Below are 53,586 nucleotides of genomic sequence, written 5' to 3'. Positions count from 1 at the left end.
TGGATGTGCAAGCGCGGTAACGCGCTGAGCTGACCAGTACTAATCGCTCGATCGGCTTGATCGCTCTCATGATCCGTGTCCGGATCAACCCAACCACAACACGATGAAGACGCGCGAACCAGCCACCCGGCTGCCACTCGCAAAAACATGCTTGCCGGACGACGTGCTTGGCCGGTCTGGTGGTCAGAGCGGGGTGATCAGAACCCGATCCCATCTCGAACTCGGCCGTTAACCGCCCCAGCGCCCATGGTACTGTGTCTCAAGACACGGGAGAGTCGGTCACCGCCAGACCTGCCAAGCACGTCATACATTCCCTCGTCACGATCCGGATCGCGCCTTGGCGCGGGGTGGAGCAGCCCGGTAGCTCGTCAGGCTCATAACCTGAAGGTCACAGGTTCAAATCCTGTCCCCGCAACCAAACCATACGAAAAACCCCGCTCGGCATCGCCGGCGGGGTTTTTCGTATGTTCAGGCAAGGGCGATGCGCACGCGGCGGTTCTGCTTGCCCTTCTTCTCGATCGCCGTGACCGTCGCGGAGCCGATCTCTCCCGTCCGCGCGACGTGGGTGCCGCCGCAGGGCTGGAGGTCGAGGCCGTCGATCGCCACCAGGCGCACGCACCCACTGCCCATCGGCGGCTTCACCGACATCGTCTTCACGAGCCCCGGATTGGCCAAGAGCTCCTCGTCGCTGATCCAGCGCGTGGACACGGCCGCGTCCCGCGCGATCATCTCGCGCAAGCGAGCCGTCACCTCCTCCTTGTCGAGCCCGGCATCCGGGATGTCGAAGTCGAGCCGGCCCTCGCCGTCGCCGATCGATCCGCCGGTCACCGGGTAGGGGAGGGCGACCGAGAGCAGGTGCAGGGCGGTGTGCACGCGCATGCGGGCGTGGCGCAGGGGCCAGTCGAGAACGAGACGGACCGCCTCTCCCGGCCGCGGCAGCGTCTCGGTCGTCGCCACCTTGTGCAGCACCGTGCTCTTGTCGGCGCCGTAGACGGTGTCGGCGACCGTGATCGCGCTGCCGTCCTCCCGCACCATCCGGCCGCGGTCGCCGGGCTGCCCGCCGCCCTGGGCGTAGAACACGGTCCGGTCGAGGACCACGCCGGTCTCGTCGGCGGCCAGGACGCGCGCGCCGGCCTCGCGCAGGAAGGCGTCGTCGCGAAACAGGAGAGTGGTGGACATCGGGCCTCGCGGGATCGGTGAGTCGTGCCAGCGAGAGTGGCCCGTCGCCGTGCCGCCGTCGAGGTCACCAGGAATTAACCACGTCGATTAGCGAAACCGTAGGGCTGCCCGTTCAATCTCCGGCAAGATTCGAGACGAAGCCCGCGATGATCGCCACTCCGACCTTCCCGGACCTCTCGGCCCTCGTGGTCGACGAGAGTCTCTACATCCGCCGCATCGTGCGCGACATGCTGATGCGCGTCGGCATCAAGCGTCTCCTGGAAGCGCCCGACGGCGCCGAGGCGCTCGGCGTGCTCGCCGAGAGCAAGCCCGACCTCGTCGTGCTCGACTGGGACCTGGCGATCCTCTCGGGCGAGGAGTTCATCCGTCTCGCGCGCACGCCCGCCACCTCGCCGGCGCCTACCGTGCCGATCATCCTGATGCTGGCCCAGCCGCGCCGCAACGTGGTCGATCGCGCGATCAACCTCGGCGTCAACGAGATCATCGCCAAGCCGTTCTCGCCCAAGACCCTGTGGTCGCGCCTCGACGAGGTGATCAACCGCCCGCGTCCGTTCTCTCAGGTGAAGAGCCTGCTGCGGCCCCAGCCGCGGCTGGCCGCCGCGGCCGCGGTCAAGGGCCTGTTGTAAGGGTGCCGCGATCAGGTTCTGACATCGGCGGACCATGGTCCGGATTTAATCCCGGAGTCTAAAGTCTTAGCGTCGGCCCCGCGATCACGCTTCCGCCAGGCTCGACTTTTGTCCAATATCCCGTCCGAACCGATTCAGGCCCGTCAGTGGCCGGACGGACAGGGAGTGAAGCATGCTCAAGCGCCTCGCCGCCGTCGCCGCCGCCCTGGCGGCCATCTCCGGCCCGGCCGCCGCCCAGGACGTCGTGCGCCTCGGCAACCTGAAATTCGCCCATTACGGCGCGATCTCCTACATGAAGGAGATCGCCGGAAAATATAACCTCAAGATCGACGAGAAGCAGTTCGCCAAGGGCGCCGACATCTATCCGGCGATGGCGGTCGACCAGATCGACATCGCGGCCTCGGGCGCCGACGGCGCGGTGGCGGCGCGCGGCAACGGCGTGAAGCTTCTGGTGGTGGCGGGCTTCGCCAATGGCGGCGTGCGCATCCTCGGCCGGCCCGATCTCGGCGCCAAGACGCTGGCCGACGTGAAGGGCAAGAAGGTCGCGGTGGTGCGCGGCGGCACCCAGGACCTGATGCTGCTCGCCGAGCTCGAGAAGAACGGCATCACCTGGTCCGAACGGCCGGGCAAGGACGTGCAGCTCGTCTACTTCAACAACTACGCCGACCTGAACCAGGCGCTGGCGCAAAAGTACGTCGACGTGATCTGCCAGAGCGAGCCGCAATCGACGCAAGCGATCTCGAACGGCTGGGGCTACGAGATCGTCAAGCCCTACGACACCCCGGTCGGCGTGCCCTACCGCCCGCTCGTCATGACCGAGAAGATGTACACCGAGAAGCCCGAGATCGCCGCTCGGGTTCTCAAGCTGTTCGTCGAGGCGACCAAGACCTTCATCGAGAAGCCGGACCTCGCCGAGAAGTACGTCCGCGAAACGGTGTTCAAGGGCCAGCTCAGCAGCAAGGATTTTCGCGATTCGATGGAGAACGCGGATTATACCTACGACATGCCGGCCGGCCACATGCAGGTCACGGCCGACCTGATGCACAAGTACGGGCTCGGCAAGATGGTCAACCCGCCGAAGGGCGACGCGGAATGGGTCAAGCTCGACCTGCTGGAGAAGGCGAAGGCCGAGCTCGGCGCCAAGAGCGACCCCAAGACCCCGTCGAAGACCAACTGAGCCGGTCCGGAGACCTTTCGTGACCCGCCTCTCCGCGTTCCGCGGCGCCCTGCTGCCGGTCGGGCTCCTGATCCTGTGGGAGGCCGCCAGCCGCGCCGGCCTCTTCTCCGCCGTAGTGCTGCCGCCGCCGAGCGCGGTGGCCTCGCGCTGGATCGCCAGCCTCGTGCCGGCCCTGCCCTACGACCCGGCGACCCAGAGCTACACCGCCTGGCTCTTCTCCGGCGAGCTGCCGCACGATGCGGTGGCGAGCCTGGGCCGCGTCCTCGCGGGCTTTGCCATCGGCGTCGGCCTCGCGCTGCCGGTCGGGCTCTTGATGGGCACGAGCGACCGGCTCTACGGCCTCGTCAATCCGCTCCTGCAGATCCTGCGACCGATCCCGCCGATCGCCTACATCCCGCTCGCCATCGTGTGGTTCGGGCTTGGCAACCCGCCGGCCCTGTTCCTGATCGCGCTCGGCACCTTCTTCCCGGTCCTCGTCAACACGGTGGCGGGCGTGCGGCAGGTCGATTCGATCTACATCCGGGCGGCGCGCAACCTAGGGGCGAATTCCTGGACGATGTTCCGCCGGGTGATCCTGCCGGCGGCGAGCCCGTTCGTGCTCGCCGGCATGCGCATCGGCATCGGCACCGCCTTCATCGTGGTGATCGTCGCCGAGATGATCGCGGTCTCGGACGGGCTCGGCTACCGGATCCTGGAGGCGCGCGAGTACATGTGGTCGGACAAGATCATCGGCGGCATGCTGACGATCGGCATCCTCGGCCTCGTCATCGACGGCGCGATGTCGCGCCTCAACGACCACCTGCTGCGCTGGCATCGCGGCCTGGAGCGCTGACCATGACCGCGCAAGCAAAGACTGCGACGGCCCCGCTCCGCCGCCCCGAGCCCGCCGCCCGCCCCGGCCCGAGCGCCGCCGAGATCGCGATCGAGAACGCCTCGAAGGTGTTCGGCACCGGCGAGGGCGCCGTGGTGGCGCTCGACGGCGTCTCCGCGGCGATCCCGGGCGGGCAGTTCGTCTGCCTGCTCGGGCCGTCCGGCTGCGGCAAGTCCACCCTTCTCAACGCCATCGCGGGGTTCTCGCCCCTCACCGGCGGGTCGATCCGGATGAACGGCCGCCCGGTCGTCGATCCGGGCCCCGAGCGGGGCATGGTCTTCCAGGAATACGCCCTCTTCCCTTGGATGACCGTCGAGCAGAACATCCGCTTCGGCCTCGACATCAAGGGCGTCGCCCGGTCCGAGGCCGATGCGGTGGTTGCCCGCATCGCCCAGAAGCTCGGCCTGTCGGACTTCCTCGGGCGGTTTCCCAAGGACCTGTCGGGCGGCATGCGCCAGCGTGTCGCCATCGCCCGCATCCTGGCTCTCGACCCGCCGGTGATGCTGATGGACGAGCCGTTCGGCGCCCTCGACGCCCTGACCCGGCGCACGCTCCAGGACGAGCTGCTGCGGATCTGGGCCGAGTACCGCAAGACCATCGTGTTCGTGACCCACTCGATCGAGGAGGCGATCTACCTCGCCGACCGCATCGTCGTGCTCACCTACCGCCCGGGCCGGATGAAGCGCGACCTGATCGTGCCGCTCGCCCGCCCGCGCGATACCGCCTCGGCCGAGTTCAATGCGCTGAAGCGCGAGCTCGCCGGGCTGGTGATGGAGGAGCAGCAGCGCTTCACACAGGCCGAACTCACCGGGTCGGCGGTCGATTGACCGACGAATCCCGGTCGCCGATCGACGGCTGTGCTTGGTTGGGGCCGCGTCGTCCCGGTGCATCGGCGCGCGGCGCGGCACGATCGCGGCTTTGCGTTCGGCCCGGAGCCACGTAAGCTTCCCTCATGTGATGGGCTTAATCCGTCCCGCCAGGGTCGGACGTGAAGGATATCGGCATCGCCGATGAGGGATGAGACCGCCGTCTCCGTGCCGGCGCGCGCCGCGGAGTATGCCGAGACAGCGCGCGCGACCGCGCCTCCGCCGGATCCGGCGGGGGTCGACCCCCCACGTCGCCCGGATCGGCGCGCCTATGCGGCGCTCGATCTCGGCACCAACAACTGCCGGCTCTTGATCGCCGAGCCGGCGCCCTACGGGTTTCGGGTGATCGACGCGTTCTCGCGCATCGTGCGCCTCGGCGAGGGCCTGGGGACCACCGACCGGCTCAGCGACGACGCCGTCGAGCGCACGGTCGACGCGCTCGCGGTCTGCCTCGGCAAGATGCGCAGCCGCGGGGTGGTGCGGTCGAAGTCGATCGCCACCGAGGCCTGCCGGCTCGCCGTCAACGGCGCGGCCTTCGTCGACCGGGTCCACCGCGAGGTCGGGCTCGACCTCGAGGTGGTGGACCGGCGCACGGAAGCCTATCTCGCGGTCACCGGCTGCGCGGCGCTCGCCGACCGGCACGCCGAATCGGTGGTGATCTTCGATATCGGCGGCGGCTCGACCGAGATCATCTGGCTCGACGGCTCGGCCGCGCTCGCCCGCAGCGCCGACCCGACCCTGCGCATCCGCGCCTGGGATTCGCTGCCCGTCGGCGTCGTCACCCTGGCCGAGCGCTACGGCGGGGCCGACGTGACCCGCCCGGTCTTCGAGGGCATGGTCGAGGAGGTCGCCGACCGCCTGACCAAGTTCGCGCTGATCGCCGGCGCGGCGGCGCATGCGCCGAACTTCCACCTGCTCGGCACCTCCGGCACGGTGACGACGCTCGCCGCCACCCACCTGCGCCTACCCCGCTACGACCGGCGCCGGATCGACGGTCTGTGGATGCGCGACCGCGAGGTCACCGACGCCATCGACGGCCTGCTCTCGACCCGCCTGTCGGACCGGGCGCAGAACCCCTGCATCGGCCGCGACCGGGCGGACCTGGTGCTGGCCGGCTGCGCCATCCTGGAGGCGATCCGCCGGGCCTTCCCGTCCGAGCGCCTGCGCATCGCCGATCGCGGCCTGCGCGAGGGCCTCTTGATGAACATGATGCGCGAGGACGGGGTCTGGCGTCGGGGAGGGCGGCCGAGCTGACGGCCGGGTTCGGGGCTTTCGCGAGGCGGGCCCGCACGGATGTCGTCGGCGGGCTTGCGCCCGCGGGCCGCGGGCGTCATCTGCCGTGAAACGTTTTTCGGACATCGAAGGTCAAGGCATATGAGCGATCGTCGCGGCGGCGGCCTCCGGGGCGACCTGAAGCAGCGGGTCAAGACCGGGCGCGGGCGCACGGTCTCTTCCAAGATCTGGCTCGAGCGCCAGCTCAACGACCCCTACGTGGCCCGCGCCAAGCGCGAGGGCTACCGGTCGCGGGCGGCCTTCAAGCTCCTTGAGATCGACGAGCGCTTCCGGCTGCTCAAGCCCGGCCAGCGGGTGGTCGATCTCGGCGCCGCGCCCGGCGGCTGGTCGCAGGTGGCGGCCGCCAAGGTCGGCAGCCACCCGGGCGCGTCGGCCCCCCGGGGGCGGGTAGTCGGCATCGACCTCCTGGAGATCGAGCCGATGCCCGGCGTCGACTTCGTCACCCTCGACTTCCTCGATCCGACCGCGCCGGGGCTTCTCACCGAGATGCTGGGCGGGCCGGCCGACATCGTGATGTCCGACATGGCCGCCAACGCCACCGGGCACAAGAAGACCGACCACCTGCGGATCATGGGGCTCGCCGAGACGGCCCTGGCCTTCGCCCGCGAGGTCCTCGCGCCGGGCGGCCTCTACCTCGCCAAGGTGCTGCAGGGTGGTACCGAGGGCGGCCTGCTCACCGACCTGAAGCGCGACTTTTCGAACGTGCGCCATGTCAAGCCGGCGGCGAGCCGGGCCGATTCGAGCGAGCTCTACGTGCTGGCGACCGGCTATCGCGGCGCCGAGGCGACGGACGGGCCGTATCGCGAGACCGATGTCGGCGACGAGGAGGACGAGGCGGGCTGGCGGCCGTGACGCCGGCGGCGGCGATCGCTCGCGCCCGGGCGCTTCTGCTGGACGAGGGCTTTTTGGAGATCGGTCAGGGCATGCGGGGCGAGAGCTTCTATTTCGGCCTGCCCGGTGCCGAGGGGCAGTTGCGGGTGGCCAACCACGCTCGGACGCCGAAGCAGCGGCTGAAGCATCCGGAGGTGTTGGCGAGCCTCGTCCTCGCCGGGCCGTTGTCGGAGACGGCGTTGCGGGAGCGACTGGACGCGACCCTGCGGGATTTTCGGGCGCGGCGGGGGCGGCCGACGATGGCAATCACGCCACCCTGAACCTTATGAGGCGGATGCGTTCTTCCTCTCTCGTCGAAGGGGGGACGTACGGTTCCTCGTCGATCGTCCCAGCGGCGGGTCGGTTGGTGCCGCAGGCTCGCCCGCGATGACGAAACCGCCAGATCGTCCGCGCTCGCCGTCTTCGTCCTCGCCGCAGCCATGATCCTCGCCAAGCGCTTCGCACGGGCAGGATGAAGCGGGCCCTTGCGAGCGGCTGGTCACCGGACCGAGGTCATGCCATGTGTCGCCGGGTGACCGATCTTCCCCATTCCCTCCCGCCTGCGCCGCTTGCGAGCCTGGGTTGGCTCACCTTCTTCGAGGAGCAGCGTGAGCCGCACGAAGCCGATCTCGCTCCCGTGCGGATCGCCATGGTTCACCGCTCACGCCTGAGCGCCCTGTCGGAGGCGGGATCAGTCGAGCTGACGCTACCCGTTCATACGAATACCGGTGATTTCGCCGTGGGCGATTGGGTCCTGGTTGATCCCCGGACCCGGATGCTTCACCGACGCCTGACCCGCAGGACGGTCCTGGAGCGACGCGTCGAAGGCAGCCGAACCCTGCAGCCAGCCGCAGCCAACGTCGATACGCTGTTCATCGTCACCTCCTGCAACGCCGACTTCAATCAGGCCCGACTCGAGCGCTATCTGGCTCTCGCCAACCAGGGCGGCACGAATCCGGTGATACTGCTCACCAAGGCCGACATGGCGGCCGATGCTGACGTCTACCGCCGTCAGGCGGCCGAGTTGCAGCGCGGGCTCGACGTCGTGATCGTCAATCCCCGGCTTCCGGAGGCTGCCCGCACCTTGGCCTCGTGGTGCGGGGTGGGCCAGACCGTGGCGCTGGTCGGCTCTTCCGGTGTCGGCAAATCGACCCTGGTGAACACGCTCGCCGGCCCGGGACAAGCGCTTCCCCAGGAAACCGGAGGCATTCGCGAACACGACGCCAAGGGACGCCACACCACGACGGCGCGGTCTCTGCACGCCATCGCGGGGGGCGGCTGGGTGATCGACACACCGGGAATGCGAACGCTGCACGTCAGCGGCGCGACGGAAGGGATCGCAACGCTGTTTGCCGAGATCACCGAACTCGCACACTCGTGCCGGTTCCGCGACTGCACGCACGCGCACGAACCCGGCTGCGCCGTGCAGGCCGCCGTCGCCGACGGTACGGTCAACCCCGAGCGCCTGACCCGCTGGCGCAAGCTCCTCGATGAAAACCACGACAACACGCCAGCCTCCACGGGTCCGCGCGGCCGACGGAGTGCGGGCGGGTAGACATCTCTGCCCACCCCATGCGGTCGTTCTGCCTATCGGGCTCAGGGTGGCGGACAACATGGGTAAGCGGACGGGAAAGTCCGCCGACCACCAAGCGCATCGACCTTACGCCACAGAGGCTATGCGACTCATCCTGTCGGATCGACAGGGTGCGGGGATACGCGGTCTGAAGGGCTTTCCGTGAAAAGCCCCGCTCACCCCGCCCGCTTCGCCGCATCCGCCAGGAACTCCGCCACCGCCTCCACGAAGGGCTGCCCATAGGCATCCCGCTTGCGCTCGCCCACCCCGTGGACCGAGCGCAGGGCCCAGAGGTCGACGGGCTTGGCGCGCGCCATCTCGATCAGCGTGCGATCGGGAAAGATCATGTAGGCGGCGACGCCCTCCTGGCGGGCGAGCGTCGCGCGCAGGCCGCGCAGGTGCTGGAACAGCGCCTCGTCGGTTTCCGAGAGGCCGAGCGTGTCGTCGTCCTGGGTCGCGCGGCGGCGCTCCTTGGGGGCCTTCGGCTCGGGATCGGGGCGCAGCTGCACCGGCTCGCGGCCGAACAGGATCGCCTCGCCCTTGTCGGTGAGGGACAGGCCGCCATAGCCGTCGCCGTTCTCGGCCACCGCACCCGCGGCGAAGAGCTGGCGCAGGATCGCCCGCCAGGCCGCCACCGGCTTGTCGGAGCCGACCCCGAAGGTCTTGAGCTGGACGTGGCCGTTGCGGCGGATCTGCTCGCTCTCCTTGCCGTGGACGAGGTCGCAGATATAGGCGGCGCCGAAGCGCTGGCCGGTGCGCACCACCGCCGAGAGCACCTTCTGGGCCGCCACGGTGCCGTCGATGAGCGAGACGCCGCCGCGGCAGAGGTCGCAGCGCCCGCACCGCTCGCTCTGCTCGCCGAAATAGCCGAGGAGCGACTGGCGCCGGCAGGTCGCGCCCTCGCACAGGCCGATCATCGCCTCGAGCTTGCGGCGCTCGATCCGGCGGCGGTCGTCCGGCACCTCCTTCTCGTCGATCTGGCGGCGGCGGAGCGCCATGTCGTCGAGGCCGTAGAGGGTCAGCGTGTCGGCCGGCAGCCCGTCGCGGCCGGCCCGCCCGATCTCCTGGTAGTAGCTCTCGATGGTCGAGGGCATGTCGGCGTGGCAGACGTAGCGCACGTCCGGCTTGTTGATGCCCATGCCGAAGGCGATGGTCGCCACCACCACGACGCCGTCCTCCTGCAGGAAGGTGTCCTGGTTGCGCATCCGCACGCTCTGCTCCAGCCCGGCATGGTAGGCGAGCGCGTTGAAGCCGTCCTGCTGCAGGATCTCGGCGATCTGCTCGGTGCGTTTTCGCGAGGAGCAGTAGATGATGCCGCTCTCGGCCTTGCGCGGGCGCAGGAACCGCGAGAGCTGGCGCGTCGGGTGCTCCTTCGGCGCGAAGGTCAGGCGGATGTTCGGCCGGTCGAAGGAATGGACGAACAGCTCGGGCTTGCGCCCGCGGGGAAACAGCCGCTCGGAGATGTCGGCCCGGGTCGCGGCGTCCGCCGTCGCGGTCAGCGCCACGGTCTGCACGTCGCCGAGCGCCTCGCGAGCGCGCGCGAGGTCGCGGTATTCGGGCCGGAAGTCGTGGCCCCATTGCGAGACGCAGTGGGCCTCGTCGACGGCGAGCCGGCGCACGCCCGCGCCCTGCAACGCCTCGATCAGGCCGTCCATCAGGAGCCGCTCGGGCGAGACGAAGAGCAGGCGCAAGCTGCCCTGGCGGATGCCGCGCCAGGTCTCCCGGGCGCTCGATTCCGACACCGACGAGTTGAGGGTGCCGGCCTCGATGCCGAAGGCCTCCATCTGCTTCACCTGGTCGTGCATCAGCGCGATCAGGGGCGAGACGACGACGGTCAGCGATTGCTCCACCAGGGCGGGGAGCTGGTAGGTCATCGACTTGCCCGAGCCCGTCGGCATCACCGCGAAGACGTCGCGCCCGTCGAGCACGGCGCCGATCACCTCGGCCTGGCCGGGACGGAAATCCTCGTAGCCGAAGGTTTTGCGAAGGGCGGCGCGGGCCTCGTCGAGGCGGTTCGTCATGGGGTTCGATCGCTCTGCGCGGCCTTGCGACGGAGCGCGAGGCGTGTAGACATGCTGGCGACGGTGTCTACACAGGATCGCGTCCCATGTCGCTCAACATCCGCAGCCAGGAGGTGAATCAGCTGGCTGACAAATTGGCGACGATGGCCGGCGTGAGCAAGACGGAAGCCGTCCGCTTGGCGCTGACCGCCGAGATCGCCCGCCGCGAGGAATCCGTCCCGCTGGTCGAGCGCATCAAGCCGATCCAGGACTATATCGCGTCGTTCCGGCGCACCGGGCTGAAGGCGGACAAGGCCTTCTTCGACGACCTGAACGGCGAACCCTGATGTTCGTCGATGCCTCGGCGATCGTCGCGATCCTGCTCAAGGAAACCGGGGCGACGGATCTGACCAATCAGATCGATGATGCGCAGGATCCGGTCACGTCGACCCTTGCGGTCTTCGTAGCCGTCACGGCGATCAGCCGCGAGGCTGGCCTGTCCGTCGAGGATGCCGAACGGCAGGTGAGGGGATTCATGACGATCAGCCGCATCGGGCTCGTTGCCGTCGCGGAGGCCGAGGTCAACGGCGCCCTCTTGGCTTATGCCCGCTACGGCAAAGGGCGGGGCCATCCCGCGCGGCTCAATCTCGGCGACTGCTTCTCCTATGCCTGCGCGGCCGTCCGCGGCCTGCCGCTGCTGTTCGTCGGCAACGATTTCAGCCGCACGACGCTGCCGCCGACGCTCTGAGGCCGTTCAGGCGCGCACGCTCCCCTCCGCCACCTGCACCACGTCCGCCCGCCCGCCCAGCTCGCCGAACAGCACCGGATCGGCCCCGGTCATCCAGACCTGCCCCGGCAGGGCCTCCAGCGCGTCGAACAGGCCGGCGCGCCGCCGAGGATCGAGATGGGCGGCGACCTCGTCGAGGAGGACGAGGGGGCTGAGCCCGCTCATCCCGGTGACGAGGCGGGCATGCGCCAGCACCAGGCCGATCAGCAGCGCCTTCTGCTCGCCGGTCGAGGCGGTGGCGGCGGGCACGTCCTTGGGGCCGTGGCGGACCACGAGGTCGGAGGCCTGGGGGCCGGCGAGCGTCCGGCCGGCGGCGCGGTCGCGAAACCGGTTCTGTCGCAGGATCGCGCGGTAGCGGTCCTCGGCATCGACCGCCGGCCAGACCGCCACGAGGTCGTCGATGTCGCCTTCCAGCCGCACCCCGGCCCAGGGGAAGGGCGAGGCCTCGTCGCGGGTCGACAGGATCAGGCTGTCGAGGCGTTCCACGGTCTCGCGGCGGGCGAGCGCCACCGCGACGGCGAGTTCCGCCACCTCGCGCTCCACCGCGTCGAGCCAGGGTCCGTCGTCGGGCCGCTCCTCCAGCAGGCGGTTGCGCGAGCGCAAGGCCCGCTCCATCGCGTTGACCCGGGCGCCGTGGCCGGCATCGACGGCGAGCACCAGCCGGTCGAGGAAGCGGCGCCGGTCGCCGGCGGGGCCGCGGAACAGGGCGTCGAGGTCGGGGGTGAGCCAGACCACCCGCACCTGCTCGGCAAAGGCGGTAGGGGAGGGGGCGGTGGCCCCGTCGATGCGGCAGAGCCGGCCGCCGCGCTCGTCGCGGCCCCGCGGCGGCTCCCAGGCGGTGCCGATGCGGTGGTCGCCGTTCGGACCCTCGAGCGTCAGCGAGACCGCGAAGCCGCCCGCCCCGCCCTCGCGCGCCATCCCGGCGAAATCGGCCCGGCGCAGGCCCCGGCCGGGGGCGAAGAGCGACAGGGCCTCCAGGATGTTGGTCTTGCCGGCCCCGTTCTCCCCCACCAGCGCGACGAAGTGGCGTCCGACCGCGAGGTCGAGATCGGCGTGGTTGCGGAAGTCGCGGGCGATCAGTCGGGTGACGCGCAAGGGGTCTGGCTCGGTCATCCCCGGGCCATATCACAGGTCGTCGTCGAGGCCCGCCATGTCGCGTGCGCCGCAGATGATCCGATCGATCATCACGATCTCGGTCTAGACGCGATACAGGATCAGGTAGTTGCCTTCGACCAGCATACGCACGTCAAGACCGATCTCAGGAGCAGGTTTGCCGCGGAACGGATGGAACGCGAGGCTGAGGCAGCGCTCTTTGAGCGCGGCGACGAATCGTAGAGCCCGAACAGGGCTATCGGTCGCAATGTAGTCGCAGACATCCCTGAGGTTTTTGGCCGCTGGCGCGGAGATGACGACGCGCCTCACGCCTCGCTATCCGGGGTCCTGTAGCGTTCCTCCAACTCGGCGAACACGATCTCGGCCGGCTGATAGTTGCCGCCCTCCACGCCCTCTCGCCATGCCTGCCGGAGACGAGCGATCTGGGCCTCCCGGCTGCTCAGCAGACGCAGGGCCTCTTCCACGACCTCACTCTCCGAACCGTACCGGCCGGTTCCGACGAGGGCATCGAGAAGGGATGCTGAAGGGGAATCGAGGGAGACGGATTTCGACATGGCATGACTGTGCGCGCGACTCTCGCCGCGCGCAATCCCGCCCTCACACCCGCATCGGCATCAGCACGTAGAGCGCGGGCGCCCCCTCGCGGTCCTGGATCACCGTCGGCGAGCCCGGATCGGCGAGGCGGAACAGGGCAGTGTCGCCGTCGAGCTGGGCGGTGATGTCGAGGAGGTATCGGGCGTTGAAGCCGATATCGAGGGGGCCGGACTCGTAGTCGACGTCCAGCTCCTCGGTCGCCGAACCCGAATCCGGGTTGTTGACCGAGAGCGACAGGCGTCCGTCGGTCATGGCGAGCTTCACCGCGCGGCCGCGCTCGGACGAGATCGTCGAGACGCGGTCGACCGCCTTGGCGAACTGGTCGCGCTCGACCGTCAGGCGCTTGTCGTTGCCGGTCGGGATGACGCGGGCGTAATCCGGGAAGGTGCCGTCGATGAGCTTCGAGATCAGGGTGACGCCGGACGAGAAGCTGAACCGCACCTTGGCGGAGGAAATCTCGACGCCGACGGTCTCGCCGCCATCCTCGACGAGCTTCTGGATCTCGGCCACGGCCTTGCGCGGCACGATGATGCCCGGCATGCCGCCGCTGCCCTCCGGCGCCTCCATCTGGACGCGGGCGAGGCGGTGGCCGTCGGTGGCGACCGCCCGCAGCTTGAGCGAGCCCTCGGCGTCGATGGTGTGGAAGAAGATGCCGTTGAGGTAGTACCGCGTCTCCTCGGTGGAGATCGCGAACTGGGTCTTGTCGATCAGGCGCTTGAGGTCGGCGGCCGGCAGCTCGAAGCGGTGCGGCAACTCGCCGGCGGCGAGGTCGGGGAAATCGCCCTCCGGCAGGGCGCCGAGGGTGAAACGCGAGCGGCCCGAGCGGATCAGCATCTGGCCGGTCTCGCCGCTGGTCTCGAGCGAGACCTGGGCGCCGTCGGGCAGCTTCCGCACGATGTCGTAGATGACGTGGGCCGGCACCGTGATGGCGCCGCCGTCGACCACGTCGGCGGGGATCGTCTCGGTCACCTCGATGTCGAGGTCGGTGGCCTTCAGCTGGAGGCCGTCCGGCCCCGAGCGCAGCAGCACGTTCGACAGGATCGGGATCGTGTTGCGCCGCTCCACGACGCGGTGCACGTGGCCGAGCGACCGAAGAAGGGCCGCGCGCTCGACGGTGACTTTCATCAGGGTGATCCGTGTCTCGAACGACCGACCGTTCAAGGCCGGCAACCGCACTCGTTGCCCCGTGCACGCACGGGACGGGAACTTTGGCGAAGGCGCTCCCCGAAGGCAAGCCGGCGGGGGAGGCTCATCCACGAGCCTCCCCCGCGCGCGTCGCACAGGGTTATCGATTTGAGGACATCAGTCCTGGAGCATGCGCTTCAGGAGCTCGACCTCGTCGCAGAGCGCCGTGTCCTCGCCGATCGCCTTCTCGATCTTGCGCACGGCGTGGAGCACCGTGGTGTGGTCGCGACCGCCGAAGCGCCGGCCGATCTCCGGCAGGGAGCGCAGCGTCAGCACCTTCGAGAGGTACATGGCGATCTGGCGCGGCTTGACCACCGCGGCGGTGCGGCGCTCGGAGAGGATGTCGGAGCGCGAGACGTTGTAGCGGCTCGCCACCAGCTTCTGGATGTCCTCGATCTTGACCCGCTTCGGCTCGCGGTTCTTCACGAGGTCGCGGATCGCCGTCTCGGCGGTGTCGAGGGTGACGGGCGCCCCGGTCAGCGTCGCGTGGGCCAGGAGCCGGTTGACCGCGCCTTCGAGGTCGCGGCCGTTGGCGGTGATGGCCTTCGCCACGTATTCGGCGACCGCGGGACCCACCTCGAAGGCCGGGTGCGAGGCCCGCACCGCCTCGAGGCGCGATTGCAGGATCGAGGCGCGCAGGGCCTCGTCGAGGGTGCCGATCTCGACCACGAGGCCGCCGGCGAGGCGCGAGCGGACGCGCTCGTCGAGGGCTTCCAGCTCCGTCGGCGGCCGGTCGGCCGCCACCACGACCTGGCGCCCGGCATCGATGAGGGCGTTGAGGGTGTGGCCGAACTCGGCCTGGATCGAGCGGCCCTGGATGAACTGCACGTCGTCGAGGATCAGGACGTCGATCGCCCGCAGCTTCTCCTTGAAGGCCAGCGCACTCTGGGTCTTCAGCGCGTTGACGAAGCCGTACATGAAGCGGTCGGCGGTGAGGTAGATCACCCGCCGCCCGGCGTTCTTCACCGAGTGGCCGATGCCGTGCAGGAGGTGGGTTTTGCCCAAACCCACGCCGGCATGGAAGTAGAGCGGGTTGTAGAGCGCAGGGCCCCCGTCGTGGCGCGCGACCCGCTCGGCGGCGGCGTGCGCCAGCGCGTTCGAGCGGCCGACCACGAAGCTCTCGAAGGTCAGGCGCGCGTCGAGCGGCGCGCCGCCGAGATCCCCCTCCGGGGCGGCGCCGCGGGCCTGGCGCTCGGGCTCGGGCAGCTCGGCGGCCAAGCCGGCGGAGGCCGCCGGGCGCGGGGCCGGGGCGGGCTTGGCCGCGGCGGCGGCGCCCGGCCGGGCCGGGGCCATCGCGCCGCGCACCCCGACCTCCAGGCTCTCGATGCCGTCGGCCTCGCTGCGGAAGGTGGCGAGCACCCGGTCGATGTAGTGCGACTCGATCCAGCTCTTCAGGAACCGGGTCGGCACGGTGAGGCGGGCGACGCCGCCGGACACGTCCTGAAGCTCGAGCCGGGCGAACCAACTCGCGAACACGTCCTCGCCGAGCTCCGCCCGCAGGCGGCGCTTCACCCGCTGCCAGGCTCCCGCGATGTCGGCGGTGCCGCTGGTGCGGCCGTCGTCGCCGTTGCCGCCACGGCCGGAGCCGACTCCTTCCGCCAAGCTGCCGTCCACACGCATGACTGGTCCCTTCTCGGCCCGTCCGCGGTTGCCCGCGACCCGGTCCGTACGCAGATACGCTTGCCGCACCCCGGACGAGGGGCCCGGCGGCCGGGTCGAAGGGCCGAGGGAGTCAACGGCTCCCGTGCCTTTTTCCCGTGGTTCACCCCGGTCTATCAACAACTGGTCTCGTTTCTCTTAAGGACCGGGGACCCCGAAATCCGCGAGGCGGCGCCAAGGGTTGGCGGCAGCCCACGGCGACGCCCGGGCGCGTCGTGCCCGGAAGCCGGTCAGGTCGATCATCTCAGAGCGGGACGAGACCCGCGCGAAGGGCGGGCATGGGCCAAAAACTAGGCTGTCCTGGTGACGCCCCGCAACAGGAACGATCGACCGCAAAGTGAACCGATCGTTACACGATGCAGCCACCCCCACCCGATCCACAGCCTGTCCGGCGGCAAGGTGCTGGAATCGTGACCGTTTCGTTGAAGCGACGTTGCGGGCGCCAAAAGATCCCTGCGAGCTCAACCACTTGTCGAGAACGGGGAGGGCCCGGGGGACAGCCCGTTGGAAACCGCCGCCGTGTCTCCCGCGCACTTGACAGCCGGGTCGCCTACTCCAGGCCACGGCAGCACCGTGATCTCGGGCCACAGCGCCCGGGCCCGTTCCGCCTTGGCGGCGTAGGCCGGCCCGTTGGCGATGGCGGGGTTGGGGCGCACGACCATTCCGAACAGGTCGGCGAGGCCGAACGGCGCGACGATCGAGAGCGCGTCGTCCGGCTCGAACCGCACCCCGACCGCGTGGACGATCGCCGCGTAGCGGGACAAGGCCGCATCGGCGCTCGGCAGGGGAGGGTAGGGGCTGCCGAAACGGCGCTCGAACCAGAGATGGACCCGGGCCTGGTTGCGGATCTCGACCGGGCCGACGCCACCCGCGAGAACCGGGGCCGCGCGTCGCAAGACCGCGTCCTCGGCGTCCCAGGACGGGTCGGAATCGAAGTAGATCAGGTCGTAGTCGCGGATGCCGTGCCCGCGCGGCCGCCCGGTCAAAACATTCCAGACCGTCTGGTAGAGGCAGCCGGCGACGAGGCGCCATTGCGGCAGGGCGAGGTCGCGGGCCTTCGCCAGGAGCGCCATCAGGTCGGGATCGGCCCGGACGATGGCGGCGAGCCGCTGCTGACGCTCCACCTCGTCGGAGCCTGTGCGAGCGGGCTTTTCGGTCGGCTGTGTGAACACGGCAGGGTGACCCTGTTCTCTCAACTCATCCCGAGGTGCGACCAACGGGAGCCTCGAAGGAGGGCTCCAGATGTCGCCGTGATCCCTGGAGCCCTCCTTCGAGGTCGGTCGATCTTCGATCGCGTGCGATCTGCGATCGCCAACACCTCAGGATGAGGTGAGAGGATAGGAGCGCCTGCTTTCCGGATCGCCGACTGACATGTGCGCTGGAACAGGCACTCCGTGTCACGCCCCGGTATATTCCGCCCACGACATCGGCGTCTCGAACACCTTGACCGAGGACAGGAGCGGCAGGGCCGGCCGGGTCTTCTCCCAGATCCAGACCGCGATGTGCTCGGCGGTCGGGTTCTCGAGGCCCGGCACCTCGTTGAGGCAGTAATGGTCGAGCCGCTCGAGCACCGGCCCGAAGGCGGCCTCGACGTCGAAGAAGTCGACGACCCAGCCGGTCTCGGGGTCGACCGGCCCGTCGAGGGTCAGCTCGACCCGGTAGGAATGGCCATGCATGCGGTGGCAGCGATGGGTCGCGGGCACGTTCGGCAGCCGGTGGGCGGCCTCGAACGTGAAGGCCTGGGTGATCTTCATCGGTCGTCTGTTCTGGAGATGGAGTTGGGCGGCCCCTTAGCACCGATGGGGCCGGCGGGCGAACCCGTGCGGGCCCGTGCGGCGGCTACGGGATCCCGATCAGCTTGTGGGTCTGCAGGCTGAGGCGCCAGCGGGCGTCGCGCAGGCAATGGGCCACCGCGGCCTGGGTGTTGGCGATCCGGTCGGGCCCGTCCATCGGCTGGAGCCAGAGGTGGCGGAAGTCGAGCTCGGCGAGTGCGTCCGGGTCGAGGCCGTCCTGCGGGTAGACGAGCTTCAGCTCGTGGCCGCCGGTGAGGCGCAGGGGCGCGCCGGCCTTGGGGCTGACGCAGATCCAGTCGATCCCCGCCGGGGCGGCCTGCGTGCCGTTCGTCTCCACCGCGACCTCGAAGCCGCGGGCATGCACGGCGGCGAGCAGGGCGTCGTCGAGCTGGAGCAGCGGCTCGCCGCCGGTGAACACCACGTAGCGCCGGCCCCGCGCCCCGTTCCAGGTCCGCTCGATCGCCTCGGCCAGGGCCTCCGCGTCGGGGAAGCGGCCGCCGCCGACGCCGTCGGTCCCGACGAAGTCGGTGTCGCAGAACCGGCAGGCGGCTTGCGCCCGGTCGGCCTCGCGGCCGCTCCACAGGTTGCAGCCGGAAAAGCGGCAGAACACCGAGGCGCGCCCGGCCTGGGCGCCCTCGCCCTGGAGGGTGTGGAAGATCTCCTTGACGGCGTAGCTCATGATGTCGGTCGTCGGGCGCCGCCTTGCGGCGTCGCGCGGTGCTCCCCTGTGGATCGAGACGGTCGCCCTGGCGTGTCAGATGCGGCCCGCGCCCGCAAGGGCGCCCGGCGCAGGGCCGGTGCGCGCGTCCCCCGCCTGTGGACGGGCCTGTGGGCGGCCGGGGGAGGGGTGGGCCGCCATCCTCCCGCCATGGATGTCGGGTTCATGGGCGCATCGCGCGGCGCTGTCAAAAGCTTCGCCGCTGCCCTACAATCACGACCGGTCCGCCGTGCGGTGCCCGGGGCGGCGCGATCGGACGGCCCGGAGCAAGGGGCCGGACGGTCGCGGGGCGCGCCGCGGGACGGCACCGGTACGACGGGAATCCATCGGAATGTTCAACGCTGCGCTGCTGCCGCGCCTCGCCGGACGCCTCCTCGGCCTCGGTGCTCTTCTGGCTGCCGGGACGGCGGGGGCGGTCACCGCGCCGATGCTGGTCGTCGACGTCGATTCCGGCAAGGTGATCTACAGCCAGGGCGCCACCGATCCGTGGTTCCCGGCCTCGATCACCAAGCTGATGACGACCTACGTCGCCCTCGACATGGTGCGCCAGGGCCGCGCCTCGATGGACCAGCTGCTCACCATCTCGGAGGCCGCCGCGGCCGAGCCGCCCTCCAAGATGGGCTTCAAGCCCGGCACGCAGCTCACCCTCGACAACGCGCTCAAGATCATCATGGTGAAGTCGGCCAACGACGTCGCCTGGGCGATCGGCGAGAATCTCGGCGGCTCGATCGACGGCTTCGCCGCGCAGATGAACGAGACCGCGCAGCGCCTCGGCATGCGCGACAGCCGCTGGACCAACCCCAACGGCCTCCCCGACCCGCGGCAATGGACCTCGGCCCGCGACATGGCGGTGCTCGGCCGGGCGCTGCTGCGCGACTTTCCCGAGAACCGCGACCTGTTCTCGATCTCGGCGATCCAGTTCGGCCGCGCCGTGATGCCGAACCACAACGGCCTGCTCGGCCGCTATGCCGGCGTCGACGGGATGAAGACCGGCTTCATCTGCTCGGGCGGCTTCAACGTGGTGGCGAGCGCCAACCGCAACGGCCGGCGCATCCTCACGGTGGTGATGGGCCAGGCGAGCGCCCGCGAGCGCGACCTGAAGGCCGCCGACCTGTTCGATTACGGCTTCGGCCAGTCGAGCTTCAGCTTCGGCGGCCAGACCCTCGCCGAGCTGCCGACCTCGCCGATCGCCACCCCGCCCGACATGCGGCCCTACATCTGCGACAAGCGCCGGCCGATGCCGACGGACGCGGATTCCGCGGCCCTCACCGCGAGCGCCGCGGCGGCCGGGGGCAATGCCGACAACGCCAACGCCCAGCTGATGGCCGCCGGGGCGCCGCCCTCCTCGGCCCTGGCCTTCGCCACCATGAACAGCGCGGCCCTGCGCAACCGCGCCCTGCCGCCGCGGGCGCCGCTGCAGCCGGTGCTGGTCTGGACCGGCCGCGACCCGGCCGAGAGCGCCATCGCGGCGACCGACGAGGCGGCGCCGGCGAAGCCCGTCGCCGCCAGGCCGGCGGCGCGGGTGAAGGTGGCCAAGCCCGTGCCGCAACGGCCCGCGCCGAGCCGCAGCATCGCGGCGACCGGCGCCACCGTGCCGCAGCCGAAGCTTCTCGCCCGCCACAAGGGCGCGGCGCCGGCCGCGGCCTCGGCCTTCGCCTCCACCGGTCCGTCCACCGCGGTGATCGCCGAGCCGAAGAGCCACAAGGCCGCGGCGAAGCCCGCCGCCAAGCAGGACGCCAAGCAGGATTCGAAGCCGGCGGCCAAGCCCGCCCCGAAGGCCGAGACCAAGCCGGCGGCCAAGCCCACCGTGAAGTCCGCCCGCAAGAAGGACGACTGATCCGGTGGCGTCCGGGCCGGTCTTCTGCCCGGACGTGGCCCTTGCCTATCGCCGCAGCCGCACCGTCTTCGCGCCGGGCGACGGGCTCGTCCTCGACGAATCCTACCGCCTGGCGCACCTGCCCCTGGTGGCGCCCGGCCACCCGGGCGTGATTCCGTCGCGGGAAGGCCGTCACTACGATCACGGGCGCCATCCCCGGGTCGTCTCGCTGGTGCTGCCGGTGCCGCAGGCGTCGCTTTCCGCCGCGCCGGCCTTCGCCGCGCTGGAACGGGAGCTGCGCGCCTCTCCCCTTGCCGGAAAGATCGCCTGGGACGTCGCCGCGCGCCGCGCGGATCGCCTGCACGCTACCCTGTGCGGCTCCCTGGCGGTCGGGCCCGACGCCGAGCCGTCGCTCACCGACGGGCAGCGGGCGGCCCTGGCGGCGCTCGGCCCGGTCGCGGTGGAGCTGCGGGGCCTCTTCTCGGGCAATGTCAATCTCGGCCGCCTCTATCTCCGGGTCTACCCGGAGCGCCGCGGCGGCACCGACATGCTGGCCGAGATCCAGCGGATCATGGGCCGGCCCCCGAGCGGCCTCTACGTCGTCGGCCTGCATGCCCTGACCGACGACCTCGACCCGGCCGAGGCCGCGTGCCTCAGCCGGTTGATCGACCGCTGGTGGGACCGGCCGATCCTGCGCCTCACGGTCGGGGCCCTGTGGCTGCTCTGGGCCACCGACGACCAGGTGCTCGACGGCGGCGTGCTGGCGACCGTGCCGCTCGCCGGTGGCGCGGCCTGAGCGACTGCCGGCGCTCCGCTCCCATCCCGCGGCAAGACCGGGGCTGGACCGGGCCTCGGCGGACGGGTCGGGACGGAGGGGCGCGGACGATCCGCCCTCAGGCCCGCCCCTGCACCGGCAGGTCGGCGAGTGCCGGCCGGGTCCGCTCGACGAGGGCCGCCGCCAGCATCGCCTCGAGCCGGATCAGGTCCTCGTCCGGCTCGGGTTGCCAGCCGCAGCCGCAGCGCGGCGCCGGGCCGTGCAGGGAGGCGATCTGGCGATAGAGCGCGCCGACGGTGCGGGCCGCGGCCTCGAGCGCGGCCATCGGCGGCAGCGGCCCCCGCTCGAGGGCGTCCCAGAAGGCCAGGGTCAGGGCCCGCTCCAGGGCCGATTGCGCCCGCATCTCGGCCTCGGCCCGCGAGCGCTCGTGCTGGTGGAAGGTCATCGTGCGCGCTCCGCCCCGCTCAGCAGGACGACGAGCCGCTCCCACGGCAGCCCGACCGGGGGCCATCCCTCGCGGAACAGGCCGGCACAGCCGTGAATCAGGATCAGCGCTCGCGCCATCGCGGCCTCCATCTCGGGTCGTGCCGGGGATCGGCACGCCCTCCATGCAGCAAGACATTCGCGGCGGCAAGATCATCGTGAAATATTGGAGGTTTTCTACATTGCGGCGAAAAACTATACTCTGATCCGAATTATGAAAATTCCAAACGGCGGGAAGGCGCCCCGGGGCGGATTGGCAGCGGCGCCGGGAGCGGCTACCTGGGGCGCCGATTGAATCCCGGAGACCGGCCCGATGTCCGACACCCCGCCCGACCGCCTGAGCACCGACCCGCGCAGCCCGTTCCACGACGCCGCCCTGCTCGAGCGCGGCGTCGGCGTGCGCTTCAAGGGCGTCGAGAAGACCAACGTCGAGGAATATTGCGTGAGCGAGGGCTGGGTGCGGCTCGCCGCCGGCAACGCCAAGGACCGCTTCGGCAACGCGATGACCGTGAAGCTGAAGGGCCCGGTCGAGCCCTATTTCCGCGCGCCCGAGGCTCCTACGGCCGAGTGATCTGCGCCCGAGTAAGCTCCGCCCGCAGGGACGCGAGGTCGAGGCGGCGGGTCACCATCCGCAGGGCGCCCGCCTCGTCCCGCGGCCATTCCGCCTCGGGGCGGTCGCGGTACAGCTCCACCCCGTTGCGGTCCGGGTCGTCGAGGTAGAGCGCCTCGCTCACGCCGTGGTCGCTGGCCCCGGTCAGCGGGATCCCGGCGGCGTCGAGGCGGGCCAGCGCGTCGGCGAGCGCCGCCCGCGTCGGGTAGAGGATCGCGACGTGGTAGAGCCCGGTGCTCCCGGGCGGCGGCGGCGACCCGCCGGCGCTGTCCCAGGTGTTGAGCCCGATATGGTGGTGGTAGCCGCCGGCCGACACGAAGGCGGCCTCCCGGCCGTAGCGCTGCATCAGCGTGAAACCGAGCACCCCGCAATAGAAGCCGAGCGCCCGGTCGAGGTCGGCCACCCGCAGGTGGACGTGCCCGATGCGGGCCTGCGGGTCGATCGGCGTCGTCATCGGGCTCTCCTCGGCGTCCGGGCCGGTGGGATCGCCCCCGCGGCCCGCGTAGACTGCCTCGGTTGCAAACCAGGTGGAATGCTGCATTTCGTCGGTTCACTTCACGCTCCCGGAGTGAGATCGCCCCCGTGCTCGACCGGCTGACCGCCATGCAGACCTTCGTGCGCGTCGCCGCGACCGGCAGCTTCTCGGCCGCCGCCCGGGCGCTCGGCCTGTCGCAGAGCGGCGTCACCAAGCACGTCGCCACCCTGGAGGAGCGCCTCGGCGCCCGGCTGCTGCACCGCTCGACCCGCCGCCTGACCCTGACCGAGGCCGGCCGGCGCTACCTCGAGGCGTGCGAGCGCATCCTCGCGGAGATCGACGAGGCCGAGGCGGAGGCCGGCGCCGAGGCGGCGGAGCCCCGCGGCACCCTGCGGCTCAACGTGCCGGTCTCGTTCGGCGTGCTGCAGGTCGCCCCGGCACTGGCCGAGTTCGCCCGCGCCCATCCCGGCCTCGCCGTCGAGCTCGGCCTCAACGACCGGCCGGTCGACCTGATCGAGGAGGGTTGGGACCTGGCGCTCCGGATCGGCCACCTGCGCGATTCGCGCCTCGTCGCCCGGGCGCTCGCCCCGTGCCGGATGCGCGTCTGCGCGGCGCCATCCTATCTCGCGGCGCGGGGCCGGCCCCGCCGCCCGGCGGAGCTGAGCGGCCATAACTGCCTCGGCTACACCCTCGCCAGCAGCGACGGCTGGCGCTTCGAGGGCGGTACCGTGGCGGTCGAGGGCTCGCTGCGCGCCTCGAACGGCGACGCGCTGGTGGCGGCCGCCGCCGCCGGGCTCGGGCTGATCTACCAGCCGACCTTCCTGGTCGCCGACGCCCTGCGCCGCGGCAGCCTGATGGCGCTCGATCTCGGGCCGATCCCGTCGCTGCCGCTGCACGCGGTCATGCCCTCGCGCCGCAATCCGCCCGCCAAGGTCCGGGCCCTGGTCGCGTTCGTGGCGGCCCGCTTCGCCGATCCGCCCTGGGACCGGGACCTGCCCGCCCCGCTCGGGGTCGATGCGCCGCTGCCCGGCGAGACCCTGGCGCCGCTGCCCGGCGAGGCCCTGGCGCCGCTGCCCGGCGAGGCCCCGGCGCCGATCGACGGGCCGTATCGGCCCGCGGAGGTCGACGCGTGAGCGAGCTCGAACGGGAAGGCGGCATCCCGGGCGGCCCGCAGCGGACCCTGGCCTTCGCGGATCGCGATTGGCTCCGGCTGCTCGAGGCCCATGGCCTGACCGGCACCTGGACCTGGACCTTCGCCACCGACGAGCAGACCTGGTCCCCCGGGCTCTTCCGCCTGCTCGGCCTCGAGCCGGGCGCGGCGAGGCCGGGCGGCGACCTGTTCTTCAACCTCGTCCATCCGGACGATCGTGCTCTCATCGAAGGCGGGGCGCAGGCGATGCGGGATGGCATCGTCACCAACTACCTCTTCCGGATAATCCGGTCGGACGGGTCGGTTCGCGTCCTGTCCAGCCACGGCACGGTCTACTTCACCCTCGACGGCCGACCGCGTACGGCGGCCGGCGTGCTGATGGACGTGACCGATCCCGAGCACATGGCGGCCCTGCATCGCGAGGAGCAGCGGCGCCGGCGGATCCTGTTCGAGCAGGCGCAGACCTGGCAGCACGCCTCGCCCTACACGAGGTCGTTCCGCCTCGCGTCGCGGGAGGTCCTGAGCCTCACCGGCCTGTCGCAGCAGGACTTCCACGAGAACTGGACCCGGATCTTCGTTCCCGAGGATCGCGCTCGGGCCCTCGCCACGATGGAGGCGGTGATTCCGACCGGCCGGCCCTTCTCGGCCGAGTACGCCCTCGCGCTCGCGGGAGGCGGATCGGCCAGGATCCGCAGCGTGTTCGTGCCGGTGCGCGGCGACGATGGCCGGATCGAGTCCTGGGCCAGCCTGAATTGCCGGGTCGGCGGATTCCGGCCGGCGGCGTCCGGAGCGGTGCGGCAGGGACTGGAGCAGGCGGTGCAGGCCTCGCACCTGCGCGCCGCCCGAGGCCTGCTCGGCTGGTCGATGGGCGACCTCGCCGGGGCGAGCGGCCTGTCGCTCTCGACCGTCCGACGCCTGGAGGAAGACGGCGAAGGGCCGGCGGCGCGAAGCCGCCACGCCGCGGTCGCCGCCCTGCGTCGGGCCGGCATCGGCTTCCTGCTGGTCGAGGGCAATACGCTGGCGGTCGCCAAGGTGCGGTGACGAGAGCTCTTTCCGGGCCCGGTACGGCTTGCCATATCTGACGTATGCCCGCCCCGAAGAAGCCCCGCCCATCGACCGGCAAGGCCTCGAAGCCCGAGCTGAAGCCGCTCGATCCCTTCCTCGCCGAGCTGCTGAACCCAGCGCTGAACCGCGACCGCCTGCCCACCGCCGCGCCGCCGCCGCCGCCCGAGCCGCCGAAGCGGGGCCGGCCGCGCAGGGACGTGGTGCAGGCCAAGCCCGTGGAGGCGAAGGCCGCCGACAAGCCCGCCCGCCGCGCCCGGCGCCCGGAGGCTGCAGGACCTGACGGTTTCGGCGAGGCGCCGCAGGCCGCCTTCGCGCACGGCACCGCGGCCGATGTCGAGCCGGCGCTCGCCCAGGCGCTCGGCCTGCGCGAGCCGGCGGCCGCCGGCGGCCTCGATCCGTCCGAGGCGGTGGAGGAACGCGGCTCGCTCGCGGCCGAGGGCGTCTCGGCGACGGTCGACGCGCTGACCAAGCTCCTCACCGAGGGCAACCCTCTGTTCAAGAACGGCGAGCTGTGGCGCCCGCACCGGCCCGAGCGGCCGCAGAAATCCGAGGGCGGCGTCCCGTTCCGGCTGAATTCCGAGTTCACCCCGGCCGGCGACCAGCCCCGCGCCATCGCCGAACTGGTGGCCGGCATCCAGGGCCAGGAGCGCGACCAGGTCCTGCTCGGGGTCACGGGCTCGGGCAAGACCTTCACGATGGCCAAGGTCATCGAGGAGACCCAGCGCCCGGCCCTGATCCTGGCTCCGAACAAGACCCTGGCGGCGCAGCTCTACGGCGAGTTCAAGAGCTTCTTCCCCGACAACGCTGTCGAGTACTTCGTCTCCTACTACGACTATTACCAGCCCGAGGCCTACGTCGCACGCTCCGACACCTTCATCGAGAAGGAATCGTCGATCAACGAGCAGATCGACCGGATGCGCCACTCCGCCACCCGGGCGCTCCTGGAGCGCGACGACGTCATCATCGTCGCCTCGGTGTCGTGCATCTACGGTATCGGCTCGGTCGAGACCTATACGGCGATGTCGTTCACCGTCAGCCTCGGCGAGAAGATCGAGCAGCGCCAGCTCGTCGCCGACCTGGTGGCGCTGCAATACAAGCGCATCCAGTCCGATTTCGCCCGCGGCACCTTCCGGGTGCGCGGCGACGTGATCGAGTTGTGGCCGGCCCACTTGGAGGATCGCGGCTGGCGCATCGGCCTGTTCGGCGACGAGATCGAGGCGATCTCGGAGTTCGATCCGCTCACCGGCAAGACCCTCAACACGCTCAAGTTCGTCAAGGTCTACGCCAACAGCCACTACGTCACGCCGCGCCCGACCCTCCAGCAGGCGGTCAAGGGCATCAAGGACGAGCTGAAGTGGCGGGTCGAGGAGCTGACCCGGATGGGCCGGCTGATCGAGGCCCAGCGTCTGGAACAGCGCTGCACCTTCGACCTCGAGATGATCGAGGCGACGGGGGCCTGCAACGGCATCGAGAATTATTCGCGCTACCTCACCGGCCGCAAGCCCGGCGAGCCGCCGCCGACCCTGTTCGAGTACCTGCCCGACAACGCCCTGGTCTTCACCGACGAGAGCCACGTCACGGTCTCGCAGATCGGCGGCATGTATCGGGGCGACTTCCGCCGCAAGGCGACGCTCGCCGAATACGGCTTCCGGCTGCCCTCCTGCCTCGACAACCGACCCTTGCGGTTCGAGGAATGGGACGCGATGCGCCCGCAATCGATCCACGTCTCGGCGACGCCGGCGAAGTGGGAGCTGGAGCAGACCGGCGGCGTCTTCGCCGAGCAGGTCATCCGCCCGACCGGTCTCGTCGATCCGGTCATCGAGGTGCGCCCGGCCCGCTCCCAGGTCGACGACCTCCTGGGAGAAGTGAAGGAGGTGGCGGCCGCCGGCTACCGCACGCTGGTGACGACGCTCACCAAGCGCATGGCCGAGGACCTGACCGAGTACCTGCACGAGAACGGCGTGCGGGTACGCTACATGCACTCGGACATCGACACGCTGGAGCGCATTGAGATCATCCGCGACCTGCGGCTGGGCGCCTTCGACGTCCTGATCGGCATCAACCTGCTGCGCGAGGGCCTCGACATCCCGGAATGCGCCCTCGTCGGCATCCTCGACGCCGACAAGGAGGGGTTTCTGCGCTCCGAGACCTCGCTGATCCAGACCATCGGCCGGGCCGCCCGCAACGCCGACGCCCGCTGCATCCTGTACGCCGACCACATCACCGGCTCGATGGAGCGGGCGATGGCCGAGACCGAACGCCGGCGCAAGAAGCAGCTCGCCTACAACGAGGAGCACGGCATCACGCCCCAGAGCGTGAAGCGCAACATCTCGGACATCCTGGAAAGCGTCTACGAGCGCGACCACGTCCAGGTCGATACGGGGCTCGCCAAGTCCGCCGTCACGGTCGGCCACAACCTCAAGGCGGTGATGGCCGACCTCGAGAAGCGGATGCGGACGGCGGCGGCCGACCTCGACTTCGAGGAGGCGGCGCGCCTGCGCGACGAGCTCAAGCGCCTGCAGGCGACCGAACTCGCCATCGCCGACGACCCGATGGCGGCCCAGGCCAATGTCGAGCGCGACGCCGGCCGCTTCGGCGCCAAGCGCAAGCGGCGCGGCTCCGAGCCCCTGGGATACGGCCCGGGCGGCAAGGGCACCTCCGACGAGGGCACCCGCATCCGCGAGCCCGACCTCGACGACATGGGCCCGGGCACCGACCGCGAGGTGCCGTTCTCCTACGCCGAGCGCCCCACCGGCCGCTCGACGCAAGGGTTCCCGGGCCAGAAGCCCAAGTACAAGGGCCGCAAGGGGCGGGGCTGAGGCTCGCCGGAAAGGCCGGCGCGGCGGACAGTCCCGCGGGCCGGACCCCGAGGCGGGACGCGCCTCGTCGTCCGGTCGACCCGCGTTCTTGCCCATCGGGCACGACGATCCGACGGCCGGGGCGGCGCAAGCCGGAGCCCCGGCCGTTCGCGTTCGGGCCACGCGGAAACCCGCCCTGGAAACGAGAACGGCCCCGGCGGGAAGTGCCGGGGCCGCGCCGCGACCGGGGGACTCAAGGGGGGAGCGTGCCCCCCGGTGCGGGATTCTCAGGGACCGTCCGGGTGGGACGTCACCTTTCGCCGGACCGGCGACCGTTCGTCAGAACGGCAACCGTTCGCTAGAACGGCGACCGTTCATCAGAACGGCAACCGTTCGCTAGAACGGCAGCACGACGTCGAGGAACTGCTGGCCGTAGCGCGGCTGCTGCACGTCGGTGATCTGGCCGCGGCCGCCATAGGCGATGCGGGCCTGGGCGATCTTGCTCGAATCGATCGTGTTGTCGGACTCGATGTCCTCGGGCCGCACCACGCCGCCGACGATCAGTTCGCGCACCTCGAAGTTGATGCGGATCTCCTGGCGGCCTTCCAGCACCAGGTTGCCGTTCGGCAGGACCTGCGTGACGATCGCCGCCACGTTGGTGGTCACGGTCTCGGCCCGCTGGACCGAGCCGGCGCCGTCGTTGGTGGTGGTGGCGTCGGTGGCGAGCATCTTCGCCGGGTCCATGCCGGCGAGGAGCTTGGTCTTGGTCTCGAGGCCGAAGGCGTTGGGCATCCCGAACGATTCGCTATTCGAGCGCGAGCGCTTGGTCTCGTTGTTGAGGTTGGCCTTGTCGGTGACGTTGATCTTCACCGTCACGAGGTCGCCGACCTTGGCGGCGCGCTGGTCCTTGAAGAAGGCGCGCGAGCCGGTCCGCCACAGCGAGTTCGACGCGTACGAGACCGGCTGGACGTCCGGCATCGGCAGCCGCACCGGGCGGTAGCCGGGCTGGGCGGTCGGGTCGTCAATCGCCGAGAGGGTCGGCGTCGCGCCGATGTTCTGGAGGCGGTCGACGGTGTTGCAGCCGGCGAGCAGCGCGCCGGCGAGACCCAGGAGGGCGAGGCGCGAGAGGCGGGAGACGGTCACGGCGCGCTTCCTCACGGCTGGGCCGCGGCGAGGCGGGCGGCCGGGGCCGCCGCCGTCACCGGCACGATCGGCGCCACGGTGACGCGGCCGGGGCCGATCACGGTGGCCTGGATCACCTTCTTGGAGACCGGGTTGACCACCCCGATCACCGCCCCGAGGGGCCCGCCCTCGCGGGCCTGGCCGCGCAGCGCCAGGGCGACGCCGGGGGTCTCGTACACGATGGTCACCGCCTCGCCGCGGGCGACGAGGTCGGGCCGGGTCAGCTCGGCCGCGCGCAACGCCGTGCCGGCGCCGAGGGGCTTCTGCGCGACCTGGCCGAGGAAGGCGGCCGGGTCGGCGGCGATGTCGGCCGGCAGGCCGTCCCGGGGCCGGCGCTCCACCGCCACGTCGGCGGCGTTCAGGGTCTCGCCGCGGGCGATCGCGCGGGTCAGCACCGCGACGTCGGCCATCTCGACCACCTGGCCGGCGACGCGCAGCGAGGACTGGCGCTCGCCCACCACCACCAGCGCGGTGACGCGGCGGCTGCGCGGATCGTAGGTGACCTCCTGGGCGGTCACCGCGCTCACGAGGTCCGGCGGCACGGTCAGGACCGGGGCCTCGCCGTCGAACGCGATGGTGACGAAGCCGACGTCGAAGCCGCGCTGCTTGGCGAGCACCGCCTTCACGGCGCCCTCGATCTCCGGGGCGCCGATGCGGCGGGCCGCGCGCTGGACCGAGATCTGCAGCCGGCCGCCGCTCTCCGGCGCGTCGAGCCCGAGGCCGGCGGTGGCCTCGACGATGCGCCGGACCTGGATGGTGCCGGAGGTGCCGAGCGCCGGGGCCCGGAACAGCGCCTTCTGGGCGAGGGCCGGGGGGGCGCCGGAGACGAGGTCGCCCAGGGTGATCACGTCGCGCTCGGCGGTGATGTCGCCCTTGATGGCGAGGCGCGGGACGTCGACGGCCAGGACCGGCAGGGTCAGGAACCCGAGCGCCACCAGCGTCAGCGCGGTGCGCGACAGGATGCCGGCGCCGAGGAGCGCGCGGCGCGCTGCGGGCGAACGCAGGGTGGGGGCGGAAAGAGCCGTGTGGGTCATCGGGGCGCTCATCCGCGGAACATCTGCGAGGTGGTGGAGAGCATCTGGTCGGCGGCGGTCACGACCTTCGAGTTCATCTCGTAGGCGCGCTGCGCGGCGATCAGCGACGAGATCTCCGAGACCGCGTTGACGTTGGCCTCCTCGAGGTAGCTCTGCTGCAGGTTGCCGAACCCGTCGGTGCCGGGATTGCCGGTGATCGCCGGGCCCGAGGCCAGGGTCTCGACGAACAGGTTGTCGCCGATCGATTCGAGGCCGACCTTGTTGACGAACCGCGCCATCTGGATCTGGCCGAGGTTCTGCGGCGCGGTCTGGCCCGGGATCTGCGCCTGCACGATGCCCGAGGCGCTGATGGTGACCGCGGTGGCGTTGTTCGGCACCGTGATGTTCGGGTTCATCAGGTAGCCCTCGCGGGTCACGATCTGCCCCTGCGCATCGAGGTCGAACGACCCGTCGCGGGTGTAGGAGGTGCGCCCGTCCGGCATCGTGACCTGGAAGAAGCCCTCGCCGCGCACGGCGATGTCGTAGGTCTTCTCGGTCGAGGTCAGGGTGCCCTGCGACATCACCCGGGCGGTCGAGGTGGTCTTCACGCCCGAGCCGATGGCGAGGCCCGCCGGCAGCTGGTTGTTCTGGTCCGAGGTCGCGGTGCCGGCCCGACGCAGGTTCTGGTAGAGCAGATCCTGGAAATGCGCCTGCTGGCGCTTGTAGCCGGTGGTGCGCAGGTTCGCGATGTTGTTCGAGATGACCTGGACGTTGAGTTCCTGGGCCGCCATGCCGGTGGCGGCGGCGTAGAGCGCGCGCATCGTTCAGGCTCCCCTTTACGCGTTGCCGACGTCGGCGAGGCGCTGGATCGCCTGGCCGCGCAGGGAATCGAGCCGCGACACCGTGTCGGAGACGAGCTGGTAGGTGCGGTTCACCTCCAGCATCCGGCTCATCGCCACCACCGGGCGGACGTTCGAGCGCTCGAGCGCGCCGGGCTCGATCCGCCCCTGCGGGCCGGCGGGCTGGGCCGGGGTGTTCGAGGAGTAGAGGTTCGACCCGGCATTCGTCAGACCCTGCGGGTTGGCGAAGGTGACGAGGCGCAACTTGCCGCGGGTGCCCTGGTTGGTCGACACGGTGCCGTCGGGCCCCAGCCCGAGGCCGGTCTCCTGCTGGCCGATCTGGATCGGCCCGCCCTCGCCGAGGACGGGGTAGCCGTCGCTCGTCACGATCTGCCCCTGCGCGTTCAGCTCGAAGGCGCCGTTGCGGGTGTAGCGCTCGCCCTGCGGCGTCTGCACCGCGAAGAACGCCTCGCCGCGGATCGCCGCGTTGAGCGGGTTGCCGGTCGCCTCGACCGGCCCCTGCGACAGGTCGAGCGGCGTGCCCGAATCGATGACGTAGGACAGACGCCGGTCGGGACGCTGGAAGGTCTCCGCGCTCGCCTTCGGCATCAGGTATTCCTGGAAGCGCGTCGCGCGCGCCTTGAAGCCCGTCGTGGTGACGTTGGCCATGTTGTTGGCGATGACCTCGAGCTCGCGCCCGAGGGCCATCTGGGACGAGAGCCCGATCAACTGAGCATTCTGCACCGGCTACTCCCCGACGATGCGTGGTGGCGGGCCACCCCGCTCCCCAGCGGCGGACCCGGGATGGTGATCGCAGGCGCCGTGCCAGGCCGGGGCACCGGGATTTCTTCAGTTAAGGCAAATGCTTGGTTAATCAGAGCGTCGGCCCGGACGGGTCGTTTCGTGCCGACCCGGCAGTTTCGACCAGGCAGAAATTGCCGCCTTAACGGCGCGTTAACCGTCTTCTCGCATTCTGCGGCCCTGTCCCGGCAACGGGTCATTCCGAAGGATTTGGACGGCGGGCGATGGCCAGGAAGCCGAAGAATGCGCCGGCCGGCGAGGGCGAGGCGGAGGGCCAGGACGGCGCCGCCCCCGCCGGCGGCTCCAAGAAGAAGCTGATCGTGATCGGCGCGGCGGTGCTGCTGCTCGCGGGCGCCGGCGGCGGCGGCTTCATGGTGATGCGCAGCCGCGCCGCGCATGCCGAGAAGCCGGCCGCCGAGCAGAAGCTGCCGGTCGCCTTCATGGACGTGCGCGAGATGAGCATGAACCTGATGCCCGAACCCGGGCAGACCCAGCCGCGCTTCGTGCGCCTGAAGGTCGCCCTCGAGGTGCGGGACTCCAAGGTGGCGGCCGAGATCCAGCCGCTGATGCCGCGGGTCGAGGACACGTTCCAGGTCTTCGTGCGCGAGTTGCGCGTCGGCGACTTCGAGGCCGCCGGCGGCACCTATCGCCTGCGCGAGGAGCTGCTGCGGCGGGTCAACGTGGCGGTCTACCCCGCCAAGGTCGACGCGGTCCTCTTCAAGGACTTCATCATCCAATAGGCCTCTCTCGCAGGATTTGGTGCTTCCGTGGCCGGACCCGACGACACCATCGACGAAGACGACTGGGCCTCCGCCCTGATCGAGCAGGGCGGCGGCGGCGATGCCTCGCTCGCCGACGAGTGGGGTGCGGCGCTCGCTGAGCAGGGCACCGCCACCCAGGCGAGCGACATGGCGGCCGAATGGGCCAACATGATCGACGAGGGGGAGACCGAGAACCTCCCCGAGCTCGCCGGCAACGACCGCATCCTGAACCAGGAGGAGATCGACCAGGTCCTCGGGTTCTCGCTGCGCGAGCTCTCGGCCTCGGGCGCGGGCGGCATCCGGGCCATCGTCGATTCGGGCGTCGTCTCGTACGAACGCCTGCCGATGCTCGAGATCGTCTTCGACCGGATGATCCGGTTGCTGTCGACGTCCTTGCGCAACTTCTTCCAGGACAACGTCGAGGTCACACTCGACAACATCACCTCGGTGCGCTTCGGCGACTACCTGAACGCGATCCCGCTGCCGACCCTGCTCGGCGTGTTCCGGGCCGACGCCTGGGAGAATTCGGGCCTCGTCACGGTCGAGTCGAACCTCGCCTACTCGACCCTCGACCTCCTGCTCGGCGGCAAGCGCGGCGGTACGAGCATCCGCCTCGACGGGCGGCCGTTCACGCCGATCGAGATGCAGCTCGTGCGCCGGATGGTCGAGATCATCCTGGGCGACCTCGAGGCGTCGTTCCAGCCGCTCTCGCCGGTGCGCTTCCTCATCGACCGGATCGAGACCAACCCGCGCTTCGCCACCATCACCCGGCCGGCCAACGCCGCGATCCTGATCGACCTCAAGCTCGACATGGAAGGCCGCGGCGGCCTCCTGCAGATCCTGTTTCCCTACGCCACGATCGAGCCGATCCGCGACCTGCTGCTGCAGAGCTTCATGGGCGAGAAGCTCGGCCGCGACCACATCTGGGAAGGCCACCTCGCCACCGAGATCTTCCAGGCCGACGTCGCGGTCGAGGCGGTGCTGCACGAGATGTCGCTGCCGCTGCGCCGGGTCCTGTCGCTGGAGGTCGGCGACACCATCATGTTCGACGCCAAGCCCGCCGACCTCATCACCCTGCGCTGCGGCGACTGGGCGACGACGCAGGGGCGGATCGGCCGGCTCGACGATTCGATCGCCGTGCAGGTGACGCGGCCCCTGCGCCGCGCGCGCACCACCTTCGCGGCCTTCGAGGCCTCGATGCAGAACCGCAAGGACGGCTAGCCGATGCCCGTCCCCGCATCCCCGTCCATCCCGTCGCCGACAAACCGGAGCGAGGCCGCGTCGTGAGCCTGATCGTCAGCATCCTGGCCGACCTCCTGGTCGCGGTCCTCCTCGTCGCCTGCATCAGTACGTCGGTCGGCCTCGGCCGCCGCATCACCCGCCTCAAGGGCGACGAGGCGGCGATGCGCCAGACCATCGGCGACCTGATGGTGGCGACCGAATCCGCCGAGCGGGCGATCTCGGGCCTGCGCAGCACCCTCGCCGAGTGCGACCGCACCCTGGCCGAGCGCCTGCGCATCGCCGAGCGCACCAACGCCGACCTCGCCACCCAGCTGCGGGCCGGCGACGAGGTGCTCTCGCGCATCGGCGGCATCCTGGCCCAGGCCCGCGCCTCGGTGCCGGGCGAGGCCGCCGGCATGACGCCGGCCGCCCAGGCCGCCATGGTGCAGGCCGCCTTCGCGCCGGCGCCGGGCCCCACCGCGGCGCCCGCCGCCGTCCAGGTGCCGCCGCGCGCCGTGCCGCCCGAGGCCGCGCCGGCGTCCGCCGCCGAGCCCCGGCCGGTCTCCACCGGCGAGCGCCTCGGCGCCGCCGCCGCCGCCGCCCGCGCCCTCAGCGAGCGTGCCCTGAGCCGTCTCCAGGCCCAGGCCGCATGACCCTGACGCTGCTCCTGCGCCGCTTCGCCGGGTTGCCGGACGCCCCGGTCGCCGCCGGGGCTCCGCCCCAGGCCGCGGCGGCCGCGTCCCCTTCCGCCGGCGCGAAGCCGGACGCCGCGCCGGTCGCGGGTCGTTCCGCGGCGGGTCCTGTCGCAGCAGGTCTTGCCGCAGCAGGTCTTGCCGCAGCAGGTCTCGCCGCCTCGGGTCTCGCCGGCACCGGCAAGCCCGCGGCGGCCGCGGGGCTTCCGGCGAAGCGGCCGCAGGCGCCCGTCACTCTGTCGGCGCTGTTGCGGCGCCTGACCGCGACGCCGACCTGGCGCGGGCCGATGATCCGGCTGCGCCTCGTCGATGCGGTGGCGGTGGCGGCCTGCGGACTCCTCTTCCTCAAGGTCCTGGCCTTCCTCGACGCCGCGCCCTCCACCGGCAGCCGCTTCGCCGAGGTGCTGGCCCATGCCCGCTCGGGCTGGGAGCCCGCCGACCCGACGGTGACCGGCTCGGTCTCGCCCAAGGAGACGGCGCCCGCCCCCACGACCTCGGCCCCGCCCGCGGAGCCGCCGCGGCCGGCCGGCGAGCCGGTCTCCTCCTCCGAGCGGGCGATCCTGGAGAAGCTCGGCGCCCGGCGCGACGCGCTCCAGCAGCGCTCGCGCGACCTCGAGACCCGCGAGCAGCTGATCGAGAACGCCGAGCGCAAGCTCGAGAGCCGCATCAACGACCTCAAGACCCTGGAGCAGAAGGGCGACGACGCCGCGACCAAGCGCGCCGAGGCCGAGGCGGCCGGGCTCAAGTCCCTGGTGACGATGTACGAGACGATGAAGCCCAAGGAGGCCGCCCGGGTCTTCGACCGGCTGAAGCTCGACGTGCTGGTGCCGGTGGTGGTCGCCATGAACCCGCGCAAGATGGCCGAGGTGCTGGCGGTGATGCAGCCCGAGGCGGCCGAGCGGCTGACCGTGGCGCTCGCCCAGCGCGCCCGCGGGGCGGGCGGCCCGAAATCCGCCGCCGTCGCCCCGGGCCTGCCCCCGGGCGAGCTGCCGGCGATCGACGGGGTGCGCTGACCTCCCGTCCGGAGACGCGCGGACGGCGAATTAAGCCCGCGTTAGCCGTGTGCCGTCATGGTGCCGGCTTGGGGTTTACGGGCGGATCGCGATGGGTTCGACGGGCAGGAGCCGCTATGCTGCGGCGCTGATCGCGCTGGCGGGATGGACCGCCGGAGCGAGCGCGGCCGCCGCGGCGCAGCTCACGGCGATCCAGGGCAGCGAGCAGAAGAATTTCGGGCGCATCGCGCTCACCTTCGACCAGGGCGTGAAGGTGACCGCCAAGGTCGTCGGCGGCGTCCTGGTGGTGGGCTTCCGCGAGCCCGTCACGGGCCAGCGCGACCGCCTGGCGAGCGAGATGCCGGCCTACGTGGCCCAGGTCCGCCGCGACCCGGACGGCTCCGGCCTGCGCGTCGCGCTCCAGGCCCCCTACAAGGTCAACGTGCTGGAGGCCGGCGAGCGGGTCTTCATCGACCTGCTGCCCGAGGGCTGGAGCGGCCTGCCGCCGAGCCTGCCGCCCGACGTGCTGGCCGACCTCACCCGCCGGGCCGAGGAGCTGAGCGCCCGCCTGCGCCGCGAGGCCGCCGCCCGCGCGCCGCGCCCGGTGCCGCTGCGCCTCGAGGTCGCCCACCTGCCGACGCTCACCCGGCTCACCCTGCGCCTGCCCAGGGAGGCCCAGGCCGCCCTGACCCGGGCCGGCGGCGACGTCCGCCTGCGCGTCCCGGGCGCCTACACGATCGACGCGTCCGAGGCCCGCTCCGGCGCCCGGCCGGCCGTGACCGCCCTGGCCACCGAGGCGAGCGCGGAGGCCGCCGGGGTCACCGTGAAGCTCGCCGAGGGCTACACCGCCGAGGGCTACCGCGAGGAGGATTCCTACGTCCTCGACCTGATCAAGCCGGGCGGCAAGGCCTCGGCTCAGGATGGCAAGATCGTCGAAGCCAAGACTTCCGATACCAAGCCCTCGGATGCCAGGCCCTCGGATGCCAAGCCGCCGGAGCCCCGCGCCGCGGACGCCCGGACGGCAACCGGCGAGGTGCCCGCCGTCCCGCCGCCCGCCGCGCGGGCCGAGGCCGGGTCCGACGTCGCGGCACCGGCGGATCCGGCCGCGTCGTCCGGCCCGGTCCAGGCCCGGATCGTGCGCGCCTGGCCCGGCCTGCGCATCGCCTTCCCGTTCGCCTCCCGGCCGCCGGCGGCTCTGTTCGAGCGCGCCGGGATCGCCACCCTGGTGTTCGAATCCACCGCACCCGTCACCCTGCCCGCCCTGGCGGCGGGGGCGCCGGCGAGCGTCGTCGACGCGCCGCAGGCCGACGGCGCCTTCACGGTGATGCGGCTGCGCCTCGAATCCGGCACGCTCGCCCAGCTCGTGATGGGCGAGGGGCAGGGCTGGGACCTGGTGCTCGGCGACGGCAGCGCGCCGAGCGGCGACCTGCTCGCGCCCCAGCGCAGCGCCGACCCGTCGGGCAAGCCCGCGGTCTCGGTGCCGCTCGCCCGGCCCGGCGGCGCTCTCTGGCTCGATCGCGACGGCGAGCGCATCGCCGTGGTGACCGCCCGAGGGGCCCGGATCGCCGGGGTGCCCAAGCGCGGCCGCTTCGTCGAGTTCGAGGTGCTGCCGAGCCGCCAGGGCGTCGCCGTGCTGGCCGCCGCCGACGACCTCACGGTGCGGCCCGGCCTCGCCGAGGTGACGATCACCCGGCCCGGCGGCCTGTCGGTCTCCCCGACGGTGGTCGAGGCGCCGGAGTCCGGCCCGAAGGCCGCCTCCACCCTGATGGTGCAGCCCGAGCGCTGGGCCGAGGACCAGCGCGGCGACGTGCGGGCCCGGATCCGTGCCGCCGAGGCCGCCGCGGCCGCGGCGGAGCGGCCGGCCCGCTCGGCCGCCCGGATCGACCTCGTCCGCGTGCTCCTCGCCAACGGCTTCTCGGCCGAGGCCGCCGGCGTGCTGAACTACGCGACCCGCGAGGACCCGGCCCTGGCCTCCCAGGCGCCGGTGCGGCTGTTCTCGGCGATCGCCGCGCTGCGCATGGGCCAGGACGCCCGGGCGGCGGGCTTCCTCACCCCCGACGGCAAGCAGGCGCTCGACCCCGAGATGCGGCTGTGGCGCGGCTATCTCGATGCCCGCGGCCGGCGCAGCGGCCAGGCCCTCGCCGCCTTCAAGGCCGCGCTGCCGGTGCTCGAGGCCTATCCGGACGACCTGCAGCTGCCGCTCTACCTCGCGGGGGCGGAGGCCGCGCTCGAGGTCAAGGACCCGGCCTTCGCCCAGCGGGCGCTCACCGCGGCGACGCCGCTGGCCGAGGCGCCGTTCCCCCGCGACCGGCTGGCCTTCCTCAAGGCCCGCTTCGCCGAGGCGATCGGCCAGGAAGCCGAGGCGCGCCGCGCCTACCAGCAGATCTCCGAGACCGGCGTGCCGCCGGTCGCCGCCGAGGCGACCCTGCGGCTCGTCGATGCCGGGCGCGCCGCCGGCACGATGACGCCGGAGGCGGCGATCGACCGGCTCGAGCGCCTGACCCTGACCTGGCACGGCGACACCGAGGCCGAGGCCCTCGCGCGCCTCGGCCGGCTCTATGCCGGCGCCGGCCGCTGGCGCGACGCCTTCGCGACCGCCCGCAAGGCCAACCGCCTCTATCCCGACCATCCGGCGACCCGCGGCCTGCACGACGACACGGTGGCGCTGTTCTCCGCCCTGTTCCTGTCGGACAAGGGCGCCAGCCTCGGGCGGATCGAGGCCCTGGCCCTGTTCTACGACTTCAAGGAGTTCACGCCGGTCGGCCGCCAGGGCGACGAGATCGTGCGGCGCCTGGCCGACCGGCTGGTCGCCCTCGACCTCCTCGACGCCGCCGGCGACCTGCTGCAGCACCAGGTCGACAACCGCCTCACCGGCGCGGCGCGGGCGAGCGTCGCGGCCAGGCTGGCGACGGTGCGGCTGATGGAGGGCGAGCCGCTCAAGGCCCTGAAGGTGATCCAGAACACCCGCCTGCCGGAGCTGCCGGCGCCGATCCGCGACGCGCGCCTGCTCCTCGAGGCCCGGGCGCTGTCCGACCTGTCGCGCACCGACCTCGCCCTCGAACTCCTCGACGGCAATGCGAGCGCCGAGGCGGCGCACCTGCGCGGCGACATCCTGTGGGGCGCGCGACGCTGGCGCGAGGCCGGGGAGGCGCACGAGACGCTGCTCGGCACCCGCTGGCGCGATCCCGGGCCGCTGTCCGACGCGGAGCGCAACGACGTGATGCGGGCGGCGATCAGCTACGCGCTGGCCGAGGACACCCTGAGCCTCGACCGCCTGCGCACGAAGTACACCCCGAAGATGGCGGACAGCCCGGACGCGCGCACCTTCGGCCTCGTCGCGGCCCCCAACGCCGCCGCCACCGCGGCCTTCCGCAACCTGGTGCGCCAGGCGACGAGCGCCGAGACCCTGACCGAGTTCCTGCGCGCCTACCGTGCCCGCTACCCCGAGAGCGCCGCGCCCGAGCGCCCGAGGCCCGGCCCCGACGGCACCCAGGGCACCGGCCCGGAGGCGCGCGGCGCCGGCGGTCCGGCGCCGGGCTAGAGCATTTTCCGACGAAGTGGATGCCGGTTCGTCGAAGAAAATGCGGCAAAATCAAAAACCTGGAAAGCTTCACGATTGCAGCGCCACGGTACACGACAGTGACGTGAACCCGCGATGATTGTCTCTGCCGCTCGCAACCTCATCCTGAGGTGTTAGTCGATCGAAGATCGACTGACCTCGAAGGAGGGCTCCAGGAATCGCCGAGATTCCTGGAGCCCTCCTTCGAGGCTCACTGCGTTCGCACCTCAGGATGAGGTTGCGGGTGGGAAAGCCACAATGCCCAAAAGCTTCACGCCCGTGTCGTGTACCGTGCTGCAACGCGATCGTGAAGCGCTCTAGTCCTCCGGAACTGGCACTGACGCCGGGTCGTCGCGCCCCCGCCGGCGGGGGCGAGGCCTACGGTTCGCGGCGCAAGGCGGCGATGCAACGGTCGATGTCGTCCTCGTCGGCCCAGACATGCGGGCTGAGGCGCAGCGCGCCGGATCGCTCGCTCGCATGGATGCCGGCTTCGCGCAGGCGATCGAGCAGGCCGGCGGGCAGGCCGCCCGGCGCGCGCAGCCCGAGGACGCCCGGCGCACGCAAGGCGCGCGGCGCGGCGGCGAGCGCGAGCCCGGCGATGCCCTCCTCCAGGCGGTCGGTGAGGTGCCGCAGCCGGGCCGTCACCGCCGCCGCATCGAAGGACAGGAGCAGTTCCAGCCCGGTCGCCGCCATCGGCAGCAGGACGGGGTCGTTCAGCTCGCCCCGGTCGTAGCGCCGGGCGCCGGCCGCGGGCGGGCGGTTGCCGAGGTTCTCCTCGATCGGTGTGCCGTCCTGCCGGTGGGGAGCCGCGTACAGGAAGGCGAGCCCGTAGGGGCCGAGGGTCCACTTGTAGGTCGGGAAGGCCAGGAAGTCCGGAAGCCAGCGGCCGACCTCCACCGGCACGGCGCCGGCCGCCTGGGTCGCGTCGATCACCAGCGCGGCCCCGGCGGCGTGGACCGCCGGCGCGAGCCGGTCGAGGTCGATCAGCCCGCCATCGGTCCAGTGCGACGGGGTCAGGGTGGCGATCGCCAGGGGCGGCGCCCCGGGGCGCCCGATCGCGGCCAGCAGGGCCGCCGTCCAGTCGCCGTCGCCGGGGCGGGGAACCTCCTCGACGTGCAAACCCCGCGCGGCGGCGAGCCGGTCGAAGGCGTAGCGCAGCGACGGGAATTCGTCCGCGACCCGCAGCACGCGTCCGCCCGGCGCGACGGGCAGGTTCGCCGCGGCCGTCGCCATCGCGTGGCTCACCGACCCCACGATGGCCACGTCGTCCGTCCCCGCACCGACGAGCCGGGCGGCGGCCGCCCGCGCCCGTTCGGCCTGGGCCGGGATCGCCTCGCGCCGGTGCGTCCAGGGCCGGCTCTTCACCAGCAGGCCCGCCTCCCCGGCCTCGCAGACCGCCCGGGGCAGGGGCGACCACGCCGCCGCGTCGAGGTAGCTGACGTCCCGGGGGATTTCGAACAGGTGCCGCTGGCAGGGCAGGGGGGTGATCGCGCTCATGCGGGAGGACCTGCGTTCGCTCTCCCGGTCACGCGGGCGGGCTGCGCCGCGGCTCGCCGAACGGGGGAGGGGGGATCGGGGCTCGACCCGCCCTACCACGAAGCGCCCCGGCCCAGGAGGCCCGACGGACGGGCCGGTCCCACGCGGCTCCGCGTCAGACCTCGCCCTCGCCCGCCGGGCCGGGACGTCGCCGCGGTTCCTCGCCGGTGGTGCTGGTGCCGGGATCGAGGGCGTCGGGTTTGCGGGCCGCGTCGTGGTCGGCCGGTGTCACGCCAGCCTTGGCGGCGGCCGCGTCCTCGTCGCGGCGGGTCAGGTGCGGGCGGGCGGTGAGCAGGTCTTCGCGTCTGTCGGGCATGGACGATCCTCCGGTCGGCGCAAGCCAACGCGGAGCGGCCCGGACGGGTTCGTCACGGTGTAGCCGAAGGAGACCGAAAGGGTAATGCCGGGACTGAAGGCATCCGTGTCCGCTGCGGGAACGGCATCAACACCCTCGAAGGGTGTTGGTGCCCAGGAGAGGACTCGAACCTCCACGGCTTGCACCACTGGTACCTGAAACCAGCGCGTCTACCAATTCCGCCACCTGGGCCCTAGAGCGTCGCCTTGGCGGCGCCCCGGTGAACGTCGTGTAGAGGGCGCCGGCGGCGGCGTCAACGGGCTTGAGTGGTGCCGGCGCAGGAAGGGCGCGGACGGCCCGCACGGTCCGGCTCGTGGGGAACGTCCCCGCACGGGCGGCAGCGGCGGAGATCCGCCGATCCGGCTTTGCGGTCGGCGCCGCTGTTCCCAAAAGTCGATGCGCGGACCTTATTAAGAGCGCTCACAGAACCGTTCGTAGTGGACGGGCAAGCGGCGGGCGCGGTTGGACCAGGCATGACTGCGCTCGACCAGCCAGCGATGCTGTCCGAGCCTGTCGCTTCTCTCGATGCCGCGTCGGGCGATTCACGGCCTGATCCCACGCTCCCGGCACTCCCGCCGCCGCCCGCTGCGCACAGGCGGGATCACGTCCAGCGCCGGGGCCATCAGCGGGCTGTCGTGGCAGCTGGCGCCGGTCAGGACGAGGCCGAGCGGCGTGCCACGCGCATCGGTGACGAGGTGGCGCTTGATGCCCGCCTTGGCCCGGTCCGTCGGGGTCGGGCCGGTGGCAGGCCCCCTTTTTTCGCCGGTACGCTCGCGCTGTCGACGCTCGCCCGGCTCCAATCGATCTCACCCGCTGCAGGTAGGCGCTCGAGCTGCACCTGATGCAGGCGCCGCCACACGGCGGCGGCCTGCCAGTCGCGCAGCCGGCGCCAGCAACTCATGCCGCAGCCGCAGTTCATCTCGGCCGGCAGCATCTCCCAGGGGATGCCCGAGCGCAGCACGAACAGGATGCCGGTCAGGGTGGCGCGATCGTCCAGCCCAGGATGCCCACACTTCAGGGCGGACCACTCCAATGGGGGCTGACCAGCATGACCATGAGCGCGACGAGCAGCCTTTGGGAAATGACTCTCACCTCCGTGAGCACGGATGCCTCCCGCTGCACGATCGGCTCACCTGACGCACGCGGCCTCATGAAGCAGAAGCGCTATGACCGACACGGGCACTCGCCGCAGTGCGTGGCGATGCTTTGCAAAAAAATACTGTCAGCCTATCTGTCTGCGATAAAAAAAACCATAGTCGTCATGTAATTTGGGATCCATTTCTCATTATATCATGGTATTTGAATAATACGTCACCCGTGTCCGCAATATTGTTTAGGGTCGTACTGCCTGTGAAGACGCTATATCTTGCTGGAATCGTCCTGGCGATGCTCAATTCCGGAACGCATGCTCAAGCGGCCAATCTGACAATTGGGGTCGTGCCAGGCGTCTATGCCGATTCCGTTGCCGTCGCCGCCCAGGAGGCGAAAGCCGAAGGGCTCGACGTGAAGGTCGTCGAGTTCTCCGATTGGACGACGCCTAACGTGGCTCTGGCTGCCGGTGACCTCGATCTCAATTATTTCCAGAACAAGCTCTTCGCGGCGAATGCCAGCCGGCAGCGCGGCTACACCTTCGCCGACGTCGGCCTGGGTACGCTTTTGAATGTCGGTCTGTACTCGCTGAAACACGCGAGTTTCGAGGCGATCCCGAAGGGTGGCTCCGTGGCCGTGCCCAACGATCCGGTGAACCAGGGCCGGGCGCTCCTGCTTCTGCAGAAGGCCGGGCTGGTGCGGCTGAAGGACGGCGTCGGCGCCATGGGGACGCTCGACGACATCGTCGAGAACCCGAAGAAGCTGGTCTTCACCGAGGTCGAAGGACCACAACTTGCTCGCATCACGAGCGACGTCGACCTCGCGGTCGGCTACCCGCACTTCATCATTGCGTCGAAGGCGTTCGATCCAGGCCGCGCGCTTCTCTTCTCCGGTCTCGACGATGTTGACTACGCGGTGCGCTTCTACGCGCGGCGTGATAATGCAGACAACCCGGACATCCGAAAGTTCGTCAAGATCTACCAGACATCAGCCAAGGTCCGCACGGCGATATCGAAGGGGTTCGCTGACAACCCGAAGCTCTACTCGATCGTCTGGGCGCAGTGATCAGTTTTGCATCGCAGACTCGGAAAAGAGGGCCCGATGGCCGAACTCACGGTTCCGCTTGCGCGTACCAATCTCGTCTCTGCGTTGACCCCGCCGGCGCGGCGGGCCAGCGGCGCAAACCAAGTTGCCGCCGGCCCGCCGCGTCGCGCAGGCTCCGTCCGTTTCGAGGCGATCGGCAAGACGTACCACTCGTCGGGTGGCGAGGTCCGCGCGCTCAGCGGCATCGACACAGAGGTGCCGGAGGGCTCCGTCTTCGGCATCATCGGTCGCTCGGGCGCCGGCAAGTCGAGCCTCCTGCGGCTCGTCAACCGGTTGGAGGAGCCGACCGAAGGTCGCGTCCTCATCGATGGTGACGACATCGCCGCACTCGACACGAACGGTCTCGTCGCCTTTCGCCGCCGGGTCGGCATGGTGTTCCAGCACTTCAACCTCCTGGCCGCCAAGACGGTCCGCGAGAACGTCGCGCTGCCGCTGCTCGTCGCGGGCGTGCCGCGCGCCGAGATCGAACGACGCGTCGCAGACGTGCTCGCGCTCGTCGGGCTGGAAGGCAAGGAGCGCGCCTATCCCTCGCGTCTGTCGGGTGGGCAGAAGCAGCGCGTCGGCATCGCCCGCGCGCTGGTTTCCGGCCCGGAGATCCTGCTCTGTGACGAGGCGACCTCGGCGCTCGATCCGGAAACGACGCTCCAGATCCTCGGGCTGCTGAAGGACATCAACCGCCGCCTCAGTCTCACCGTCATCCTCATCACCCACGAGATGAGCGTCATCCGCGAGATCTGCGACCGGGTGCTGGTCCTGGAGCGCGGCGAGGTCGCGGAGACCGGCCTGGTCTGGCAGGTCTTCGGCGATCCTCAGCACGCGGCGACGAAGGCGCTCCTGGAGCCACTTGCGCGTGGATTGCCGGACGACCTCGCGGCGCGGCTCTCACCGGAGCGGAGCGACGAAGGGTCGGAAGAGGCCGTGATCGAACTGCGATATTCCGGCACCGGGGAGCCCGACGTCATCGCGCTGTCCGCCCGGTTTCCCGGCGGCTTGCGTCTTCTCGATGCTTCATTGGACCGGATCGGCGGCCACACGCAGGGACGCCTCCTCGTCGCGGTGCGCCTTGGAGAGTGCGAGGCACTCGGTCCGATCGTCCTGCCCTCCACTCGGGCGAGGGTTCTCGGCTATGTCTGACGCCATGATCGCCCGCGTTCTGCAGGCTTTCGTCGACACGCTGGCGATGGTCGGCATCTCGGCCGGGATCGCGCTTCTCGCCGGCATCCCGCTCGCGTTATTCCTCGTCGTCTCTGCACCGGGCGGCATATTTGCGTCGCCGATCGTCCACCGGGCGCTCTCGGCCGTGGTCAACGGCTTCCGGGCGACGCCCTTCATCGTGCTGCTCGTGGCGCTTCTGCCGCTGACGCGGCTGCTGACAGGCACGACGATCGGTGTCTGGGCGGCCATCGTCCCTCTGTCCATCTCGGCAACCCCGTTCTTCGCGCGGATCGCGGAGGTGTCGCTGCGCGAGGTGGATAAAGGGCTGATCGAGGCCGCGCAGGCGATGGGATGCCGGCGGCGCCACATCGTGCGGCACGTTCTGCTGCCGGAAGCTCTGCCCGGCCTCGTCGGCGGGTTCACCGTCACCCTGGTCACCATGATCGGCGCCTCGGCGATGGCGGGAGCGGTCGGCGCCGGAGGACTTGGCGACCTTGCCATCCGCTACGGCTACCAGCGCTTCGACACGACGCTGATGCTGGTCGTGATCGTCATTCTCGTGGCCCTCGTCTCGCTCGTGCAGTTTGCCGGCGACTACGCAATGCGCCGCCTGCGCGACAGGTAAGAAAACAATGCTCATGAACCTTGCCCGAGTCGACACCTCCGATACCCTGTCCTGTGCCCATCGGATCGACAGCGATGCCGAGGCCCGCGCCGTCGCCCGGCATCTCGCCGCCGAGTTCGCAACCGGCGCGGCAGGACGCGACCGTGATCGCAGGCTACCCGTCGAAGAGCTCAACCGCTGGAGCGCCAGCGGGCTCGGCGGCATGACCGTGCCGCGCGCCTATGGCGGCGCCGAGGTGTCCTACGCGACCCTGGCCGAAGTCTTCGCCACCGTCTCGGCGGCCGACCCATCACTGGGCCAGATCCCTCAAAACCAGTTCGGCATCCTCGCCATCCTGCGCGAACTCGGTACGGAGGCGCAGAAGCGGCGCTTCTTCGCCGAAGCCCTGGCCGGCCGGCGTTTCGGCAATGCCGGCCCTGAGCGGTCGGGCAAGCGGATGACGGACATCACGACGCGGGTCGCCCCCGGTCGCGGCGGCCTGCGCCTGAACGGACGGCGCTTCTATTCGACCGGCGCGCTCTTCGCCGACTGGATCCCCACCCGAGCCCTCGACGCTCGGGATCGCCCGGTCTTCGTCTTCGCGCGCCGTGAGGCACGAGGCGTCACGGTGATCGACGACTGGTCCGCCTTCGGCCAGCGCACGACGGCGAGCGGAACGGTGGTGTTCGAGGATGTCGCCGTGGAGCCCGACGATATCCTGCCGACCTATCTCTTTGCCGAGCGCCCGAGCCTGACCGGTCCGACGTCGCAGCTGATCCAGGCCGCCATCGACCTCGGCATCGCCCGCTCGGCGCTCGCCGACACCATCCGCTACGTCCGTGAACGCGCCCGCCCCTGGATGGATTCGGGGCTGGATCAGGCGAGCGACGACCCCACGATCCGGCACGGCATCGGCCAGCTTTCCACCGCGCTCCAGGCGGCCGAGGAGGTGACGCGCGAAAGCGCCGAGGCGCTGGACGCGATCGCCGCCGAGCCGATCACCCTCGAGAGTTCGGCCAAGGCCTCCGTCGCGGTCGCGGAAGCGAAAATTCTGACCACCGAGATCGCACTCGAAGCGTCAGAGACACTGTTCGATCTTGCCGGTGCCGGGGCGACGCGGGGCGCCTATGCGCTCGATCGCCACTGGCGCAACGCGCGCGTCCATACGCTCCACGACCCAGTGCGCTGGAAGTATCACCTCCTCGGTCATTACGTCCTCAACGGCGCCTACCCGCGTCGCCACTCCTGGAATTAACGCAGGGGACATATAATACAATGGACAAATCGATCGAGCCCGTCGCGCGTGTCATCACGAGTGGCGAGGAAGCGCTGGCAGTGGCTCGTGGCCTCGCCGTAGATTTCGCCGAAGGGGCGGTCTCGCGCGACGCCGAGCGTCGTCTGCCTTGGGAGGAACTCGCACGTTTCAGCCAAAGCGGCCTTTGGGGCATCACCGTGCCGCGTGCCTTCGGCGGCGCCGACGTGTCGGCCGGAACCCTGGCGGAGGTCATCGCGATCATCTCCGCCGCCGATGCCTCGCTCGGCCAGATCCCGCAGAACCACTTCTACGCGCTGGAGATCCTCCGCTTCGCGGGCAGCGATGCGCAGAAGGCCCGTTTCTTCGAACTCGCCCTGAAGGGCAGACGTTTCGGCAATGCATTGTCGGAGGTCGGCACGCGGGATTTCTCGCGCCGCACGCGGCTCATCGAGGATGGAAGCAGACTGGTCCTCCAGGGCACGAAGTTCTACTGCACCGGCGCGATCTATGCCGATTGGATCCCGACCCACGCCTTGGTGCGCGAGGGGGACCAGAAAGATTATCGCCTCGTCTTCGTGCCGCGCGATGCTCCCGGCGTGACCGTCACCGACGATTGGGACGGCTTCGGCCAGCGCATCACCGGGTCCGGATCCGTGCGGTTCGAGGACGTCGTCGTCGCCCCGGAGTGGATCCTGCCCTTCAGCAGGGTCTTCGACACGCCCACCACCGTCGGCCCGATCGCCCAGATCATGCACGCGGCGATCGATCTTGGCATCGGGCGCGCGGCCCATGCGGACACGTTGCATTTCCTGTGCGAGCGGGCGCGACCTTGGATCGATTCCGCCGTGGAAACGGCGGCCGAGGACCCTCTGACGATCCGCGACGTCGGCGAGACCGCCCTACGCCTGCGCGCCGCCGAGGCGCTGCTGCGTCGGGCCGGCCGCGCGGTCGATGCGGCGCGGGCGGTCCCTGACGAGGCGAGCGTGGCCGAAGCGTCGATCGCGGTGGCGCAGGCCCGCATCCTCACAGACCGAGCCGGGCTGCGGGCGGCGACCAAGCTCCTCGAACTCGGTGGCGCATCCTCGACCTTCGCCGCCGACGGCTTCGATCGCCATTGGCGTAACGTCCGTACCCACACCACCCACGACCCGCTGCGCTGGAAGTACCAGGCGATCGGTCGATATGCGCTGACCGGTGAGCGCCCGCCGCGCCACGGCGCCATCTGAGCGAGAGCAGAACATGACCGCGCGCAAGCCAATCCTTCTCAACGCCTTCACCATGAACTGCGTTGGGCACATCAATCACGGGCTCTGGACACATCCGCGTGACCGTTCTCAGGATTACACCAAGCTATCCTATTGGACGGACCTCGCGCGGACGCTGGAAGCAGGCCTGTTCGACGCGGTATTCATCGCCGACATCGTCGGGGTCTATGACGTGTACCGCAGCTCGATCGACCTCACGGCGCGCGAGACCATCCAGCTCCCCGTCAACGACCCGACACTGCTCGTGCCCGCCATGGCGGCGGTAACGAGGCATCTCGGCTTCGGTGTCACCGTCAACATCGCCCTCGAACATCCCTACACGTTCGCGCGCCGCTTCTCGACGCTCGACCACCTGACGGAGGGACGGATCGGCTGGAACGTCGTCACCGGTTATCTTGACAGCGCCGCCCGTGCCACTGGGCGCGACGCGATGGACGAGCACAACGAACGTTACGACCGGGCGGACGACTACCTCGATCTCCTCTACAAGCTTTGGGAAACAAGCTGGGAGGAAGGGAGCGTCAAGCAGGACAAGGCCGCACGCCTCTATGCCGATCCGGACGCGATCCACGAGATCCGGCACGACGGTCCCTACTACCGGAGCCGGGGATACCATCTCTGCGAGCCCTCACCCCAGCGCACGCCCGTGCTCTTTCAAGCCGGTACCTCGGGCCGAGGACAGCGCTTCGCCGCACGCCATGCCGAGTGCGTCTTCATCATGGCCTCCGATCCCGCGGCCGCGCGCCGGACCTCCCGGCAACTCCGCGAAGCGATCGTGGCCGCGGGCCGTCGGCCGGACGACATCCGCATTTTCGTCGGTATCAGCGTCGTCACCGGCGCGACCGACGCCGAGGCGCTCGACCGGCTCGATGAGTATGTGGCCCATGCCAACCCGGAGGCCGGTCTGGCCCATTTCGCCGCCGGCAGCGGCATCGACTTCTCGCGCTACGAACTCGACGAGGAGATCGCCTACGGACCGACCAACGCCATCCAGTCCACCACGGCTGCCGCGAGGCAGAAGCGCCTGACCCGACGCCAACTCCTCGACGGTCTCAAGCTCGGAGGGCGCTACCCGTTGGTGGTCGGGTCGGGCAAGACTGTCGCCGAGGAACTGCGACGCTGGACGGAGGATGGCGAGATCGATGGCTTTAACCTGACTCGTACTGTCGTGCCGGAATGTTGGCACGAATTCGTCAAGTTCGTCGTGCCGGCCCTCCAAGAGCGTGGACTTTACAAGACAAGATATGGCGAGGGAACGCTGCGCCATCGTCTGTTCGGGGAAGGCGACCGTCTGCCGAGCCGGCACGCTGGGCTCACATCCCCCGCCGTTTCCGAATGATGGTGATGACCCGCGGCATCAGTCCCCTTCCGAGCGTCACCTGTTCGCATCTGGCAGCGCTGACCGTAACCGGAGCGCTTCCGCCGATCCGCGCGGCTAGATCGCTCAGGCCCTCGACCACGGCGCCGGTGTGCCGGGCCTGCGCCACTGCCTCGGCGGCCATCCGGGCGGCGGAGCCGACCTGCTGGCTGATCTCGCCGACCGAGACCGACAGCGCCTCGGCCCCCGAGGCGACGCGGCCGATCTCGCCCGAGACGCGCCCGGTCAGGTCCATGGCCTCGGCGGTGCGGGCGCTCGCGCCCCGGACCGAGGCCGCGACGGCGTCGAGCTCGAGGCCGATCGTGCGCTGCGCCTCGTGCCGCAGGTGGCGCTCCTGCACCTGGGGGTGATGTCGGCGGCGAACTTCACCACCTTCAGCACCTCGCCGCCCGGCGCGAGGATCGGGTTGTAGGTCGCCTGGATCCAGACCTCGCGCCCGCCCTTGGCGATGCAACGGAACTCGCCGGCCTCGAAGGCGCCGCGGCCGAGCCGCTGCCAGAACCCGAGATAGGCCTCGCTCGCCCGGTCCGCGGGATCGACGAACAGGCCGTGGTGGCGGCCCCGGACCTCGTCGAGCGCGTAGCCCATGGCGGCCAGGAACTGGTCGTTGGCCATCAGGATGGTGCCGTCGGGGGCGAACTCGATGACGGCCTGGGAGCGATCCAGGGCCTCGAACTTGGCCCTCAGGTCGCCGGAGACGGACACCGAACCAAACATGACAAAATCCCTGGATTTATTTTTTACCGGCATTGCAGGTATCCATTAAAATATATTAAATCCATTGCACATCTAAAGCATAACAGGGTGTTTTTGCATCCAATAGGCCGTTCGATCTAAGCGTTCAGCCGACCATCGCCGGCTCCATGTCGGGACCGGCCACCGCCACCCGGTCCCGCCCGCCGCGCTTGGCCGCGTACAGGGCGACGTCGGCGCGCTTGAGCAGGCTGTCGACGGTGTCGCCGGGCACCCACTCGCTCAGGCCGATGCTGGCGGTGAAGCGCAGGTCCGGCAGTCCCGGGACCGTGCCCGCCGCGCACTGGCCGCGGATGCGGTGGGCCGCCACCGCGGCGCCGGCGATGCCGTGGCCGGGCATCAGCACGGCGAATTCCTCGCCTCCGAGGCGGCCGGCGGTCGCCGTGGTCTCGCCGGTCTCGCGCAGGATCTGCGCCACGCGGCGGATCACCTGGTCGCCGATGTCGTGGCCGAAGCGATCGTTGATCGACTTGAAGTGGTCGATGTCGATCTGGAGCAGTGCCAGCGGGTTCCCGTCCGCGGCGGCGGCGAGGTCGCTCTCGGCCCGGCGCATCAGGGCGCCGCGGTTGAGGAGCTGGGTCAGGTGGTCGGTGTCGGCCTGGCGGATGAGGGCGCGCTGGAGGCCGAGCACCCGCTCGGCCGCGCGTAGGCGGCCGTGGAGCTCCTGGGGGCTCGGCGGCTTCGACAGGAAGTCGTCGGCGCCGCTGTCCAGAACCTCGCCGAGGGGCCGGTCGTCGCGGGCGCTCGACATCACCAGGATGGTGAGGGGGCGGCGCTCGTCGACCAGCGCCCGCAGCGACCAGCACAGCTCGAGCCCGCTCAGCGGCTCGACCTCGAGGCTGGTGAGGACGCAGGCGACCGAGGGGTCCGCCTCGACGTGGGCCAGCGCCGCGGCGGAGTCCGAGAACGCCACGACGGTGTGGCCGCCGGCCTCGAGCATGCCGGCGACGATCTTGAGGACGACGCGGCTCGGATCGATCAGGGCGACGTGCACGGCAGGCCTTCTTCAGGAAGCAAGGGGGATGGGGAGCGTACTGTCGGCTGGCCGGCTGCCAACGCCCTCGGATCTATCCAGCTCGCGATCTCGCCCGGCATGATGTCGTTCGCCATCAGCGCGTAGGAGGTGCGGTCGCGCCCGGCGGCCTTGGCCTCGTAGAGGGCGGCGTCGGCGAGGCGCATCAGCTCGGCCGCCTCGCCGCCGGCGCGCGGTATCCCGAAGGCCAGGCCGATGCTGACGGTGATCCGGCCGACCGGGCCGTCCTGCGCCTCCACGAGGAGGCAGCCGACGGCGGCATGCACGTTCTCGGCGACGCGGGCGGCGCCCTCGGCGTCGGTGTCCGGCAGGAGGACGGCGAATTCCTCGCCGCCGAGCCGTGCCACGAGGTCGCCCGGCCGGCGCGCGCTCGCCGACAGGGCGCCGGCGAGCGCCACCAGCACCCGGTCGCCGCCCTCGTGCCCGTGGCGGTCGTTGAACCGCTTGAAGTGGTCGGCATCGACGACGAGGAGGCCCAACGGCGAGGAGCGGCGGCGCGCCTCCGCGAAGGCGCGCCCGAACGCCTCGTCGAAGGCGCGGCGGTTGGGCAGGCCGGTGAGGGGATCGGTGCGCGAGAGCAGCGCTAGCTCGGCCTCGGCGGCGTTGCGCCGGCGCAGCTCGCCGGCGACCAGGACCGACAGCCCGGCCGCGAGGGCGCACAGGGCGAGGACGACGAGACCGATCCCGATCGCCTTGGTGCGCCAACCGGCCTCGACCTCCCGGGTCGAGATCGCGACACTGAGGTAGAGCGGCAGGGAGCCGACGCGGGTGAAGGTGTAGAACCGCTCCACGCCGTCGCTCGGCGTGGTCCCGACGAAGCTGCCCGTGCCCTCGCGCAGGAAGCGCTGGACGTTGGGCGACGAGGCGAAGTTCGGGGCGAGCTCCTCGTTGGGCTCGGGATGGCGCACGATCCGGGTGCCGTCGGCGAGGAACAGCGCGATCGTGCTCCCGGGCCCGAGCCGGATCCGCTCGAACATCCGGTCGAAGTAGGACAGCGACAGGCTGCCGAGCACGATCCCGTTGAACGAGCCGTCCGCCATGGCGACGCGGCGGCTGAGCACGATCACCGGCTTGCCGGCGAGATGCGAGATCACCGGCCGGCTGATGTGGAGCCCGAGGTCGGGATCGGCCTTGTGCGCCTTGAAATACTCGCGGTCGGCGTTGTTGAGGCGCCGCGCCGGCCAGCCGGCGGCGTCGTAGATCGCGTTGCCGTGCTCGTCGAGGACGAGCATCACGCCGAGGTCCTTGGCGTTGACGGCGCGGTCGAACAGGACGCGCTGGCGGATGTGGGGCTTCACCTCGTCGAGGTCGTAGATCTGGAGGTTCTCGATGACGCCCTGGAGGGTGAGGTCGATGATCTCGACGTTGCGGTCGACGTCGCGCTCGATCACCTGGAGCAGGTTCCACGAGGTCCGGGCGGCCTTGTCCCAGGCGTCCTGGCGCATGTCGGCCAGCATCGCGCCGCACACCGCCACCATGCCGAGGGGGGCCACGACCCCGAGGGCGACCCAGGTCCGGGCCGAGCGCAGGCCGCGCGGCAGGAGAGAGACCAGGCGCTTGCTCATGCGTCGGCGGGGAAGTGCGGGGTGAAGGCCGCGGCGATCGGCCGGAAGGCGGCGACGACCGCGGGATCGAGGCGGCCGGTCATGCCCTCCAGGATCGCCATCGCCTCCTCGCTGGGCAGCGGCGGCTTGTAGGGGCGCTGCTCGATCAGGGCGGCGTAGATGTCGCAGACGGTGACGAGGCGCACGAGATCCGGGATGTCGGCCTCCCGGCATCCGTCGGGGTAGCCCGATCCGTCGAGCATCTCGTGGTGGGAGCGCACGACCGCGAGCATCTCGGGTTCGAAGCCCTGGCCGGCGAGCATGCGGTAGCCCTCGTCGGGATGCCGGCGCACGATCGCCATCTCGTTCGCGTCGAGCTTGCCCGGCTTGTTGAGGATCGCCGAGGGGACGTGGATCTTGCCGACGTCGTGCAGGAGCGCCGCCTTCGTGAGGCGGTGGCATTCGCGCTCGCCGAGCCCGAGGCTGCGGGCGAAGGCGGCGGCGAGCCCGGTGACGAGGAGGCAGTGCTGGTGGGTGGCGTCGTCGAAGCGGCGCACCGCCCGGACCCAGTCGCGGATGCCGGTGTCGCGGACCGCCTGGGCGATGAAGTCGGTCCCGGTCTCGACGACGCGGGTGGTGACGGGTCCGTCGGGCACGAACACCGAGCCGAAGAACCGGCGCGCCTCCTCGCTGGCGCGCAGGGTGCAGGGGTCGAGCACGATGGGGTGGGGAATTCCGGCGGCGGCGCGGACCCGCGCCGGGTCGAAGGGCGCGCAGAGGGTCTCGGAGGCGCCGAGTGCCACGCCGAACAGCCGCGCGCGGGCCGAGTTCCGGCGCAGCAGGACGACCAGGGGGGCGCCGCGGCGGGAGACGGCCAGGATGCGGCGCAGGCGGTCGAGCGCCTCGGCGCTGTGGTCCTCGACATCGGCGAGGAGGGCCTGGGCCGGCCGGGCGGGGGCGTCGTCGTAGAGGTCGCGGATCTCGCAAGCCGTACCCTCGCCGAGGTCGCGGGCGAGCCCGCGGCTACGGTCGGGGTTGTCCGAGATCATCAGGATCCGGTGCATGGTCGGCCCCCGGCGGGAGGATCAGGCGAACAGGGCGTCGACGGCGTCCTGCGAGACGGCCGCGACGTCGGGCAGGGCGGGGCCGTTGAGGAGGGCGTCCTCGCCGCGGCGGCGGTCGTTGCGGGCCGCCGCGGGGGCGGCGCCGGCACCCCAGACGCGCAGCATCTCGGCGACCCGGTCCTCGATGAAGGCGATGGTGCGCACGACCTTCGAGATGCGCTGGCCGGTCAGGTCCTGGAAGTTGCAGGCGACGAAGACGGTCTGCATCTGGGCCTGGATGGCGGCGGCATGGCCGCGCGTCGCCTCGTCGGCGGCACCGCGGACGATCCGGCGGGCGAGGTCGTCGACGGTCTCTGAGGCACCCAGGATGGTGTTGGTGGCCCGCTCGGTGCCCTGGACGACGGCCTGGAGCTCGTCGCGGGCGCGCCCGGCATCCTGCTCCTGGCGCAGTTCGGCGATCTCCTCGCGGGTGCGTACGATCGCGTCGGAGATCGTCAGGAGATGACGCTGCAACAGAGCCGTCTGTTCGTCGACGAGGACGGGGGCGGATGTTTTACAGTTCATGGTGCCGTTCGCTCAAAGGTCCTTATGCCGGCACCATGCATAATGCAGGCGAGCTAGGCGAGTCGGGATGTAATAGCATTGCTAGTTAGAATTAACCTGAGATTTATGTCATAGCTTCCGCCCTGGAACGTTGCGGATAACGAAAAAACGAGACCAAAGCTATTCCCATGACACCGGCTAAACCGGCGTCGTGGGAGCGTGATCATTCGTCTACGATCGTTCGCCGGATCGACCGGGTACGATCCGGTCTCAGGCGGCCCGCACGGTGGCGAGGAAGCGGCCGACCTCGGCGGTCAGGTGCTCGGACTGGCGCGACAGCTCGGAGGAGGCCGAGAGGACCTGGGACGCCGC

Annotated in this window: 51 protein-coding genes, 2 tRNA genes, 1 rRNA gene and 2 pseudogenes; 30 read left to right on the top strand and 26 right to left on the bottom strand. The window is 70.8% G+C overall.

What is annotated here, in order from left to right; genetic code table 11:
• Positions 1–175 precede the first annotated feature (175 nt).
• Together rrf and BMX97_RS29520 are read left to right on the top strand one after the other, a co-directional pair.
• A 5S ribosomal RNA gene (rrf, locus tag BMX97_RS29525) occupies positions 176–291 on the top strand.
• A 50-nt stretch (positions 292–341) separates the two neighbouring features.
• Positions 342–418, top strand: a tRNA-Met gene (locus BMX97_RS29520).
• Between the two features lie 50 nt (positions 419–468).
• On the opposite strand, the gene BMX97_RS29515 is transcribed toward BMX97_RS29520, so the two are convergent.
• On the bottom strand, positions 469–1,179 hold the full coding sequence (locus BMX97_RS29515) for an alanyl-tRNA editing protein (RefSeq protein ID WP_091754713.1): 711 nt from the start codon (positions 1,177–1,179) through the stop codon (positions 469–471).
• A 146-nt stretch (positions 1,180–1,325) separates the two neighbouring features.
• Here BMX97_RS29515 and BMX97_RS29510 point away from each other — a divergent pair, with 146 nt between their 5' ends.
• The 9 genes and pseudogenes from BMX97_RS29510 (at position 1,326) to rsgA (ending at position 8,437) form a co-directional block, all read left to right on the top strand.
• Positions 1,326–1,805, top strand: coding sequence for a response regulator (locus BMX97_RS29510; protein WP_048432124.1), 480 nt, complete (start codon positions 1,326–1,328; stop codon positions 1,803–1,805).
• 172 nt (positions 1,806–1,977) lie between these two features.
• A complete protein-coding gene (locus BMX97_RS29505; RefSeq protein WP_091754712.1) occupies positions 1,978–2,982 on the top strand; it encodes an ABC transporter substrate-binding protein in 1,005 nt (334 codons plus the stop codon).
• A gap of 19 nt (positions 2,983–3,001) precedes the next feature.
• Positions 3,002–3,814: an ABC transporter permease gene (locus BMX97_RS29500; protein WP_091754711.1), complete on the top strand. Its 813-nt coding sequence runs from the start codon at positions 3,002–3,004 to the stop codon at positions 3,812–3,814.
• 2 nt (positions 3,815–3,816) lie between these two features.
• On the top strand, positions 3,817–4,680 hold the full coding sequence (locus BMX97_RS29495) for an ABC transporter ATP-binding protein (protein ID WP_091754710.1): 864 nt from the start codon (positions 3,817–3,819) through the stop codon (positions 4,678–4,680).
• A 183-nt stretch (positions 4,681–4,863) separates the two neighbouring features.
• Positions 4,864–5,973 carry a Ppx/GppA phosphatase family protein gene (locus BMX97_RS29490; RefSeq protein WP_060845205.1) on the top strand — a complete coding sequence of 370 codons (1,110 nt, stop codon included), beginning with the start codon at positions 4,864–4,866 and terminating at the stop codon, positions 5,971–5,973.
• A gap of 120 nt (positions 5,974–6,093) precedes the next feature.
• Complete coding sequence (locus BMX97_RS29485) at positions 6,094–6,864, top strand: RlmE family RNA methyltransferase (protein WP_091754709.1); 771 nt, start codon at positions 6,094–6,096, stop codon at positions 6,862–6,864.
• Positions 6,861–7,163: a hypothetical protein gene (locus BMX97_RS29480; RefSeq protein WP_244538707.1), complete on the top strand. Its 303-nt coding sequence runs from the start codon at positions 6,861–6,863 to the stop codon at positions 7,161–7,163. The genes BMX97_RS29485 and BMX97_RS29480 overlap by 4 nt, the downstream gene beginning before the upstream one ends.
• A gap of 87 nt (positions 7,164–7,250) precedes the next feature.
• Positions 7,251–7,358 (top strand): annotated as a pseudogene (locus BMX97_RS34010) (IS5/IS1182 family transposase); the annotation flags it as partial.
• Between the two features lie 44 nt (positions 7,359–7,402).
• Positions 7,403–8,437, top strand: a complete 1,035-nt coding sequence (rsgA, locus tag BMX97_RS29475; protein ID WP_091754707.1) for a ribosome small subunit-dependent GTPase A — start codon at positions 7,403–7,405, stop codon at positions 8,435–8,437.
• A gap of 194 nt (positions 8,438–8,631) precedes the next feature.
• Here rsgA and recQ read toward each other — a convergent pair whose 3' ends face one another.
• Complete coding sequence (gene recQ / locus BMX97_RS29470) at positions 8,632–10,476, bottom strand: DNA helicase RecQ (protein WP_091754706.1); 1,845 nt, start codon at positions 10,474–10,476, stop codon at positions 8,632–8,634.
• 86 nt (positions 10,477–10,562) lie between these two features.
• On the opposite strand from recQ, the gene BMX97_RS29465 reads away from it, so the two are divergent.
• Together BMX97_RS29465 and BMX97_RS29460 are read left to right on the top strand one after the other, a co-directional pair.
• The gene (locus BMX97_RS29465) at positions 10,563–10,802 is read left to right on the top strand and encodes a type II toxin-antitoxin system VapB family antitoxin (protein ID WP_091754705.1); all 240 of its coding nucleotides are present in this window, start codon (positions 10,563–10,565) and stop codon (positions 10,800–10,802) included.
• Positions 10,802–11,203 (top strand): type II toxin-antitoxin system VapC family toxin, encoded by a 402-nt coding sequence (locus BMX97_RS29460; RefSeq protein WP_091754704.1) that lies wholly within the window; start codon positions 10,802–10,804, stop codon positions 11,201–11,203. Before BMX97_RS29465 ends, BMX97_RS29460 begins: the two co-directional genes overlap by 1 nt.
• Positions 11,204–11,209: 6 nt before the next feature.
• Here the strand turns inward: BMX97_RS29460 and recF are convergent, their stop codons facing one another.
• The 8 genes from recF to queE all read right to left on the bottom strand — a co-directional run bounded on the left by recF (position 11,210) and on the right by queE (position 18,265).
• Positions 11,210–12,355, bottom strand: coding sequence for a DNA replication/repair protein RecF (gene recF, locus BMX97_RS29455; protein WP_091754703.1), 1,146 nt, complete (start codon positions 12,353–12,355; stop codon positions 11,210–11,212).
• An 84-nt stretch (positions 12,356–12,439) separates the two neighbouring features.
• Entirely contained in the window at positions 12,440–12,664 is a 225-nt protein-coding gene (locus BMX97_RS29450) for a type II toxin-antitoxin system RelE/ParE family toxin (RefSeq protein WP_091754702.1), read from the bottom strand.
• Positions 12,661–12,909 carry a type II toxin-antitoxin system ParD family antitoxin gene (locus tag BMX97_RS29445; RefSeq protein ID WP_091754701.1) on the bottom strand — a complete coding sequence of 83 codons (249 nt, stop codon included), beginning with the start codon at positions 12,907–12,909 and terminating at the stop codon, positions 12,661–12,663. Before BMX97_RS29445 ends, BMX97_RS29450 begins: the two co-directional genes overlap by 4 nt.
• Positions 12,910–12,952: 43 nt before the next feature.
• A complete protein-coding gene (gene dnaN, locus BMX97_RS29440; protein ID WP_060845197.1) occupies positions 12,953–14,074 on the bottom strand; it encodes a DNA polymerase III subunit beta in 1,122 nt (373 codons plus the stop codon).
• A gap of 177 nt (positions 14,075–14,251) precedes the next feature.
• Entirely contained in the window at positions 14,252–15,754 is a 1,503-nt protein-coding gene (dnaA, locus tag BMX97_RS29435; protein ID WP_060845196.1) for a chromosomal replication initiator protein DnaA, read from the bottom strand.
• 500 nt (positions 15,755–16,254) lie between these two features.
• Positions 16,255–16,917: a nucleotidyltransferase family protein gene (locus BMX97_RS29430; protein WP_244538706.1), complete on the bottom strand. Its 663-nt coding sequence runs from the start codon at positions 16,915–16,917 to the stop codon at positions 16,255–16,257.
• Between the two features lie 273 nt (positions 16,918–17,190).
• The gene (gene queD, locus BMX97_RS29425; protein WP_060849121.1) at positions 17,191–17,547 is read right to left on the bottom strand and encodes a 6-carboxytetrahydropterin synthase QueD; all 357 of its coding nucleotides are present in this window, start codon (positions 17,545–17,547) and stop codon (positions 17,191–17,193) included.
• A gap of 85 nt (positions 17,548–17,632) precedes the next feature.
• A complete protein-coding gene (gene queE / locus BMX97_RS29420) occupies positions 17,633–18,265 on the bottom strand; it encodes a 7-carboxy-7-deazaguanine synthase (RefSeq protein WP_091754700.1) in 633 nt (210 codons plus the stop codon).
• A gap of 370 nt (positions 18,266–18,635) precedes the next feature.
• On the opposite strand from queE, the gene BMX97_RS29415 reads away from it, so the two are divergent.
• Together BMX97_RS29415 and BMX97_RS29410 are read left to right on the top strand one after the other, a co-directional pair.
• Positions 18,636–20,141 (top strand): D-alanyl-D-alanine carboxypeptidase family protein, encoded by a 1,506-nt coding sequence (locus BMX97_RS29415; RefSeq protein WP_177202396.1) that lies wholly within the window; start codon positions 18,636–18,638, stop codon positions 20,139–20,141.
• Positions 20,142–20,145: 4 nt separating this feature from the next.
• Entirely contained in the window at positions 20,146–20,916 is a 771-nt protein-coding gene (locus tag BMX97_RS29410; RefSeq protein ID WP_091754699.1) for a hypothetical protein, read from the top strand.
• Positions 20,917–21,013: 97 nt separating this feature from the next.
• Here BMX97_RS29410 and BMX97_RS29405 read toward each other — a convergent pair whose 3' ends face one another.
• Positions 21,014–21,340 carry a hypothetical protein gene (locus BMX97_RS29405; protein ID WP_091754698.1) on the bottom strand — a complete coding sequence of 109 codons (327 nt, stop codon included), beginning with the start codon at positions 21,338–21,340 and terminating at the stop codon, positions 21,014–21,016.
• A 351-nt stretch (positions 21,341–21,691) separates the two neighbouring features.
• On the opposite strand from BMX97_RS29405, the gene BMX97_RS29400 reads away from it, so the two are divergent.
• Positions 21,692–21,949 (top strand): DUF3297 family protein, encoded by a 258-nt coding sequence (locus BMX97_RS29400; protein ID WP_060849118.1) that lies wholly within the window; start codon positions 21,692–21,694, stop codon positions 21,947–21,949.
• Here the strand turns inward: BMX97_RS29400 and BMX97_RS29395 are convergent.
• On the bottom strand, positions 21,936–22,442 hold the full coding sequence (locus BMX97_RS29395) for a VOC family protein (protein WP_091754716.1): 507 nt from the start codon (positions 22,440–22,442) through the stop codon (positions 21,936–21,938). The two genes, BMX97_RS29400 and BMX97_RS29395, sit on opposite strands and share 14 nt — an antisense overlap.
• A gap of 128 nt (positions 22,443–22,570) precedes the next feature.
• Between BMX97_RS29395 and BMX97_RS29390 the strand changes: the two genes are divergently transcribed.
• The 3 genes from BMX97_RS29390 to uvrB are packed head-to-tail and all read left to right on the top strand — an operon-like array spanning position 22,571 to position 27,497.
• Positions 22,571–23,596 (top strand): LysR family transcriptional regulator, encoded by a 1,026-nt coding sequence (locus BMX97_RS29390; protein ID WP_091754697.1) that lies wholly within the window; start codon positions 22,571–22,573, stop codon positions 23,594–23,596.
• Positions 23,593–24,654 carry a PAS domain-containing protein gene (locus BMX97_RS29385; RefSeq protein ID WP_091754696.1) on the top strand — a complete coding sequence of 354 codons (1,062 nt, stop codon included), beginning with the start codon at positions 23,593–23,595 and terminating at the stop codon, positions 24,652–24,654. The genes BMX97_RS29390 and BMX97_RS29385 overlap by 4 nt, the downstream gene beginning before the upstream one ends.
• 44 nt (positions 24,655–24,698) lie before the next feature.
• Positions 24,699–27,497: an excinuclease ABC subunit UvrB gene (uvrB, locus tag BMX97_RS29380; protein WP_091754695.1), complete on the top strand. Its 2,799-nt coding sequence runs from the start codon at positions 24,699–24,701 to the stop codon at positions 27,495–27,497.
• 375 nt (positions 27,498–27,872) lie between these two features.
• Here the strand turns inward: uvrB and flgH are convergent, their stop codons facing one another.
• Genes flgH through flgF form a run of 4 tightly spaced genes read right to left on the bottom strand, consistent with a single transcriptional unit; the run spans position 27,873 to position 31,254 of the window.
• Positions 27,873–28,619 (bottom strand): flagellar basal body L-ring protein FlgH, encoded by a 747-nt coding sequence (gene flgH / locus BMX97_RS29375; protein ID WP_091754694.1) that lies wholly within the window; start codon positions 28,617–28,619, stop codon positions 27,873–27,875.
• Positions 28,620–28,630: 11 nt separating this feature from the next.
• Positions 28,631–29,692, bottom strand: a complete 1,062-nt coding sequence (gene flgA, locus BMX97_RS29370; RefSeq protein ID WP_091754693.1) for a flagellar basal body P-ring formation chaperone FlgA — start codon at positions 29,690–29,692, stop codon at positions 28,631–28,633.
• Positions 29,693–29,700: 8 nt separating this feature from the next.
• Complete coding sequence (gene flgG / locus BMX97_RS29365) at positions 29,701–30,492, bottom strand: flagellar basal-body rod protein FlgG (RefSeq protein WP_048431285.1); 792 nt, start codon at positions 30,490–30,492, stop codon at positions 29,701–29,703.
• A gap of 15 nt (positions 30,493–30,507) precedes the next feature.
• Positions 30,508–31,254: a flagellar basal-body rod protein FlgF gene (gene flgF / locus BMX97_RS29360; protein ID WP_091754692.1), complete on the bottom strand. Its 747-nt coding sequence runs from the start codon at positions 31,252–31,254 to the stop codon at positions 30,508–30,510.
• 281 nt (positions 31,255–31,535) lie between these two features.
• On the opposite strand from flgF, the gene fliL reads away from it, so the two are divergent.
• The 5 genes from fliL (at position 31,536) to BMX97_RS29335 (ending at position 38,518) form a co-directional block, all read left to right on the top strand.
• Positions 31,536–32,051 (top strand): flagellar basal body-associated protein FliL, encoded by a 516-nt coding sequence (gene fliL, locus BMX97_RS29355; protein ID WP_091754691.1) that lies wholly within the window; start codon positions 31,536–31,538, stop codon positions 32,049–32,051.
• Between the two features lie 27 nt (positions 32,052–32,078).
• The gene (gene fliM / locus BMX97_RS29350) at positions 32,079–33,293 is read left to right on the top strand and encodes a flagellar motor switch protein FliM (protein ID WP_091754690.1); all 1,215 of its coding nucleotides are present in this window, start codon (positions 32,079–32,081) and stop codon (positions 33,291–33,293) included.
• Between the two features lie 62 nt (positions 33,294–33,355).
• A complete protein-coding gene (locus BMX97_RS29345; protein ID WP_091754689.1) occupies positions 33,356–33,946 on the top strand; it encodes a DUF6468 domain-containing protein in 591 nt (196 codons plus the stop codon).
• Positions 33,943–34,998, top strand: a complete 1,056-nt coding sequence (locus BMX97_RS29340) for a MotE family protein (protein WP_348273142.1) — start codon at positions 33,943–33,945, stop codon at positions 34,996–34,998. The genes BMX97_RS29345 and BMX97_RS29340 overlap by 4 nt, the downstream gene beginning before the upstream one ends.
• Positions 34,999–35,089: 91 nt before the next feature.
• On the top strand, positions 35,090–38,518 hold the full coding sequence (locus tag BMX97_RS29335) for a tetratricopeptide repeat protein (protein WP_091754688.1): 3,429 nt from the start codon (positions 35,090–35,092) through the stop codon (positions 38,516–38,518).
• A gap of 396 nt (positions 38,519–38,914) precedes the next feature.
• Here the strand turns inward: BMX97_RS29335 and BMX97_RS29330 are convergent, their stop codons facing one another.
• The 4 genes and pseudogenes from BMX97_RS29330 to BMX97_RS29315 all read right to left on the bottom strand — a co-directional run.
• Positions 38,915–40,033, bottom strand: a complete 1,119-nt coding sequence (locus tag BMX97_RS29330) for an aminotransferase class V-fold PLP-dependent enzyme (RefSeq protein WP_091754687.1) — start codon at positions 40,031–40,033, stop codon at positions 38,915–38,917.
• A gap of 154 nt (positions 40,034–40,187) precedes the next feature.
• Complete coding sequence (locus tag BMX97_RS29325; protein ID WP_091754686.1) at positions 40,188–40,388, bottom strand: hypothetical protein; 201 nt, start codon at positions 40,386–40,388, stop codon at positions 40,188–40,190.
• 146 nt (positions 40,389–40,534) lie between these two features.
• A tRNA-Leu gene (locus BMX97_RS29320) sits at positions 40,535–40,619 on the bottom strand.
• Positions 40,620–40,858: 239 nt separating this feature from the next.
• A pseudogene (locus BMX97_RS29315) lies at positions 40,859–41,424 on the bottom strand (IS5 family transposase); the annotation flags it as partial.
• A gap of 389 nt (positions 41,425–41,813) precedes the next feature.
• Here BMX97_RS29315 and BMX97_RS29310 point away from each other — a divergent pair.
• Genes BMX97_RS29310 through BMX97_RS29285 form a run of 6 tightly spaced genes read left to right on the top strand, consistent with a single transcriptional unit; the run spans position 41,814 to position 48,238 of the window.
• Positions 41,814–42,581, top strand: coding sequence for a MetQ/NlpA family ABC transporter substrate-binding protein (locus BMX97_RS29310; RefSeq protein WP_091754685.1), 768 nt, complete (start codon positions 41,814–41,816; stop codon positions 42,579–42,581).
• 36 nt (positions 42,582–42,617) lie between these two features.
• Positions 42,618–43,754: a methionine ABC transporter ATP-binding protein gene (locus BMX97_RS29305; RefSeq protein WP_091754684.1), complete on the top strand. Its 1,137-nt coding sequence runs from the start codon at positions 42,618–42,620 to the stop codon at positions 43,752–43,754.
• Positions 43,747–44,400 carry a methionine ABC transporter permease gene (locus BMX97_RS29300; RefSeq protein WP_091754683.1) on the top strand — a complete coding sequence of 218 codons (654 nt, stop codon included), beginning with the start codon at positions 43,747–43,749 and terminating at the stop codon, positions 44,398–44,400. Before BMX97_RS29305 ends, BMX97_RS29300 begins: the two co-directional genes overlap by 8 nt.
• A gap of 13 nt (positions 44,401–44,413) precedes the next feature.
• Positions 44,414–45,634 (top strand): SfnB family sulfur acquisition oxidoreductase, encoded by a 1,221-nt coding sequence (locus BMX97_RS29295; protein WP_210187690.1) that lies wholly within the window; start codon positions 44,414–44,416, stop codon positions 45,632–45,634.
• Between the two features lie 20 nt (positions 45,635–45,654).
• On the top strand, positions 45,655–46,860 hold the full coding sequence (locus BMX97_RS29290) for an SfnB family sulfur acquisition oxidoreductase (RefSeq protein WP_091754681.1): 1,206 nt from the start codon (positions 45,655–45,657) through the stop codon (positions 46,858–46,860).
• A 13-nt stretch (positions 46,861–46,873) separates the two neighbouring features.
• Positions 46,874–48,238, top strand: coding sequence for an LLM class flavin-dependent oxidoreductase (locus BMX97_RS29285; protein ID WP_091754714.1), 1,365 nt, complete (start codon positions 46,874–46,876; stop codon positions 48,236–48,238).
• On the opposite strand, the gene BMX97_RS34005 is transcribed toward BMX97_RS29285, so the two are convergent.
• The 6 genes from BMX97_RS34005 to BMX97_RS29255 form a co-directional block, all read right to left on the bottom strand.
• Positions 48,213–48,512, bottom strand: a complete 300-nt coding sequence (locus BMX97_RS34005) for a hypothetical protein (protein ID WP_091754680.1) — start codon at positions 48,510–48,512, stop codon at positions 48,213–48,215. The genes BMX97_RS29285 and BMX97_RS34005 overlap by 26 nt on opposite strands.
• A complete protein-coding gene (locus BMX97_RS34000) occupies positions 48,503–48,994 on the bottom strand; it encodes a PAS domain-containing protein (protein ID WP_091754679.1) in 492 nt (163 codons plus the stop codon). The genes BMX97_RS34005 and BMX97_RS34000 overlap by 10 nt, the downstream gene beginning before the upstream one ends.
• 124 nt (positions 48,995–49,118) lie before the next feature.
• Entirely contained in the window at positions 49,119–50,024 is a 906-nt protein-coding gene (locus BMX97_RS29270) for a GGDEF domain-containing response regulator (protein ID WP_091754678.1), read from the bottom strand.
• Positions 50,009–51,628 (bottom strand): sensor domain-containing diguanylate cyclase, encoded by a 1,620-nt coding sequence (locus BMX97_RS29265; protein ID WP_091754677.1) that lies wholly within the window; start codon positions 51,626–51,628, stop codon positions 50,009–50,011. The genes BMX97_RS29270 and BMX97_RS29265 overlap by 16 nt, the downstream gene beginning before the upstream one ends.
• The gene (locus BMX97_RS29260) at positions 51,625–52,671 is read right to left on the bottom strand and encodes an HD-GYP domain-containing protein (RefSeq protein WP_091754676.1); all 1,047 of its coding nucleotides are present in this window, start codon (positions 52,669–52,671) and stop codon (positions 51,625–51,627) included. Before BMX97_RS29260 ends, BMX97_RS29265 begins: the two co-directional genes overlap by 4 nt.
• Before the next feature lie 21 nt (positions 52,672–52,692).
• Complete coding sequence (locus BMX97_RS29255; protein WP_244538705.1) at positions 52,693–53,184, bottom strand: protein phosphatase CheZ; 492 nt, start codon at positions 53,182–53,184, stop codon at positions 52,693–52,695.
• Positions 53,185–53,586 lie beyond the last annotated feature (402 nt).

The organism is Methylobacterium sp. ap11 (genome assembly GCF_900110515.1).
Lineage (GTDB): Bacteria > Pseudomonadota > Alphaproteobacteria > Rhizobiales > Beijerinckiaceae > Methylobacterium > Methylobacterium ajmalii.
This window is presented reverse-complemented; position numbering and strand designations above follow the sequence as displayed.

Bases quoted from the DNA above. Each gene is read 5' to 3' on its own strand.
- BMX97_RS29505 (WP_091754712.1), top strand. From the start codon at position 1,978: ATGCTCAAGCGCCTCGCCGCCGTCGCCGCCGCCCTGGCGGCCATCTCC.
- BMX97_RS29415 (WP_177202396.1), top strand. From the start codon at position 18,636: ATGTTCAACGCTGCGCTGCTGCCGCGCCTCGCCGGACGCCTCCTCGGC.
- BMX97_RS29340 (WP_348273142.1), top strand. From the start codon at position 33,943: ATGACCCTGACGCTGCTCCTGCGCCGCTTCGCCGGGTTGCCGGACGCC.
- BMX97_RS29485 (WP_091754709.1), top strand. From the start codon at position 6,094: ATGAGCGATCGTCGCGGCGGCGGCCTCCGGGGCGACCTGAAGCAGCGG.
- BMX97_RS29325 (WP_091754686.1), bottom strand. From the start codon at position 40,388: ATGCCCGACAGACGCGAAGACCTGCTCACCGCCCGCCCGCACCTGACC.
- recF (WP_091754703.1), bottom strand. From the start codon at position 12,355: ATGACCGAGCCAGACCCCTTGCGCGTCACCCGACTGATCGCCCGCGAC.
- uvrB (WP_091754695.1), top strand. From the start codon at position 24,699: ATGCCCGCCCCGAAGAAGCCCCGCCCATCGACCGGCAAGGCCTCGAAG.
- queE (WP_091754700.1), bottom strand. From the start codon at position 18,265: ATGAGCTACGCCGTCAAGGAGATCTTCCACACCCTCCAGGGCGAGGGC.
- BMX97_RS29295 (WP_210187690.1), top strand. From the start codon at position 44,414: ATGAACCTTGCCCGAGTCGACACCTCCGATACCCTGTCCTGTGCCCAT.
- dnaN (WP_060845197.1), bottom strand. From the start codon at position 14,074: ATGAAAGTCACCGTCGAGCGCGCGGCCCTTCTTCGGTCGCTCGGCCAC.
- BMX97_RS29330 (WP_091754687.1), bottom strand. From the start codon at position 40,033: ATGAGCGCGATCACCCCCCTGCCCTGCCAGCGGCACCTGTTCGAAATC.
- fliL (WP_091754691.1), top strand. From the start codon at position 31,536: ATGGCCAGGAAGCCGAAGAATGCGCCGGCCGGCGAGGGCGAGGCGGAG.
- BMX97_RS29300 (WP_091754683.1), top strand. From the start codon at position 43,747: ATGTCTGACGCCATGATCGCCCGCGTTCTGCAGGCTTTCGTCGACACG.
- BMX97_RS29305 (WP_091754684.1), top strand. From the start codon at position 42,618: ATGGCCGAACTCACGGTTCCGCTTGCGCGTACCAATCTCGTCTCTGCG.
- BMX97_RS29265 (WP_091754677.1), bottom strand. From the start codon at position 51,628: ATGAGCAAGCGCCTGGTCTCTCTCCTGCCGCGCGGCCTGCGCTCGGCC.
- BMX97_RS29460 (WP_091754704.1), top strand. From the start codon at position 10,802: ATGTTCGTCGATGCCTCGGCGATCGTCGCGATCCTGCTCAAGGAAACC.
- BMX97_RS29490 (WP_060845205.1), top strand. From the start codon at position 4,864: ATGAGGGATGAGACCGCCGTCTCCGTGCCGGCGCGCGCCGCGGAGTAT.
- BMX97_RS29310 (WP_091754685.1), top strand. From the start codon at position 41,814: ATGCTCAATTCCGGAACGCATGCTCAAGCGGCCAATCTGACAATTGGG.
- dnaA (WP_060845196.1), bottom strand. From the start codon at position 15,754: ATGCGTGTGGACGGCAGCTTGGCGGAAGGAGTCGGCTCCGGCCGTGGC.
- BMX97_RS29465 (WP_091754705.1), top strand. From the start codon at position 10,563: ATGTCGCTCAACATCCGCAGCCAGGAGGTGAATCAGCTGGCTGACAAA.
- BMX97_RS34005 (WP_091754680.1), bottom strand. From the start codon at position 48,512: ATGGACCTGACCGGGCGCGTCTCGGGCGAGATCGGCCGCGTCGCCTCG.
- BMX97_RS29445 (WP_091754701.1), bottom strand. From the start codon at position 12,909: ATGTCGAAATCCGTCTCCCTCGATTCCCCTTCAGCATCCCTTCTCGAT.
- BMX97_RS29395 (WP_091754716.1), bottom strand. From the start codon at position 22,442: ATGACGACGCCGATCGACCCGCAGGCCCGCATCGGGCACGTCCACCTG.
- BMX97_RS29400 (WP_060849118.1), top strand. From the start codon at position 21,692: ATGTCCGACACCCCGCCCGACCGCCTGAGCACCGACCCGCGCAGCCCG.
- BMX97_RS29260 (WP_091754676.1), bottom strand. From the start codon at position 52,671: ATGCACCGGATCCTGATGATCTCGGACAACCCCGACCGTAGCCGCGGG.
- recQ (WP_091754706.1), bottom strand. From the start codon at position 10,476: ATGACGAACCGCCTCGACGAGGCCCGCGCCGCCCTTCGCAAAACCTTC.
- flgG (WP_048431285.1), bottom strand. From the start codon at position 30,492: ATGCGCGCGCTCTACGCCGCCGCCACCGGCATGGCGGCCCAGGAACTC.
- queD (WP_060849121.1), bottom strand. From the start codon at position 17,547: ATGAAGATCACCCAGGCCTTCACGTTCGAGGCCGCCCACCGGCTGCCG.
- rsgA (WP_091754707.1), top strand. From the start codon at position 7,403: ATGTGTCGCCGGGTGACCGATCTTCCCCATTCCCTCCCGCCTGCGCCG.
- BMX97_RS29510 (WP_048432124.1), top strand. From the start codon at position 1,326: ATGATCGCCACTCCGACCTTCCCGGACCTCTCGGCCCTCGTGGTCGAC.
- BMX97_RS29515 (WP_091754713.1), bottom strand. From the start codon at position 1,179: ATGTCCACCACTCTCCTGTTTCGCGACGACGCCTTCCTGCGCGAGGCC.
- BMX97_RS29405 (WP_091754698.1), bottom strand. From the start codon at position 21,340: ATGACCTTCCACCAGCACGAGCGCTCGCGGGCCGAGGCCGAGATGCGG.
- BMX97_RS34000 (WP_091754679.1), bottom strand. From the start codon at position 48,994: ATGTTTGGTTCGGTGTCCGTCTCCGGCGACCTGAGGGCCAAGTTCGAG.
- BMX97_RS29495 (WP_091754710.1), top strand. From the start codon at position 3,817: ATGACCGCGCAAGCAAAGACTGCGACGGCCCCGCTCCGCCGCCCCGAG.
- BMX97_RS29335 (WP_091754688.1), top strand. From the start codon at position 35,090: ATGGGTTCGACGGGCAGGAGCCGCTATGCTGCGGCGCTGATCGCGCTG.
- BMX97_RS29285 (WP_091754714.1), top strand. From the start codon at position 46,874: ATGACCGCGCGCAAGCCAATCCTTCTCAACGCCTTCACCATGAACTGC.
- BMX97_RS29290 (WP_091754681.1), top strand. From the start codon at position 45,655: ATGGACAAATCGATCGAGCCCGTCGCGCGTGTCATCACGAGTGGCGAG.
- flgA (WP_091754693.1), bottom strand. From the start codon at position 29,692: ATGACCCACACGGCTCTTTCCGCCCCCACCCTGCGTTCGCCCGCAGCG.